Source organism: Acholeplasma sp. ORD1043 (assembly GCF_057808485.1).
Map to the genome: position 1 here is coordinate 57,672 of NZ_JAQLOJ010000001.1, position 57,671 is coordinate 115,342.

Annotated in this window: 55 protein-coding genes, 2 tRNA genes and 1 riboswitch (2 of these 58 cut by a window edge); of the genes, 4 read left to right on the forward strand and 53 right to left on the reverse strand. The window is 31.5% G+C overall.

Going from position 1 to position 57,671, the window contains the following annotated elements:
* From PG914_RS00245 to argS, 7 genes are all read right to left on the reverse strand, one after another.
* A protein-coding gene (locus PG914_RS00245) for a cupin domain-containing protein (protein WP_488821673.1) crosses the window boundary here: on the reverse strand, window positions 1-210 show its 5' portion. The gene continues 123 nt to the left of window position 1, outside the view; 210 of the gene's 333 nt are visible here — the first part of the coding sequence; it begins with the start codon at window positions 208-210; its stop codon lies beyond the left edge, outside the window.
* A gap of 87 nt (window positions 211-297) precedes the next feature.
* Window positions 298-1,479 (reverse strand): cation:proton antiporter, encoded by a 1,182-nt coding sequence (locus tag PG914_RS00250; RefSeq protein WP_488821674.1) that lies wholly within the window; start codon window positions 1,477-1,479, stop codon window positions 298-300.
* A gap of 39 nt (window positions 1,480-1,518) precedes the next feature.
* A riboswitch (Fluoride riboswitch) is annotated at window positions 1,519-1,594 on the reverse strand.
* A gap of 56 nt (window positions 1,595-1,650) precedes the next feature.
* Window positions 1,651-2,685 carry an L-threonylcarbamoyladenylate synthase gene (locus PG914_RS00255; protein WP_488821675.1) on the reverse strand — a complete coding sequence of 345 codons (1,035 nt, stop codon included), beginning with the start codon at window positions 2,683-2,685 and terminating at the stop codon, window positions 1,651-1,653.
* 177 nt (window positions 2,686-2,862) lie between these two features.
* A tRNA-Leu gene (locus tag PG914_RS00260) sits at window positions 2,863-2,946 on the reverse strand.
* Between the two features lie 22 nt (window positions 2,947-2,968).
* The gene (gene mgs, locus PG914_RS00265) at window positions 2,969-4,174 is read right to left on the reverse strand and encodes an alpha-monoglucosyldiacylglycerol synthase (RefSeq protein WP_488821676.1); all 1,206 of its coding nucleotides are present in this window, start codon (window positions 4,172-4,174) and stop codon (window positions 2,969-2,971) included.
* A complete protein-coding gene (locus PG914_RS00270) occupies window positions 4,171-5,208 on the reverse strand; it encodes a lysylphosphatidylglycerol synthase transmembrane domain-containing protein (protein WP_488821677.1) in 1,038 nt (345 codons plus the stop codon). Before PG914_RS00270 ends, mgs begins: the two co-directional genes overlap by 4 nt.
* Before the next feature lies 1 nt (window position 5,209).
* The gene (argS, locus tag PG914_RS00275; protein WP_488821678.1) at window positions 5,210-6,880 is read right to left on the reverse strand and encodes an arginine--tRNA ligase; all 1,671 of its coding nucleotides are present in this window, start codon (window positions 6,878-6,880) and stop codon (window positions 5,210-5,212) included.
* A 137-nt stretch (window positions 6,881-7,017) separates the two neighbouring features.
* Here argS and PG914_RS00280 point away from each other — a divergent pair, with 137 nt between their 5' ends.
* Together PG914_RS00280 and PG914_RS00285 are read left to right on the forward strand one after the other, a co-directional pair.
* Window positions 7,018-7,287, forward strand: coding sequence for a metal-sensing transcriptional repressor (locus PG914_RS00280; RefSeq protein ID WP_488821679.1), 270 nt, complete (start codon window positions 7,018-7,020; stop codon window positions 7,285-7,287).
* Between the two features lie 9 nt (window positions 7,288-7,296).
* Entirely contained in the window at window positions 7,297-9,768 is a 2,472-nt protein-coding gene (locus PG914_RS00285; protein WP_488821680.1) for a copper-translocating P-type ATPase, read from the forward strand.
* A gap of 55 nt (window positions 9,769-9,823) precedes the next feature.
* On the opposite strand, the gene PG914_RS00290 is transcribed toward PG914_RS00285, so the two are convergent.
* Genes PG914_RS00290 through dinB form a run of 4 tightly spaced genes read right to left on the reverse strand, consistent with a single transcriptional unit; the run spans window position 9,824 to window position 13,772 of the window.
* Window positions 9,824-10,465: a hypothetical protein gene (locus PG914_RS00290; RefSeq protein ID WP_488821681.1), complete on the reverse strand. Its 642-nt coding sequence runs from the start codon at window positions 10,463-10,465 to the stop codon at window positions 9,824-9,826.
* Window positions 10,466-10,518: 53 nt separating this feature from the next.
* Window positions 10,519-11,412, reverse strand: a complete 894-nt coding sequence (locus PG914_RS00295; RefSeq protein ID WP_488821682.1) for a deoxyribonuclease IV — start codon at window positions 11,410-11,412, stop codon at window positions 10,519-10,521.
* On the reverse strand, window positions 11,381-12,640 hold the full coding sequence (locus tag PG914_RS00300) for a DEAD/DEAH box helicase (RefSeq protein WP_488821683.1): 1,260 nt from the start codon (window positions 12,638-12,640) through the stop codon (window positions 11,381-11,383). The genes PG914_RS00295 and PG914_RS00300 overlap by 32 nt, the downstream gene beginning before the upstream one ends.
* Before the next feature lie 31 nt (window positions 12,641-12,671).
* Window positions 12,672-13,772 (reverse strand): DNA polymerase IV, encoded by a 1,101-nt coding sequence (dinB, locus tag PG914_RS00305; protein ID WP_488821684.1) that lies wholly within the window; start codon window positions 13,770-13,772, stop codon window positions 12,672-12,674.
* A gap of 69 nt (window positions 13,773-13,841) precedes the next feature.
* Between dinB and PG914_RS00310 the strand changes: the two genes are divergently transcribed.
* Complete coding sequence (locus tag PG914_RS00310) at window positions 13,842-14,021, forward strand: hypothetical protein (RefSeq protein WP_488821685.1); 180 nt, start codon at window positions 13,842-13,844, stop codon at window positions 14,019-14,021.
* Window positions 14,022-14,510: 489 nt separating this feature from the next.
* Here the strand turns inward: PG914_RS00310 and PG914_RS00315 are convergent, their stop codons facing one another.
* The 36 genes from PG914_RS00315 to PG914_RS00490 form a co-directional block, all read right to left on the reverse strand.
* Entirely contained in the window at window positions 14,511-15,368 is an 858-nt protein-coding gene (locus tag PG914_RS00315) for a GNAT family N-acetyltransferase (RefSeq protein WP_488821686.1), read from the reverse strand.
* A gap of 123 nt (window positions 15,369-15,491) precedes the next feature.
* Window positions 15,492-17,138: a DNA repair protein RecN gene (recN, locus tag PG914_RS00320; protein WP_488821687.1), complete on the reverse strand. Its 1,647-nt coding sequence runs from the start codon at window positions 17,136-17,138 to the stop codon at window positions 15,492-15,494.
* A gap of 1 nt (window position 17,139) precedes the next feature.
* Window positions 17,140-17,841: a TlyA family RNA methyltransferase gene (locus PG914_RS00325; RefSeq protein ID WP_488821688.1), complete on the reverse strand. Its 702-nt coding sequence runs from the start codon at window positions 17,839-17,841 to the stop codon at window positions 17,140-17,142.
* Window positions 17,838-18,023 carry an exodeoxyribonuclease VII small subunit gene (gene xseB, locus PG914_RS00330; RefSeq protein WP_488821689.1) on the reverse strand — a complete coding sequence of 62 codons (186 nt, stop codon included), beginning with the start codon at window positions 18,021-18,023 and terminating at the stop codon, window positions 17,838-17,840. Before xseB ends, PG914_RS00325 begins: the two co-directional genes overlap by 4 nt.
* Window positions 18,016-19,356, reverse strand: a complete 1,341-nt coding sequence (gene xseA, locus PG914_RS00335) for an exodeoxyribonuclease VII large subunit (RefSeq protein WP_488821690.1) — start codon at window positions 19,354-19,356, stop codon at window positions 18,016-18,018. The genes xseB and xseA overlap by 8 nt, the downstream gene beginning before the upstream one ends.
* Complete coding sequence (locus PG914_RS00340; protein WP_488821691.1) at window positions 19,353-19,739, reverse strand: transcription antitermination protein NusB; 387 nt, start codon at window positions 19,737-19,739, stop codon at window positions 19,353-19,355. Before PG914_RS00340 ends, xseA begins: the two co-directional genes overlap by 4 nt.
* Window positions 19,740-19,816: 77 nt before the next feature.
* Entirely contained in the window at window positions 19,817-20,887 is a 1,071-nt protein-coding gene (locus PG914_RS00345) for an extracellular solute-binding protein (RefSeq protein ID WP_488821692.1), read from the reverse strand.
* Between the two features lies 1 nt (window position 20,888).
* Window positions 20,889-21,671 (reverse strand): ABC transporter permease, encoded by a 783-nt coding sequence (locus PG914_RS00350; protein ID WP_488821693.1) that lies wholly within the window; start codon window positions 21,669-21,671, stop codon window positions 20,889-20,891.
* Window positions 21,664-22,548, reverse strand: coding sequence for an ABC transporter permease (locus PG914_RS00355; protein ID WP_488821694.1), 885 nt, complete (start codon window positions 22,546-22,548; stop codon window positions 21,664-21,666). The genes PG914_RS00350 and PG914_RS00355 overlap by 8 nt, the downstream gene beginning before the upstream one ends.
* Window positions 22,548-23,726, reverse strand: a complete 1,179-nt coding sequence (locus PG914_RS00360; RefSeq protein ID WP_488821695.1) for an ABC transporter ATP-binding protein — start codon at window positions 23,724-23,726, stop codon at window positions 22,548-22,550. The genes PG914_RS00355 and PG914_RS00360 overlap by 1 nt, the downstream gene beginning before the upstream one ends.
* 197 nt (window positions 23,727-23,923) lie before the next feature.
* Window positions 23,924-24,112 carry a hypothetical protein gene (locus tag PG914_RS00365; RefSeq protein WP_488821696.1) on the reverse strand — a complete coding sequence of 63 codons (189 nt, stop codon included), beginning with the start codon at window positions 24,110-24,112 and terminating at the stop codon, window positions 23,924-23,926.
* A 55-nt stretch (window positions 24,113-24,167) separates the two neighbouring features.
* Window positions 24,168-25,463: an adenylosuccinate lyase gene (gene purB, locus PG914_RS00370; protein WP_488821697.1), complete on the reverse strand. Its 1,296-nt coding sequence runs from the start codon at window positions 25,461-25,463 to the stop codon at window positions 24,168-24,170.
* Between the two features lie 67 nt (window positions 25,464-25,530).
* Window positions 25,531-26,652, reverse strand: a complete 1,122-nt coding sequence (locus PG914_RS00375) for an HAAS signaling domain-containing protein (RefSeq protein WP_488821698.1) — start codon at window positions 26,650-26,652, stop codon at window positions 25,531-25,533.
* Window position 26,653: 1 nt separating this feature from the next.
* Entirely contained in the window at window positions 26,654-26,971 is a 318-nt protein-coding gene (locus tag PG914_RS00380) for a PadR family transcriptional regulator (RefSeq protein ID WP_488821699.1), read from the reverse strand.
* A gap of 158 nt (window positions 26,972-27,129) precedes the next feature.
* Window positions 27,130-28,344, reverse strand: coding sequence for an enoyl-ACP reductase FabV (fabV, locus tag PG914_RS00385; RefSeq protein ID WP_488821700.1), 1,215 nt, complete (start codon window positions 28,342-28,344; stop codon window positions 27,130-27,132).
* Between the two features lie 33 nt (window positions 28,345-28,377).
* A complete protein-coding gene (locus PG914_RS00390; RefSeq protein ID WP_488821701.1) occupies window positions 28,378-29,343 on the reverse strand; it encodes an NAD(P)/FAD-dependent oxidoreductase in 966 nt (321 codons plus the stop codon).
* Window positions 29,344-29,440: 97 nt separating this feature from the next.
* Window positions 29,441-29,968, reverse strand: coding sequence for a biotin transporter BioY (locus PG914_RS00395; protein WP_488821702.1), 528 nt, complete (start codon window positions 29,966-29,968; stop codon window positions 29,441-29,443).
* A 13-nt stretch (window positions 29,969-29,981) separates the two neighbouring features.
* Window positions 29,982-30,497 (reverse strand): biotin--[acetyl-CoA-carboxylase] ligase, encoded by a 516-nt coding sequence (locus PG914_RS00400; protein ID WP_488821703.1) that lies wholly within the window; start codon window positions 30,495-30,497, stop codon window positions 29,982-29,984.
* Window positions 30,498-30,503: 6 nt separating this feature from the next.
* Entirely contained in the window at window positions 30,504-30,932 is a 429-nt protein-coding gene (gene fabZ / locus PG914_RS00405) for a 3-hydroxyacyl-ACP dehydratase FabZ (RefSeq protein WP_488821704.1), read from the reverse strand.
* A 3-nt stretch (window positions 30,933-30,935) separates the two neighbouring features.
* A complete protein-coding gene (fabF, locus tag PG914_RS00410) occupies window positions 30,936-32,174 on the reverse strand; it encodes a beta-ketoacyl-ACP synthase II (RefSeq protein WP_488821705.1) in 1,239 nt (412 codons plus the stop codon).
* 25 nt (window positions 32,175-32,199) lie between these two features.
* On the reverse strand, window positions 32,200-32,946 hold the full coding sequence (gene fabG, locus PG914_RS00415) for a 3-oxoacyl-[acyl-carrier-protein] reductase (RefSeq protein WP_488821706.1): 747 nt from the start codon (window positions 32,944-32,946) through the stop codon (window positions 32,200-32,202).
* Window positions 32,947-33,870: an ACP S-malonyltransferase gene (locus tag PG914_RS00420; protein ID WP_488821707.1), complete on the reverse strand. Its 924-nt coding sequence runs from the start codon at window positions 33,868-33,870 to the stop codon at window positions 32,947-32,949.
* 4 nt (window positions 33,871-33,874) lie between these two features.
* On the reverse strand, window positions 33,875-34,807 hold the full coding sequence (locus PG914_RS00425) for a beta-ketoacyl-ACP synthase III (protein ID WP_488821708.1): 933 nt from the start codon (window positions 34,805-34,807) through the stop codon (window positions 33,875-33,877).
* A complete protein-coding gene (locus PG914_RS00430) occupies window positions 34,800-35,621 on the reverse strand; it encodes an acetyl-CoA carboxylase carboxyltransferase subunit alpha (protein WP_488821709.1) in 822 nt (273 codons plus the stop codon). The genes PG914_RS00425 and PG914_RS00430 overlap by 8 nt, the downstream gene beginning before the upstream one ends.
* Entirely contained in the window at window positions 35,618-36,496 is an 879-nt protein-coding gene (accD, locus tag PG914_RS00435) for an acetyl-CoA carboxylase, carboxyltransferase subunit beta (RefSeq protein ID WP_488821710.1), read from the reverse strand. The genes PG914_RS00430 and accD overlap by 4 nt, the downstream gene beginning before the upstream one ends.
* The gene (gene accC, locus PG914_RS00440; RefSeq protein ID WP_488821711.1) at window positions 36,477-37,856 is read right to left on the reverse strand and encodes an acetyl-CoA carboxylase biotin carboxylase subunit; all 1,380 of its coding nucleotides are present in this window, start codon (window positions 37,854-37,856) and stop codon (window positions 36,477-36,479) included. The genes accD and accC overlap by 20 nt, the downstream gene beginning before the upstream one ends.
* A gap of 3 nt (window positions 37,857-37,859) precedes the next feature.
* Window positions 37,860-38,291, reverse strand: coding sequence for an acetyl-CoA carboxylase biotin carboxyl carrier protein (accB, locus tag PG914_RS00445; protein WP_488821712.1), 432 nt, complete (start codon window positions 38,289-38,291; stop codon window positions 37,860-37,862).
* Between the two features lie 301 nt (window positions 38,292-38,592).
* Complete coding sequence (locus PG914_RS00450; RefSeq protein WP_488821713.1) at window positions 38,593-39,270, reverse strand: hypothetical protein; 678 nt, start codon at window positions 39,268-39,270, stop codon at window positions 38,593-38,595.
* 64 nt (window positions 39,271-39,334) lie between these two features.
* Window positions 39,335-40,528 carry an MFS transporter gene (locus PG914_RS00455; protein ID WP_488821714.1) on the reverse strand — a complete coding sequence of 398 codons (1,194 nt, stop codon included), beginning with the start codon at window positions 40,526-40,528 and terminating at the stop codon, window positions 39,335-39,337.
* 83 nt (window positions 40,529-40,611) lie between these two features.
* On the reverse strand, window positions 40,612-41,073 hold the full coding sequence (locus tag PG914_RS00460; protein ID WP_488821715.1) for a hypothetical protein: 462 nt from the start codon (window positions 41,071-41,073) through the stop codon (window positions 40,612-40,614).
* A gap of 65 nt (window positions 41,074-41,138) precedes the next feature.
* The gene (locus PG914_RS00465) at window positions 41,139-47,474 is read right to left on the reverse strand and encodes a hypothetical protein (RefSeq protein WP_488821716.1); all 6,336 of its coding nucleotides are present in this window, start codon (window positions 47,472-47,474) and stop codon (window positions 41,139-41,141) included.
* Window positions 47,475-47,618: 144 nt separating this feature from the next.
* Window positions 47,619-47,861: a hypothetical protein gene (locus PG914_RS00470; protein ID WP_488821717.1), complete on the reverse strand. Its 243-nt coding sequence runs from the start codon at window positions 47,859-47,861 to the stop codon at window positions 47,619-47,621.
* Window positions 47,862-47,880: 19 nt separating this feature from the next.
* Window positions 47,881-48,030, reverse strand: a complete 150-nt coding sequence (locus PG914_RS00475; RefSeq protein ID WP_488821718.1) for a hypothetical protein — start codon at window positions 48,028-48,030, stop codon at window positions 47,881-47,883.
* A gap of 92 nt (window positions 48,031-48,122) precedes the next feature.
* Window positions 48,123-48,197, reverse strand: a tRNA-Val gene (locus PG914_RS00480).
* A 56-nt stretch (window positions 48,198-48,253) separates the two neighbouring features.
* Window positions 48,254-48,736 carry a CotH kinase family protein gene (locus PG914_RS00485; RefSeq protein ID WP_488821719.1) on the reverse strand — a complete coding sequence of 161 codons (483 nt, stop codon included), beginning with the start codon at window positions 48,734-48,736 and terminating at the stop codon, window positions 48,254-48,256.
* A gap of 31 nt (window positions 48,737-48,767) precedes the next feature.
* Entirely contained in the window at window positions 48,768-49,676 is a 909-nt protein-coding gene (locus tag PG914_RS00490) for a CotH kinase family protein (protein WP_488821720.1), read from the reverse strand.
* 174 nt (window positions 49,677-49,850) lie between these two features.
* On the opposite strand from PG914_RS00490, the gene PG914_RS00495 reads away from it, so the two are divergent.
* The gene (locus tag PG914_RS00495; RefSeq protein ID WP_488821721.1) at window positions 49,851-51,725 is read left to right on the forward strand and encodes a heavy metal translocating P-type ATPase; all 1,875 of its coding nucleotides are present in this window, start codon (window positions 49,851-49,853) and stop codon (window positions 51,723-51,725) included.
* Between the two features lie 79 nt (window positions 51,726-51,804).
* Here the strand turns inward: PG914_RS00495 and PG914_RS00500 are convergent, their stop codons facing one another.
* The 6 genes from PG914_RS00500 to PG914_RS00525 form a co-directional block, all read right to left on the reverse strand.
* Window positions 51,805-52,989, reverse strand: a complete 1,185-nt coding sequence (locus PG914_RS00500; protein ID WP_488821722.1) for a GGDEF domain-containing protein — start codon at window positions 52,987-52,989, stop codon at window positions 51,805-51,807.
* Between the two features lie 109 nt (window positions 52,990-53,098).
* Window positions 53,099-53,248: a hypothetical protein gene (locus PG914_RS00505; protein WP_488821723.1), complete on the reverse strand. Its 150-nt coding sequence runs from the start codon at window positions 53,246-53,248 to the stop codon at window positions 53,099-53,101.
* 28 nt (window positions 53,249-53,276) lie between these two features.
* Window positions 53,277-55,286 carry a beta-propeller domain-containing protein gene (locus PG914_RS00510; protein WP_488821724.1) on the reverse strand — a complete coding sequence of 670 codons (2,010 nt, stop codon included), beginning with the start codon at window positions 55,284-55,286 and terminating at the stop codon, window positions 53,277-53,279.
* Window positions 55,283-55,789, reverse strand: a complete 507-nt coding sequence (locus PG914_RS00515) for a LytTR family DNA-binding domain-containing protein (protein WP_488821725.1) — start codon at window positions 55,787-55,789, stop codon at window positions 55,283-55,285. Before PG914_RS00515 ends, PG914_RS00510 begins: the two co-directional genes overlap by 4 nt.
* 96 nt (window positions 55,790-55,885) lie before the next feature.
* Window positions 55,886-57,013: a hypothetical protein gene (locus PG914_RS00520; protein WP_488821726.1), complete on the reverse strand. Its 1,128-nt coding sequence runs from the start codon at window positions 57,011-57,013 to the stop codon at window positions 55,886-55,888.
* Window positions 57,014-57,090: 77 nt separating this feature from the next.
* On the reverse strand, window positions 57,091-57,671 hold the 3' portion of the coding sequence (locus PG914_RS00525) for a glycoside hydrolase family 5 protein (RefSeq protein WP_488821727.1). The gene runs 346 nt beyond the window's last position; only the last 581 of its 927 coding nucleotides appear in the window; the start codon falls outside the window, past its right edge; the stop codon is at window positions 57,091-57,093.

Genomic DNA, 57,671 nt, shown 5'->3' on the forward strand with positions numbered 1-57,671 from the left:
AATTGTAACCTTAGCTTTACCATCAAGAATGGTTATCATTGCTTCACCTTTTGATTTATGTGCACCAATTTCTTCATCTTTATCAAATGAGAATAACGTGATACTTACATACTTATTTTGTGAGATGGTTTTACTTGAAACTTGGTTTGGTTGATATGAAATTAGATTCTTTAACTCAAGAATTTCAGATTTTTGGATGTTCTTATACATAAGTTTTTTTCCTTTCTCTGGAAGACTTATATCATCTATGATGATTATAACATTTACAAATAGAAAAAGTAAGGTGTTTTCACTCGTTTAAATGGCTTTTTTCAATAATTTTCCATAAGATGTATCGATTAATATCGCACCAAGTGGTGCAGTAATTACGATGGATAATACAGCCATTGTTAAAACCAAATTACCAATTGGTAATCCATAACTTAATGCAATTCCACCAATCGCTGCTTGAACGGTTGCTTTTGGTAAATATGATATACCAATAAATATTTTTTCTTTAATCGAAAGATTGGTGAAAGCAAGTGAAATCATAACCCCGAAGAGTCTGAATATCAATGCTAAAAGGATTGTTAATAAAGCTAAAAATCCTGCATCAAACACATATTTAACATCCACTGATGCTCCAACTAAAACAAATAATATGATCTCAAAAAATAACCATATTTTGTTGTATCCTTGTTCTAAATCTTTTGCATTCGATTTTTGATTAAATAAAATTACCATTCCAAGTGTCATGATGCCTAATAATGCACTAATTGATAGAAAATCTTTCATCGCTTCTTCTAGTCCAATCATTAAAAATGATAAAGAAGTGATAATTAGTATTTGGACCGGTGTACTTAACTTTATACGCTTAAATAAAAATGTTATATATAACCCAACGATTAATCCAAGCACGACGCCTAAAACTATTGAAATTGGAATATTTAATAAACTCATAAACTCAAAGTTTCCACTTTGAATTAACCCAAGCATAGCATAGAAAATAATAATGACATAAATATCATCAAGCGATGCACCAGCTAAAACCATCTCAGGAATTTTTTTGTCATTACCATATCCTTTTTTCTTTAAATCAATCATTCGAGGAACAATGATTGCAGGGCTTACTGCTGCTAAAGTTGCTCCCATTAATATAGCTTCAACGATCGATATATTGAAAAATAGAGTCCCAAATATAACAATACCAATCATTTCAAATGTAGCTGGTAAAAATGAAAGTAAAATTGCAGGTCTTCCGATTTCTTTTAGTCTTTCAATATCTAAAGATAATCCCGCTCGAGTTAAAATGATGATTAATGCGATTTGTCTTAAACTGGCTGATATTTGATAAATACTTGGGTCAAGTAAATCCAAGACTGAAACACTCATTAATATGCCAATAAAAATCATTCCGATAATTTTAGGCAATTTAATTTTTTCAAATAAAAAACCAATTGAAAATCCTAAAAATAAGATAAGTCCTAAACTGTATACCATATCAAACACCTATTAATAAAATAAAACGTCTAACCTAAAACAAGGTTAGACGTCATCAGCAAGTTTTGCGGTTTTGTAGTTTCCTACACGGGAGAACATCATTCCCATAGATATTATACGCTAATATAAATATCTATTCAATTCTAATTAATGAGTTTTTACTCTTTTTGATTACAAATCAATGATTTGATAACCAGCTGCTTTTTCTAATCGATTCATTAATGCATAGCCTAATTCATCTTTATTTAAATAATGAATATAGATATACTCAACTTGATTTTTATCCATTTCTCTTAGACTAGCAAATAAATTATGAGCCATTTCTAATTGGTTATCTTTTGATCCTAAAAGTAAAACATCAACATTAAATATGTTTTTGTATTCTGATTCACAAATAACTGAAATCTTTTTATCTTTTAATTTTTCTTTTTGTGCTTCAACATACTTAACCATTGCTTCAATTGAACCACGGATTAAGGTGACTTCACCTTTTGGTTTATAGTGGGTATATTTCATACCTGGAGACTTAACTTCACCAGTAGGTTTTGTTCCAGATAAATCGATAACTTCATAACCTAATACTTTTTCAATCATTTTTTTAGTGACATATCCTGGTCTTAAAATTGTAGGAATTTGTCCAGTCAAATCAATAACCGTTGATTCTAATCCAATTTTTGAAGGACCACCATCAATAATAATATCTACTTTACCATTAAAATCTTCGAAGACGTGTTCAAATTTGGTTGAACTTGGTTTACCCGAAATATTTGCAGATGGTGCCGCAATTGGAAATCCTGATAATTTAATCACTTGCTGTGCAGTTAAATCTTTTGGAAATCTAACAGCAACCGTTTCTAGTCCACCAGTTGTTTCTTTTGGAACTAATTCTGTTTTTTCTAAAACCATAGTTAATGGACCAGGCCAAAATGCATCCATTAATTTCTCTGCATCCTGACTTAATGACTTTACATATTTAAAAACATCATTCTTATCTGCAATGTGTAAAATCAGTGGATTATCAGATGGTCTTCCCTTAGCTTGATATATTTTTTTTGAAGCTTCAGGATTCAAACCGATTGCTCCAATTCCATAAACCGTTTCAGTTGGAAATATGACCAAGTTTCCTTGTTCAAAAGTTTCTTTAAGTTTTATTTGGTTTTCTTCTAATTCTAAGTCTTTGCTAGACCAACAAATGGTTTTCTTCAAGTTTGACACTTCACTTTCATGCTGTATTATATCAAAAAGGGTTTCGTTTGTCTTTATATTCATCAATTACAATTTAAACTATCTATATTTAATATAGATTTCAGCATTCTTCTCATTATTTTAATTAACTAAGAAAAAACTCCTCTATTTTTTGAGGAGTTTGAAATAAATCCAATGTGGTCCCCGCTACCGGACTCGAACCAGCACATCGCAAGATACTTGATTTTGAGTCAAGCGTGTCTACCATTTCACCAAGCGGGGAAGCAAGTAAGATTATAACATCTTACTTCTTTTTGTTCAATGCCAATTTCTCATTGTTTTCTTTAATTAATTCTTGATAAAGTTTAGTTGCATTTTTAGCGTAACATTCCATTGAATAATTAATTACACTTTGTTTTGCATTTTTCTTTAATGTTTCTAAAATTTCTCTATTCTCATAAACTCTAATCAAGTGTTCTGTTAATTCTTCAGTTTTATTAAAGAAGATACCATTGACGCCATCTTCAACAAATGCATCAAATACTTCATCATATCTAACAATTATCGGTAAATCAGCTGCTAGTGCCTCAACATAAGTTAATCCTTGGGTTTCGGTAGTTGATGCATTTAAAAAGACATCAGCGATTTGATAGTAAATTCCAACTTCTTCATGTTTTACAAATCCAATAGTTTGAATGTAATCTCTTGCATTTGTTTTATCAATATGATGTTCAAGTGCAGGACGATCTGGTCCATCACCAACAATAATAAATTTAGTTTTTGGATGTACTTTATGGAATGCTTTATAAGCATCTACTAAATCAGGTAGTGATTTTTCTTTCGCAACTCTTGCAACTACAATTGCTACAAATTCATCAGGTTTGATACCAAGTTTTTCTTTTAAAGCTTGTACTTGTTCTTTTTGATAACTTTCTTTATAGAACGGTTTGAGATCAATACCAGATGGAATGACTGTAAAGCGACCATCATGTTTTAAACGAATCATCTTATCATAGATTTTCTTCGTTGGAACAATCGTCATTTGTGTATTCTTTGTATAACGATTATTGATAATGAAGGCACCTTTTTTGGCAATTTTAGGTGCAAATTTGGTTAAAAATTTTGAAATGTAATGTGTATAGTCTTGATAACTTGTATGAAGCGTATAAACCATCGGGATTTTAAACTTCTTACCAGCAACTAAACCTAAATCACCAACAGAGAATTCTGTATGGATATGAATCACATCTAAATTGAGTTTCTTAATTCTCTTTAAATAAATTCTAGAAAAAGGAATCCATCTAAATCCTTTTAAAGATCTTCTTGGAATCACCATGCCTCGAAGTCTGATTGTATTTGGATCATCTTCCTTTTTTTGTCTTGGACCAAAAGGTGCAATAACAAAAACTTCATGACCTTCTGCTTCAAGTCCTTCTTTAAGAGTTACTACAGATGTCACAACACCTGAAATGAGTGGTTTATAAGCATCTGTAAAAATACCTATTCTCATAATTTAACCTCTTTTTGTTTTAATATTAAGTAAGCGATTAAGCCGTATAACATACCAAAGTAATATGTAGCAACACGCCATAACAACATAATTGTGACCGCACTTGATGCATTTATACCAGTTATGAATAAGACACTCAGTAGCCCAACAAATGCCGCTTCTGTACCGCCAGAAGCTCCAGGAAGTGGAACAAACATCATGGTTGTTGTGGCTAATATACCTGCTACTACTATATATATATTATCATTTAAATTTATTTCAAAGCCAAGTGAAACAACAATAAAGATCGTCGTTGAGTATAAAGTAATTAAAGAAAGTAATTTAAATAATGCTCCTAAAATAAATACTCTTTTTTTAGTAAATAAAAATTGAACACCTTGTTGAAACTTGGTGACAAATCCAAATGTTTTTTCATGAAGATTAGTCGCAAGTTTATTGGTGAGTTTAAACTTTTGAAAGAAACTAAATAATTTCTCAAATAAACGATATGCTTTTTTAATGTATGCAACTAAGAATAAGCCAACTAAAATTGCTGTATTAATGGTATAACCTATCACGATGAAAGTCATATTACCACCCATAGCATTATAAATGTCTTGCCAGAATGCAATTAAACCAATCGTTGATAATAATACAGATGTAATCTGGAATAGAATAAAGTTTACGACAATTACAGAAGTTGCATGATTGGGATCAACTTTATGTTTGTGATAGTAATAAAGTTGGAATGGTTGAGCACCAGATGAAAATGGTGTGATACCATTAAAAAATGGTTCTGTTGCTTGAATTAAGAAACCGATGCTAAATGGTAAATCTTTATTTAAAGCAGTTAAAACAAACTGTGATGAAAAAGACATCAAGATAAAACTTATTAAACCGAGTAATAATGCAAGTAAAAAGAAGGGAATGTCCAAAGTTCCCATTAAACTTAAAACTGCTTGCATATCATTCATACTGCTCACAATTGTGATCATCGTAAGCAAGATGACAATAACAAGTATTATGTTAAGCCATATCTTTTTCTGTTTTTCCATATTACATCGATTCTAAGTATTTAATACCTAAAAGTCTTAAGCCTTCAATCAATACTGTTAAAACATCTGACACTAAAAGTAGGTTTGTATTTCTGACAACTTCTTCTGGTGTATTAATCTTAACTTTTGCATAGAATGAGTTAAATTCTGCTGCTAATGATAATAAATATCTAGCAATTGTTGACGGTGTGTTATCTAAACATGCACGTTCAATTGTACTTGGGAATAAATCTAAAACTTTAATTAAGTTGAAGTAAGTATCTTCGCTATAAAGTTCTTTATTGATGTTATTAACATCAAATTGAGCTTGTCTTAAAATTGAAAAGATTCTTACGATTGAGTATTGTAAATATGGACCAGTTTGACCTTCAAATGCAACCATTTGTTGTAGATTGAATTCATAATCTAATGTACGTTCATTCTTTAAGTCATTAAAGATAATCGCACCAACACCAATGATTTTAGCAACTTCATCTTTATTAGGTAAATCTGGGTTCTTTTGTTCAATAGCAGTTTTGGCATCAGCGATTGCTTGGTCTAAGACATCCATAAGTTTAGTAATTTTACCTTTTCTTGTTGACATCTTCTTACCATCTTGTAAAACTAAACCGAAATTAACGTGTGTGATATCAAAGTTGTAACCCATTAAATCAGTTACTTTTTTAATATTCTCAAAGTGTAATCTTTGTTCATTACCCACGATATATAATGCTTTATCAAAATTATACTCTTTTTTACGCCAGAAAATTGCAGCTAAATCACGAGTTGCATATAAAGTCCCACCATCTGAACGCTTGATTAATACTGGTGGTATCCCCTCACCTAGTTGAACAACCTTAGCACCTTGATCTTCAACTAACAATCCTTTTGCTTCTAATTCTTCTACCACTGAATCCATTTTATCATTATAGAATGCTTCTCCATTGTATGAATCAAAAGAAACATCTAATAATTTGTACATTTCAGTAAATTCTTTTAAAGATTCATCACGGAAATATTGCCATAAAGCTGTATATTCAGGATCACCTTGTTCAAGTTTTAAGAATGCATCACGACCTAATTGGTCTAGTGATGGATCATTAACCTCTTCTTCATGAAACTTAACATAAAGTTTTTGAAGTTCTGCAATCGGATTCTTTTCAATCAATTCTTTATTGCCCCATTTTTTATAAGCAACAATCATTCTACCAAATTGAGTACCCCAATCACCAAGATAGTTAATACCTACTGCATTCCATCCGTTCTTAACATAAATTTGTTTAAGTGAATTACCTATAACAGTACTTCTTAAATGACCTACTGAGAAACTCTTAGCAATATTTGGTGAAGAGTAATCCATAACTACTGTTTTACCATTTGATGGTTTAGTACCGTAGTTTGATTTTTCATTATAAATTTTATTTAAAATCGCTAAAGCTAAATCTGTTCTTTTTAAGTAAATATTCAAAAACCCTGCAATAAATACAGTCTTTTCAATTTCTGGTAATGTTTCTAATACACCTTTGAATTTCTCGAAAACTTCAGTTACAGGAAGTCCAAGTGTTTTAACATATCCAAATAGTGGAATTGCTAAATCAGCATCACCACGTTTAGGCACCTCTACTAAGACTTGGTCAAGACCAAATTCTTTAATAAGTTGTGCTTTGATATTCTCTTTAATATTTGCAATCATGTTATCATCCTCATTTAATTTATTATAACAAATTTTTACAATTTTCAGCCATTTTCATAATTATTCTTGATTAAATTGACACCATTATTTTGTTGTGCTAAAATTGTTTTAGACCCCCACCATAGGGGGTATAGAAAGTGAGGAATACTATGCATCAACACCAATCAACAATAAAAACATTAAAAAATGCATTAGGTCAAGTTGAAGCTGTGATTAAAATGACCGAGGAAGATCGTTATTGTATTGATATATCAACTCAAATTTCAGCAGCAATCGCATTACTTAAAAAAGCTCAACAGGACATCCTATCTAATCACTTGAAGCACTGTGTTCAAGAATCCATTGATAAGGGTAATGCACAAGAAAAATTAGAAGAAATTAACACGCTATTAAAGAAATTAGTTTAGGAGAAAACTATGTATACATTTAGAAAATTACATCATAATCACGATCATGGTTCATTAGGTGAAAAAAAAGTTTGTTCTTGTCCTGGTTGTAAAGGCGAAGGAACTGATTCATGTACTTGCGGATGTTTAACAGGTGAAAGTACTTGTAAACATGATCATCATGAACATGAAGAAAAAGTTTGCACATGTCCAGGCTGCGAAGATGCTGGTTCAACAACTTGTGAATGCGGTTGTTTAAATGAAACCCAAATGCATAATCATGATCACAAACACGACGAAAAAGAGTGCTGTGGATCATGTAAACATGATGAACATGAAGAACAACATGAAGATAAAAAGGTTTGTTCATGCCCTGGATGTAAAGGTGAGGGAACAGATTCATGTACTTGTGGATGTTTAACTAATGAATCTGCTTGCAAGCATGAAGGACATGATCATGCACATCACCATCATCATGACCATTCTTACCATAATCATAATCATCACGATCACTCCCATCACGGACATCATGGTCACCACTCACATCATGGACATGGTGGACACGATCACTCAGCACATATCAAAGATTATTTAATTAGATTCATTATTTCAACCATTTTATCAATCCCAGTTCTTATCTTCTCACAACAATTTCAAGAATGGTTCAACTATTCAATTTCATTCCCATTTGATGAATATGTTGTATTAGTATTAGCTACTGCTATCTTTATCTACGGTGGTATCCCATTCTTCTCTGCAGCCTACTATGAAATTAAGGCTAAAGAACCTGCAATGATGTCTCTTGTAGCACTAGCCATAACTGTGAGCTATGTATACTCAGTGATGGTTACATTCGGATTTGCTGGTATGGATTTCTATTGGGAATTAGTTACTTTAATCGATATCATGTTACTTGGACATTTCTTAGAAATGAAATCAAGTATGGTAGCTTCTGATGCTTTAGCATCACTGACTAATCTGTTACCGAGTGAAGCTCATGTATATGTCGATGGAAACACACATGATGTACCTTTAAAAGATCTTAAAGTTAATCAAGTTGTACTTGTTAAACCAGGTGAAAAAATCCCAGTGGATGGTTTAATTTTATGGGGTGAATCATCGATTGATGAATCTATGGTGACCGGAGAATCCAATCCAGTATTTAAAACGATTAATGAAACTGTTATTGGTGGAACTATCAATGGTGATGGTGTACTTAGAATTAAAGTTACAAAACTGGGCGAAGACTCATATCTTTCTCAAGTCGTAAAACTTGTTAACGAATCATTAATGAGTAAATCAAAGACGCAACGTCTTGCTGATTTAGCCGCTAAGTATTTATTCTATATATCAATAACTGCTGCTTTAATCACTTGGTTAGCATGGGGATTAGTTGGTGCTGACACAGACTTTATTTTCACTAAGATTGTTGCTGTCATCGTTATTGCATGTCCACATGCATTAGGTGTTGCCATTCCACTTGTCACTTCAATTTCTACTTCTTTAGCTGCAAAGAATGGCTTACTAATTAAAAACCGTAATGCGTTTGAAAATGCAAGAAAAGTTAAACATGTGATTTTTGATAAAACAGGTACTTTAACAGATGGTAAGTTCACTGTTACAAATGTAATCACCATAAAACGTAATTTAAAAGGCATTTTAGAAATCGCACATCTACTAGAACAAACATCAACACACCCAATAGCAAAAGGCATTCTAGAGTATACTAAGAACGTTAAAACAACGCTTCAAGTCGTAGATACAAAGAATTTACCAGGTTATGGTGTAATTGGTAAGATTGATGGTAAAAATGTTGCTGCTGTATCGCAAGCATACCTTAACAAAGAAGGTATCTTCTATGATAAGAATGTTCAAGCAGATTTAGATCAACAAGGTTTAACAATTGTATATATTGTAGAAGAAAACGAAGTATTAGGTATGTTAACACTTAAAGACCAAGTTAAACCTTCAGCAATTTATGCAATAAAAGAATTAAATTCAATGGGTATTGTCACCCACATGTTAACAGGTGATAATGAAGCAGTTGCTAAAAGAGTTGCATCTGAACTTGGAATCACTACATTTAGAGCCTCAATGTTACCACATCAAAAGAGTCAATATATTGATGAGATCAAAATTGATGGTACATTTGTTGCAATGACTGGTGATGGTATTAATGATGCTCCAGCACTTGCAAAAGCTGATTTAGGTATTGCTATTGGTGCAGGTACAGATGTGGCAATAGAAACTGCAGATATTATACTTGTTAAATCAGAACCTAAAGATGTATTAAAACTCATTGAATTATCGAAGAAAACTTATCGTAAAATGATTGAGAACTTAATTTGGGCACTCGCATATAATGTATTTTCATTACCTCTTGCTGCTGGTGCACTATATTCAATTGGATTCGAAATTTCACCAGCTATTGGTGCAATTTTAATGAGTTTATCAACAATCATCGTAAGTATTAATGCACAATTCTTAAAACTGAAAAAATAGAGAATAAAAAAGGTAATCAATGCGATTACCTTTTTGTTTGTAAAATTTTATTTTATTAGATTAAAGCTTGTACAGCATCACTTGCTAATACTTCATCATAGAATTCCATCATTAAACGTGGAATGTTTTCACCACTAACTACTGTATAGTCAACTACTTTGCCATTTAAGAATGCAATCACGAAAGGTGATGTTGTAATAACCATATCAGCATCTTCATATTTTTCATTTAATGAAGTTACTAAATCATTAACAGCGTCTAATTTAACTTCGTAGTAATAAATAGCTACACCTTCATCGCTTAAAGCTGTATACAAATCACTGACTGGAACAGGAATTGATGATCTAGAAGCACCGTATAATCTAGCATATACGTTTGCAATTGCTGAAGCACTTGTTTCATTTGGTTCACCGAAGTAAACAATAGTTAATTGTGAATCATTAGCTGCTTTTTCATATAAACCTTGTGATAAGAAACCATTTTCTAAACTTTTAATAATTTGGAATTTGTTATCTTCAGGTAATTTTTTTGCAAAATCAGCATCAGTTGTTACAGAGAAATACGATGAATAGAACACATCTTTTTCAGATGGTTGGATTATGATTAACATTGCTATTAATGCAGCAACAATTAAACCCATTGCTGTCCAAGTTAACCAATGTACTTTTGTTTCTATTGCCTGATATTTTTTAGCCATTTAAAATACTCCTTTTATAATTCGCAATTTAAATTATAACACGAATAATATTATTATTCAACGCTATTTTTGATGAGGTCTTTTAATCCTTCATTAAACGTTTTTTGTTTAATCATTTCAATTTCATATTTATATGGTGCTTTTTCTTCTACATATGGTGTTTCTAAGATTTTTGGTATGTTTACAAAATCCTTATGATAAATTATTTTAATTAATGCATCAAAGCCTAAGAAACCAAATCCGATGTTTTCATGTCGGTCTTTATGAGCACCAATTTCATTTTTAGAATCATTGACGTGAATGACTGATATTTTGTTTTTTCCAACAATTTGCTCGAATTGTTCAATCACAGCTTCGAAGTTATTTTTAACATCATAACCAGCATCATGAACATGACATGTATCAAAACATACAGAAACTCTATCTTTATTATCAATTAAAGCAATAATATCTCTAATTTCTTCGAAAGTTCGACCAACTTCGTTACCTTTTCCAGCCATAGTTTCAAGAGCAATTCTAACAGATGCATTTGGCGTGTTTGAAATAATTTTATTTACACCTTCAGCAATCCACTTAACCGCTTGTTCGCGGTCTCCACCAACAGCTGAACCAGGATGAAGCACCATTTGTGTGACACCCATCGCCTCAGTTCGTTCGACTTCTTTAGTTAAGAATTCAACTGCAAAATCTCTTTTTTCAGCATCTGGATTACATAAGTTAATAATATATGGTGCATGAACCACAACATTTTTAATGTCAATACCAGATTTAGCCATTAAATCTTTCGCTTCTTCAATACGCATACTAGAAATTGGTTTTCTTAAAGTGTTTTGTGGTGCACCAGTATAAACCATCATCGTATTAGCATTATAACTTAATGCTTCTTTGACTGAACCTAAATACATTTCAACGCCGCTAAGCGCTACGTGACTTCCTAAAACTAGCATTTCTATATCTCGCTTTCTTAACTTTTTGAATAGCTTGTCTAACTTCTTTTTCGTGCTTCTTCTTATAGTTAGGTGCTACTTTCTTTGGTTTTGGTACTTTTTTGATTGCATTAGCAATTTGCTTATCGTATTTTCTTTCTTTCTTTTGAATGATTTTAATCTCATCCTTAGTTAATTGAGCTTGTTCAAAAGGTACACCTTGTCCTCTTAACTTATCAATTTTTCTTTGGTCTAGGTCATCAACTAAAGTAATGACCATCCCCTCATCTCCCATACGGCCAGTTCTACCTGATCTATGTTTGAAGAACTCTAGTTTATATGGTAAATCAAAATGAATGATATGAGATGCTTTAAAATCGATACCACGTGAAAGTAAATCAGATGACACTACATATTGATATTTTAAATCATGAATGTCTTCTAAGATCTTTTTACGCTGTTTCACACCGATTTCTGATGAAAATGCTACTGCTTTAAATCCTCGATCTAAAACATAATTAAACACTTGGTTGATATCTTCATTTTTACTTACGAAGATAATTCCTAAATAAGGGTTAATGACATCTAAGACTCTTGCTAATGTAACTAAGCGATTACCATTGGTTTGAATTAATGGGAATGTAATATTTAATACTGTATCTTTTGTTGTATCAAATAATGTATAGCTACCAAAATATTTTTTAATGAATGGTTCCATTGATTTAGTTAATGTTGCTGACATTAATAAAAATTTCTCTACATTAAAAGTTGCAAGTACTGGATCAATCAAACTCATAAAGTCTTCATCAAACATCATATCTGCTTCATCTAAAATGAAATACTTAATTTCTTTTAAACTTAAAGCATTTCTTGTAATCACCATATCGATTAATTTAGCTGGCGTTGTGATAACTAAAGAAGGTTGACTTTTCTTTAATTTGTTAGCTTCTTTTTCCATATCGATTGAGCCATAATAACTTTTATAGATTATTGTATCATCGGTTTCTGATAACATTTTATCTACTTGTAAAACAAGTTCATTCGTTGGAAGTAAAATAACTGCTTGAGTGTATTCTGATGCTCTATTGATTCTTTCTAATAACGGTAAAAGGTAAGCGTGTGTCTTACCAGTTCCAGTAGGTGCCAAACCTACGATGTTGTTAGTTTTATCAAAATTTTCGATTATTTTTTCTTGAATCGGAGATAATGATTTAAAACCTAACTTTGTTAACATTTCATGTACTTTCATTTATATCACCTCAAGCATTATAACATAGAAACTATAGGAACTTTTGATATGTGAAAAGATTGTATGGGATTTTTCTATCCTTCTTAAGTAATAGGTTACTTAAATGTGCACCACATAATCTAACTTCATCACCTTCATAAGTTGATTCAAATAATGTTTCTAATTTATCTTTTAAAACGATTGGATCATCGGTGTAATCATCTAATGTGACAGACCTTGTAATAATTGATAAATCGGTCTTTTTCAACTTATATCCTATCGTTTTTGTCAACATCTCATGCCTTTTTAAACGTCTAATACTTTCATTTAATTGATTGAAGATTTCATCTAGAATAACAGAATACTCTTGTACATTATAATTAAATGTTGTCTCACTACTAATTGATTTAGGTATAGCATACTTATCAACATCTATAATATTTGAACTTTCACCTAAAATATCTTTTCGATACATTTGATAAGTTTCAGGTTTCATAACTTTCAGGATTTTATCGTAGTTATCTGGATTCATAAAATCACTAACTGTTTGAATACCTAGTTTATGAAGTTTTGGATAAGTCACTTTTCCAATACCATAGACATCAGCAATATCAAGCGGATATAGCATTTTTTCAACATCACGTTTTCTTAAAACAGTGATGCCTAATGGTTTTTTCATATCACTAGCCATTTTTGCAAGAAACAATGTTGGTGCTATACCAATACTACATGGTAATTGATGATCTTTATAGAGTCTTGTTTGAATTTCTTTAGCAACTTCTAAAGGATGTCTTGTTTCAGATATTTTTGTCATATCAACATAGGCTTCATCAATGGATGCCGGTAAGACCAAATCAGAATATTCTGAAAGTAAATCCATGAATAGTTTTGACTTCTCATGATAAAGATTAAAGTCGGTTGGAACCACGAGTAATTTAGGATAAATTTTAAGCGCTTCTGTTAACCCCATGGCTGCCTTAATCCCATACTTTCTAGCTTTGTAGGAAGCTGTGGAAATAACACCACGATTTGCTGATGTTTGACCACCAACAACAAAAACCTTATCCTTTAAGTAAGGCTCTTTAATGATTGCACATGACGCATAGAATGCATTCATATCAATATGGAAGATAATTTTAACATTTTTTTGCATGATATAACTTCCTTTACATTCTATTATATAGTATAATAGGACTAGTCGAAAAATTTTGGAGTGATAGAAATGGCAAATAAGAAAGTAAACAAAAAACCGAATCAAGTAGCTACTAAAAAATCAAAAGATGTTTTTACTGATCCAACAGAGTCAATTTGGGGTAAAATTGTTGTCGGTTTAATTATCTTTGGTACGATTGCAACCATCCTTATTGGTGCTATCATTACCGTCGTACAAGCTTTTAGTTAATCTATAAATTCATAGAACAAAAATAAAAAAATGAACTCTAGACCAAATTCTAAAGTTCATTTTTTACTTAGGATAACTACATTCATTTATTTGCATTTTATGTTAGTTTCCTTTAGCCTCTAAAAATACTGTAAGAAACATTTCACCGAGTAACTTCAAGAAGCTCTTTTTCTTTGTCTTGTTCATAACTTATTCCTCCTTTTATATAAGACTTTTAAAGAAGATATCTCTATCTCCTACCATTAATTTATTCGACTTACCCCTAGAAAATAAGTTTCTTAATTCTTTGGTATCATTAGTATAACACATATGAAAACAAAATGAAAGTTTTCATGCAATTATTTTCATGAAAATGTTTTCAACATCAAAGTATAATGAAAAAAGTGGTATTTTGACCACTTTTTTGTTGAATTTAATTCGTTTTTTGAATTATTTTAGTTATTTTTACGAAAACCTGTATGAAAATGGTTTTCATATTTTCCAATCAAACTACTTCAACTTGATAATCATATCGTATTGTTGAACGAATGATTTTGTAAATTCGTTCTTCATTAAGAAAACTTTTAATGAATCAACATATGGGAACGAAATTGCTAGTTTATTTAATGTAAAACCTTTCGCATAATTTGAAAGTAACGCTTTAGCGTATCCTTGGTTTCTATATGCTTCTTTTGTATAAAGATAGAATACTTTACCACTTGGTACAGCAGACATTACAGAAACCAATTCACCTTCTTGATAAATCCCATATGATTTTAAAACCGGAATCTTTTTCATATAAGAGAATCTGCCTTGAAAATTCAAGTGATGTTTAACCACTGAATTATGGATTTCTTCAACTGCTTCAATTGATATTTCTCTAATATCTAAATTTGAAGTATCAATTGTTTTCAGATTCTCTAGGTGATTTAATTCAAAGTAAATGATGTCAGATAAAATTTTATATCCATTTTTAAAGTAGAAGTTAATTGCTTTAACATTACCTTGTATAACTTCAAGATATAATCTTTCACAACCAAGGTTAACAGCTAATTCTTTATGTAGATTAAATAATGCTTGTGCTACACCATGTTTACGATATTCAGGTTTTACACATAAAGCACCACAACGAAGCGTTTTATATCCTTCATAGTTTTCATCTAGGCCACCCATAATGACACCGATGGGTTCTTCATCATCAAAGGTTACAAAAGAGTAGGCTTTATTATTTTCTTCTATACCTAGAAAATGTTTTGTTAGTAATTCTTCTGTTAATGTTAATTGAATAATGTAATCAATAAAACCAGCATTAAATGCCTTGACGACCACATCATTTGAAACTTCGCTCATATTTTTATAATGTATCATGAATCTTTCTCCTTAAGCTCATGTCTACATCTTAACACAAGTAATTTATCTAGTCACAAATTTAACTATAGAATGCATAAAATAGAAAATAAAGTGCATAAAAAAGAACCTATTAACTAGGTTCTATTTTGAAAGTAATGATTTTGCTTGTTCAATCGCAAACGGTGAGATGGAGTCATCGGATAACATACTAGCAATCGATAGAATTCTATCATCTTTAGATAATAGTTTTATAAAGGTTTGCATACGATCATCCACTTTTTCTTTATAAATATTAAAGTGATAATCTGCTTTAGCAGCAACTTGAGGCAAGTGTGTAATGACAAGTGTTTGAAGATCTTTTGATAAATCTTTCATCTTATTTGCAACCTTAGCGGCAGTCTTACCTGAAATACCAATATCAATTTCATCAAAAACTAGCATTGAAAGTCCCGAATTTCTAGCAAAAATAGATTTAAGTGAGAACATGAATCGAGCTTTCTCACCACCTGATGCAACCTTAGATAGTGGTTTAATTGGTTCACCTTCATTTAATGAAATCATGAACTCAACAACATCCACACCATTTTCACCTAATAGAACACCAACTTCAATTGGTTCAAACTCAATTTTAAAGACCGCTTTAGCTAAATCTAATTCTCGAAGATTTGTTGTCAATTCTTCTTCTAAATGTTTAGCTAATTTAACTCTGACATCATGCAGTTTTAAAGCATCTTGATATGCATCCATGTAGTACTTGTCAACGCGATCTGATACTTCCTTTAGATAGCCTTCATAATCACTAGATAATGCGAGTTCTTCTTTAATTTGTGAAAGATAATCAACCAACTCATTAATCGGTTTAGCATATTTAACTTCAATCTTATTCAACTCAAAAACTCTTTGTTGATACATATTAAATGCTTCATCATCAAAGTCTAAATTACGGAGTAATTGGTTTAAAGTTTTAATTGAATCTTCTAATGTATAGTAATTATCTTCTAATGTAGTTGCAAGATTCCCATATACTTTATCGAAATCAGCAATTTTAGACAATTGTTTAAAAGCTAGATATAAATCATCTAATTGAAAATTTTGCGAGTTCAAAGCTTCATTTGCTTGTTTAAGTGAGCTTTGAATTGTATCAAAATTCTTTAACTTTTCAATTTTCTCTTCTAACTCTTCTTTTTCATTTGGAATAAGTTTATAGCCTTCTAGCTCTTTCACTTGAAATGATAAGAAATCAATACGTTCTAAACTTTCTTTTTTCTTAGATTTTAAAGATTCCAATTTAGCTTTTTCTTCTAAATATTTACTTCTTTTAATTAAATACTTTTGAATTAAATCAGTTGTTTTATTCGTATCTATTTGGTCTACAAATGTCACATATGATGATTTGTCAAATAACATATATGTATCATTTTGACCATGAATTAATCCAATATTTGATGAGATTTGTTTAAGTTTGGCTAATGTAATAATATCACCATTTAATCGAATGGTATGACGACCTGAGTTATCAATTTCACGGTGCAAAGTTATTTCTTCTGGTAGTTCAAGTAACTTTTGTTGTGCTGATTTCAATTTAAAAACACCAGTAACCTCAGCTTTAGATTTACCGTGTCTAATAAATTCAGCATCACTACGTTTACCAAAGAGTAATGATAGTGATTCTAAAAGAATAGACTTACCACTACCGGTCTCTCCAGTTAGTGCTGTAAGTCCATCTTGAAATTCAATTTCTAAATCATCAATTAATGCAAAATTCTTAACCAATAATCTCTTTAGCATCTTAATCCCTCTCGATTAAAAATAGGAATTCTTGATTACCATCTTTACCTTTAATAGGTGAAGGTGTAAAACCTTTAATTTTAAAGCCAATTTCTATGATGGTTTTTGTATTCTTTTCCATGATACGTTTTAATACTTTTTCATCTCTAAGAATGCCTTTTTTATTCAAACCTTGGCCTTCAGCTTCAAATTGTGGTTTTAATAAAAATAATATACGCTTTGTGTAATCTTTTAAATATTTTAGTATTGGAAATACGGAAGTAAATGATACATCAATTAAAACTAAATCATTCAAAGGAATCGCTACATCCAGGATGTTTGTGCCTTCAAAATTAGATACTTGCGGATGATTTTTAAGATGTTCTACCATTTGATCATGACCAACATCATAAGCATAAACATGCTTTGCTCCAGCCTTGATTGAAAAATCTGTAAATCCACCTGTTGAAGCACCAACATCAATAACAATTAGACCATTTAGTGATATTCCAAATACATCAACTGCATGTTCTAACTTTTCACCAGCACGACTGGCTAAAAGATCAGATTTTAGTATTTCAAAGGTTTCATTCCCAGTCACTTCATAACCAGGTTTATTAATTGTCTTACCGTCAACTAAAACAAATCCCCTCTTAATGAGATCTGATATTCTCGAACGGGACAAATCTTTATTTTTCTCAGAAAGGTAAATATCTAGTCTCATTCTTTAGTTTCTACAATTAAATTTTGTGCTTGTTCAATCATGTCATAAAGCGATTTAGATAACTCTAAACCTTCTTTATATTTCTTAATAGAGTCTTCTAAAGTAATATCTTTACTTTCAAGAGCTTTAACAACTGATTCCAACTTCTTCATTGTTTCTTCAAATGATAGTTTTTCACTCATGCTTTTTTACCTCTTTTTCCATAACTTGGGTTTTTAATTTACCGTCTTTTAATTCAATTGTTATTAAATCATTCACTTTTACATCCGCTATACTTGTTAACACTTGATCATCTTTCATGGTTAAGGCGAAACCTCTTTCCATAACCGATAATGGGTTAATGTTCTTAAGATTTTCTCTTAAACGATTAAACTCATACATTTTATCTGTTAAGATATTTTTATAGTTTTGACCAAGTTTATAAATTAAATCTTTAAGTCTTTCATTTAAACGATCAATCTTATCTTTTGGAGAAATTAAACGTTGTGAGAGTAAAGATGTTTGATATTTTAAATCTAACATTTTAACTTGATATGTTTGATTTAATTTAGACACTAACGTCTTTGTGTTTTTAATTTCTTGATCAAGTTTAGCTTTAGGACTTGAAACTATGAGTCTCTCATCTAGATTTAATAAGTTTTGACGAAGGTTTTTAATCTTCTCTTTAATATAGTAGTTTAAAAGTCTTTGTTTTTCTTTTATATCAATTTTTAAATCTAAGACATTTGGTGTAGCAAGCTCTGCAGCTGCTGTTGGTGTAGGAGCTCTTAAGTCAGAAACGAAATCAGAAAGTGTGGTATCTGTTTCATGTCCAATTGCTGTAATGATTGGAATCTTTGATTCGTGAATAGCAACAACCACTTCGGCTTCATTAAAACTCCATAAATCTTCAATAGAGCCGCCACCACGACCTAGAATAATCACATCCACCAATCCTTCTTTATTGGCTTGTTTGATTTTCTTAACTAAATCATCTTTTGAACCTTCACCTTGAACAAGTGCTGGATATAAAACAATCTTTGTCAATAAATATCTTCTTGACACAGTGTTTTTAATATCTTGGATAACTGCACCAGTTGGGGATGTAATGACACCAATAGCTTTTGGAAACTTCGGTATTGGTTTCTTTAAAGCTTGATCAAAATATCCCATTAATTCAAATTCTTTTCTTAACTTTTCATATTTTAAGAAAAGCTCACCAACACCATCAAGTGTCATTTGATAAATAGAAATTGAATATGAACCGCGTGCTTCATATACTGAAATGTATCCTTCAACTAATACTTGGTCACCATCTTTTGGTTTAAAGTTAATACCTTTAGCATATGTTGAAAACATCATAGCCGATATTTGTGCTTTATCATCTTTTAAACTAAAGTAAAAATGACCACTTGAATGGGCCTTAAAATTAGAAATTTCCCCTTTAAGTAATATTTTCTTTAAATGGGGATCGTTTTCTAATTTGACTTTTAAGTATTGAGTTAGTGCAGATACAGTCAAGTATTGTGGGTTCAACGTGTACTTATACCTTTATAAATATTATCAAGTAAACGATTCGTAAACTTGTGTTGTTTTTCATCATCTAAATCCGAAAATTCTTTTGATAAATCGATACCTAAATTGATGACTTTAATTGGGTCTATTTCCCCTTTTAATAATTCATATGTTGCAATTCTTATGATTGCAAGATCAACTAGGTTAAGTCTGTCAATCGTATAATTAACTAAATTTTTAGCAATAACACTATCGATTTCTGATAATGTTTCAATCATATCGACGACTTTTAATTTTAAATCTGCATCAAGTTTTTCAAAATCTTTGAAGGTAGTATCTCCAAAGAAAGCATATTGATACATGATTTCCATTAATTTTGTATATATTTCAAATTGTTCGTTCATAATATTAAAACCTCGAAATCATTATAACACTTTTTCTTTTAAGAAAAAAGAAAGGACCCTGTAAAAGGTCCTTTAGATTAAGCAAACATGAATTCTCTGTATGCTTCGTCCATCCAACTCTTTAAATCATTGTCAAAACGATAGAATTCGTGTGAAAATAACGAAACATCTAAGTTGAATGCATATTCAATTCTTTCATCCCAAACAAATTCTTCATCAGCTAATAATTCATCTAGAACGTCTTGACGAACTGGTGTGTATCCTAATTCCCAAGTATTTTCTAAAGTCATTTCATATGAAGAAATAAAGTTAATAAATTCATAAGCTAAGTCAACGTTAATCGCATTCGTTGGAATAACAAATCCATCAACCCAAACGTTTGAATTTTTTGGAACAAAGTATGAGTATCTTTCTGTTTCTTGTAAGATATAAACTGCATCCCCTGAGTAAACCATAGCAACATCATAAGGTACATTTCCACCAACTGCTTGGTCTAGGATTTCATCAGATAAAACGTAAGTGTTCGCACCTTTTGCACCAATTAAGAAGTTCTTAGCAGCTGTGATATCAGCTTGTGTTGCATCAGCCATTTTAACAACTGGATCTTGAGCATATAAAGCCGCCATGAAAGCATCTCTTGATGAATCATAAATCATCTTAGTAACAGATTGATCACCTAAAATTGCCCAACCTTGTTCTTCTAATTTCGCTTCTAAACCTTCTTTTTCATTGTCATAAATTAAACCAATTGTACCCCAGTAATATGGCATAGCATAGTTTAATAAGTCAAATCCAGCTTCATCTAATTCTTCTAAAGCATTAGCTAAACCAACTGTGAAATCTGCTTGGTCAAAATCTATTTTTTCCCAATCTAATTCTTGGATTAAACCTTCTGATGCAAATTGTTCAATTGCATAATCAGATGGAATAATTAAATCGTAACGATTAATTCTTGCTTGATTGATTGCAGATTCATTTGAGTCAAAAGTTCTTAATTCAACTTTTACTCCATATTCTGCTTCGAATGCTTCAACTACACTTGAAGCAATGTATTCTTTTGGTAAAAAAATCACTAAATCACTTGAAGCACATGCTGTCATGACAAATGATGCGAATGCGACAAAGGCTAAAGCCCACATTTTTTTCATTTTATTCTTCCTCTCTCTTCTCATTTTTTGATTTTACTAAATCATAAACAACTTTAATACCAATGACAAGCATTATAATTGTTGATAATGCGTTAACGCTTGGTTCAATACCTCTTGTTAAACTATATAAGTAAACTGAGATATTTTGAATACCTCCAGATGATAATACCGAGATGATATAGTCATCAAAAGAGATTGTAAATGCCATTGCAGCACCAGCTAAGATCACACCACTTAATTGTGGAAGGATAACTTTGAATAGCGCTTTTACAGGCGTTGCTCCTAAATCGTATGCAGCTTCTTGAATGTTAGGATCAAGTGCTCTAACTTTAGGATAAATTGTAACAAATGCATATGGTGCACTAATTGAGATATGGGCAATGATCATTGTTGCCATACCTGGAACGATTGATATCGAAATTAAGAATAGCAAGAATGCTACTGCTGTTAAGACATCGGGTGAAATAATAGGTATATTATTTACATTCAAAACAATTTCTCTAAATATCTTTCTTTGTTTAGATAATGCTAAAGCAGCTAATGTTGCAAGAATTGTTGATACAACTGTTGAAACGATAGATACAAATAACGAAACAAAGATTGCATTACTTAAGTTTCTGTTTGTGAAAATATCAGCATACCATTTAAAACTGAACCCTTGATAAACTGTTTGAGAAGCCAACTCATTGAATGAGAAAACTACCATAGTAATTAACGGTATATATAAGAAGGCAAGTACTAATCCAATAAAGACCCAAGATACTGGATGTAATTTCTTAATCATTAGAAAGTACCTCCTCATATCTATTTAACAGCTTCATAATACCTACAATAATTAATAATGAAACTGTTAAGACGAGTGCTACTGCTGCCATTTGTCCAAATTGAGATTCATTATATAAAAACTCAATTAAGTTACCAATCATCTTTCGATTACCAGATGTTAAAATTTCAGGAACTACAAGTGTTGTTGTTGCTGGTAATAAGACAACTAAACAACTTGAGAATACACTTGATAATGTAAGAGGTACAACCACTCTAAAAATTGTTTGGAATTTATTTGCACCTAAATCAGCTGCACCTTCAAATAAATTCTCATCAATTTTAGTCATTTGAGTATAAATTGGTAAGAACATATACGGGAAGTAAAGGAAAATCATACCAATAATAATTGAGTAATCATGTCCTAAGAAAATTGCATTAGCTGGGAATGATTTATCAAAACCTACAACTAGGTTACCTGCTAATAAGAAAACATTCTTAAGCGAGTGAATCAAAATAAGTGAGTTGATCCACATACTTGCTGTTAAAAATAAAACTAATATTGCTTGAGTTCTTCTCTTTAATCTTGAAACCATAAAGGCAAGAGGATAACAAATTGCTAAACAAATTAAGGTTGAAACAATAGCTAACCAGATTGACTCTAGTAAACTTTTAAAAACATAATCCGAGGTTAAAAATATACCAAAGTTTTCAAATGAAAATCTAATATTAAAGATATTTGCTTGTGCATTTGATGTAAATGCATAAAGCATCATAATCAGTAACGGAAAGATGACAAACACTACTAAGAATACATAATAAGGAATACCTAATATGCTATCAAAGTAGAGTTTCTTTTTCTTATCCGCTCTTGGTTGATTGCGGATGATTTGTTCCATTACCAGACCTCCATCACATGGATATCTTCTGGCCACCAGTCTAAATCGATTTCACTACCTTCAGCTTTAAAATCGGTTGTATGAACAGTATATGTTCTATGTTCAGTTTTTACATTGATTTCAAAATGAACGCCTTTAAATGCTACTGAATCAACAACTCCTGGTATTTTACCTTTGCCACGTTCAACAATATCTAAATCTTCTGGACGAAGCACAACTTCAATTTCTTGATTATCATTAAACCCTTTATCTACACATTCAAAGTCTTCGCCATCAAAATGAACTAGGTAATCTTTTTTCATGATACCAGGAACGATATTTGATTCACCAATGAAATTAGCAACAAAGCGGTTTACAGGTTCATTATAAATATCAATTGGTGTACCTACTTGTTGAATTTCACCTTTATTCATAACAACTATTTTGTCACTCATAGTTAAAGCTTCTTCTTGATCATGCGTTACAAAAATAAATGTAATACCGGCAGACCTTTGAATTTCTTTTAACTCATATTGCATTTCTTGACGAAGTTTTAAGTCAAGGGCTGCTAGTGGTTCGTCAAGTAGTAATACTTTTGGTTCATTAATTAACGCACGAGCAATTGCAACTCTTTGCATTTGACCACCTGATAGTTTATTAATTGGTCTTGTTTCATAACCTTCTAAGTTAACCATCTTTAAGTATTTAGCTACTTTTTCTTCAATAATAGATTCAAATGCTTTTTTAGAAATAAACTTAGCTTTAATTGCAGCAATCTTTTGATTAAGCTCTGCTTTTAATGATGCCTTATCAGTTGATTCTTTAATTTTTACTGCATATGCTTTCTTTAATTCTTCAATTTCTTCTTTGAACGCAGCATTTCTGTCTTTAACACGTAGACCAAAAGCAACATTTTCAAAAACATTTAAATGAGGGAACAATGCATAACGTTGGAATACGGTATTAGTCGGTCTTTTATACGCAGGAAGTTGTAAAATATCCTCTCCATCAAATAATACCTCACCACTTGTTGGTTCAACAAATCCACCAATAATACGTAATGTAGTTGTCTTACCACACCCAGATGGTCCTAGAAAAGTTACAAACTCATTACTCTTAATTTCTAAATCAATACCACGTAGTACAACTTGCCCGTTATACTCTTTTGTTACATCTTTTAATTGGATTAATGCTGCCATCGCTAGGTCCTTTCTATTTTGTGTTTACTCACAGTAATTTTTAAAAAGAAATTTTCTTTCAAATGTTTAGTATATATTAACACAAGGTTAAACTATAATAAACAGACTGCATATATTATATATAATAATTGCAAAATGTCAACAAATTAAAACTACATTTTTAAATAAAAAAACAACCTATTTTAGGTTGTTATTTATTAACAAGCATCAGGCATATAATCAGTTTGAATACGAACTGTATGCGCATCAATTTTGTCGGTAAATCTAACATCGATTTCAGCTAAATTTAACCACTTTAATTGTTCTTCTGTTAGAGGTGTACGCATACGGTCAGTTATGATATATTTCGATGGCTTTTCTTTTTCCAAAAACTCTTTAACTGTCATATCAATTACCTCCTTGACACAATTATTCTACCACCAAAGTGTTAAATAGAATTTTTTATGCTTCAATCCCCACATTTTGATAGATTTGATCAATAAACTTTAAGTAACCATCTAATTTAAATATTTCATCAATCTCTTCTTTATTAAGGATACTATTTATTTCTTTTGAATCTTTTAATAATTGGCTTAACGGTTGTTTTAGGTCAAAGGCTTTAAATGTTAAACCTTGGACAAGTTCATAAGCTTTTGTACGAGATAAATCTTTTGCTAGTAAAGCTTTTAAAAGTTTTTGACTAAAAATTGCTTGATAATTTAAATCAATATTTTCACGCATTTTTTCTTCATTTACAACAAGGTTTGATAATGTGTAGTCATATCGACGTAACATGTAGTAAATGAGTGAGGTTGCATCAGGAATTATGATACGTTCAGCTGATGAATGAGAAATATCTCTTTCATGCCAAAGATTAATATTTTCATTGGCAGTTACAACAAAACCTCTTAAAACTCTTGCTATACCTGACATGTTTTCTGATGCTACAGGATTCTTTTTATGAGGCATTACTGATGAACCTTTTTGGTTTTTACTAAAGGCTTCTTGTACTTCACCAACTTCAGTTCTTGATAAGTGTCTTATTTCAGTCGCTATTTTATCAATTGAACTTCCGATTAATGAAATCACTTGTATATAAAATGCATGTATGTCGCGAGAAATGACTTGAGTAGAAATCGCCACCTCTGATAAACCTAATTCTTCAAGTGCTATTTTTTGAACGATAGGATCAATATGAGCAAAGTTACCAACAGCACCAGAAATTTTCCCCACTTCTATTTCACGACGAGCTAATTTGAAACGTTTTAAATGACGTTTAAATTCGTCATAATAAAGTGCAAACTTTAATCCAAAAGTTGTGATGTCTGCATGCATTCCATGCGTTCTTCCCATGGTCATTGTGTGCTTATATTGGATTGCCACCTTTTCTAATGTTTTAATAAAATCAATCAATGCTTTCTCAATTAAGGTATTCGCTTCTTTTATTTGAAGTGCGTAAGCAGTATCCACAACATCATTTGAAGTTAACCCATAGTGAAACCAATTCCCTTCATCACCAAGGGTTTCTGTTACTGCTTGAGTAAAGGCTATGACATCATGCTTAGTTTCTTTCTCAATTTCATAAATTCTTTCCAAATTGAAAGAAGCCTTTGTTAATTTTTGATAAGTTGCTTCATCAAATAAACCTAATTTTTGATGGGCCAAACTTGATGCTAATTCTACTTTTAAATAGGTTTGAAACTTATTCTCATCGCTCCAAAGTTTTTTAAAAACCGGATCTGTATATCTATCAAGCATAACAATACCTCCACAATATGATTATAACAAAAAGAGCTATGCTTTCGCATAACTCTTTACTCATTTCTTATTCATCATTCTTTTTAAATGTGTCTTTTGATTCTAAGATCCCTGTAATTGGTACGATTAAGAAGACTAACCAAGCAAATTGGAAACCTTCAAAGAATCTTCCAATCAACATAAACGCTGCAAGTGCAACAAATGGAGTAAAAGCAACAATGTTTTTAAAACCATTACCTTTGATAATACCAACCACTGGAATTAATAATAGAATAATCCAAGTCCAACTTCTTTCACCTTCAACAAAGATGAATACAAGTGCATAAGTTGCTAAAATTAACAGAATGATTGCTGCCAATAGTGGCGCATCTTTCCATAAACTTTTACCATTTGCTTCAAATTTAATATCACCTGATAATAATGCAAATGCAACTGGAATTAAATATGCAAGATATGCAATATCAGCATATTCAGTATAGAAGAATAATGAAAGATGAAGTGCAACTGCTACTAGAATTAATCCTGCTGTGATTAATCTTGAAAGAGTTAATTTGTTTGTAAAGATTGCGATTAAACCAATGAGTGCATAAAGGAAATACCCGTAAGCATAGAATGGTGCATAGAAATAACCAATCAAAATGTATGCAACTGTAATTAATAACGGTGATAATGCTATAAATTTACCATCTTTAGCTTTAACATTTAATGAAATAGCAGTAATTGGAATAATGAGAAATACTAACCAAATTGGATGCCATAAACCGGTTGTAAAGCCAACTGTAAAGAATGTCACAACTGCTGCAAATGGAGTTAATGCAACTACTTTATCTTTACCTTCAACATTCACAAGGATCGCAATTACTGGAATAAGTAAGAAAGCTAACCAACCATAGGTGTAACCACCTTTTACTAAATTACCTAAAAGGAAGAAAGTAATTAATGCTACAAATGGTGAAATCGCTACTAATTTGTTCCATTTATTTTGATAATGGTTTAAATCACCTTTCATATTATGATAGATAGATTCTGCACTACCTAATCTTTGAATGACTTCTTCATCTGATAAGCCAGCATCTTTTGCTTCATCAAATAACATTTCATAATCATCTAGTACTTTATTGATATCTGCTTGTACAACTTTTTGTTTCTTTAAGTAAGTATATAATTCATTTAAATAACTTCTTTTCATTTTATTTTAGTTCCCCTTTTAATATTTTCATTACGTTTTCTATGAATGATTGCCATTCATTCTGATAAGTTTTTAAACTTTCTTTTCCTTGATTGGTGATTCGATAGTATTTTCTTGGTGCACCATGTGGACTTTCTTGCAAATATGTTTCAAACATATCTTGCTCGGTTAATCGTCTTAAGATTGGGTAAATTGTATTTTCGTTTACATCTAACAATTTGGATAATTTCTCAATGATTTCAAATCCATACATATCTTGATCATCCACGATTTTTAGAATACAAATTTCAATAACCCCTTTTTTAAATTGCGTATTCAATATTTCACCTACTTTTTTTACTATTGTGTATTGCACACTACTATAATATCACTAGTACTGTGTAATACGCAATACCTTTGCTTAACTTTTTTTATGTTTTCTAATAATTATTTAAAAATAAAAAAACTAGAACATAAATGTTCTAGCTTTGAATTCTTTTATTCGATATTTTGATAATTTACTGTGTGATATTTTGTGATAAGTGCTTCTAAATCAATTTCTTGTTCTTCATCAACACCAGGAACTTTAAAGCCATTGATTTGATAAAATTCATCTAAAAAGAGTTTAGTACCAGGTAGTTCTAAGAAGTTTGGTGCTTCAGCTTGAGCCATTAATGCAGCTACTTCTCTTTGAGTTTGATCTTCCATTTCTTTATGATCAATGCGAATTCTACCTAAGTTATCAAGAATTCTTTGTGAACCATAAACCATATCTTTAAATAATCTATGTTTATGTTCAAGGGTTGTTTCATGTGTACCTTTTTTAGTCATTACATCAAATAAGTATGATACGTAAATTGGCATTTGAGGAATAAATACAGATGCTTTTGAAACAATTGCTTTAGAAGATGAGATTAATGCTTCACCTTGGTACTTTTCCTTTAATAATGAATCCATTTTAAGTACAGTTGCTTCTAAATCTTCTTTGGCTTTACCAATTGTACCTGAACGATAAATATTATCTGTATTTTTACCACCTACATATGTGTATGAGATAGTTTTAAACCCTTCAGCTAAAACACCAGCTTTTTCAAGTGTCATAACCCAATCGTACCAATCAGACCCACCCATAACAAAGACAGTATTTTTTACTTCTTCTTCGGTTGCAGGTTCGACTGTTAATGGTTCAACTGTTAATGATTTAATATCAATTGTCTTACCTACTGCAGGTTCACCTAAAGGTTTGATTGAGGAACGAATTAATTCACCTGTCTCAAAGTTTTTTCTAGCACCAGATGCAAGTGAGTAAACGAGCAAGTCAATCTTACCAAACTTTTCTCTAATCGTTTCTAAAACGTGTTGTTTCATATTTGGACTAAATGCATCTCCATTAAAATCAAGATGAATTTGGTTTAAACCTTTTACTTGATCTTGGAAGAAAAGATTGTTCCAGTACCCAGCAGAACCAGTTTTCGATGTGGTTGCTTGGTTTTCAAATGAAACGTTGATGGTGTTTGCACCAGCATTAAAAGCAAGTGACAATCTCGTAGCTAATCCGTAGCCTGAAGACCCACCAATAATTAAAACATTTTTAGGACCATGAAATGAACCTAACTTTTTAACTTCTTCTACATAATGCTCCATCATTTTTTGAATTCCTAATGGATTTGAATTTGTAAAAAAGTTAGAACGAATCGAAGGTTTGATAATCATAAGTACTTCTCCTTAGTTTAAAAAGTTTAAGTCCTATTCCTTGATGATTGATGTTGAATGTTCTAAATGTTTATGACGTTCTGGATATAGTTTTGTTGCGATGGCTTGAATAGCTGTTGCTGCTTCACCTTGGCCAGTTGAAATTAATCTAACCTTACCTGGATAACTTACACCATTTCCAGCTGCATAAATGCCTGGAACATTAGTTTGCATGGTGTAGTCAACTTCGATTAAACCTTTTTCACCTTTGATTCCCCATTCTTCTAAACGAGATTTAGAAAGTAGGAATCCATAGTTAACTAAAATATAATCAACCGGTAAATTAGTTACTTCACCTGTTTGTACATGTTTAATTACGAGTTCTTCAGCTAATTCATTGCCTAATACATTTTCAATTAAATAAGGCGTTAGGATCGTACCTAATGACTTAAATTCATCAACAGTTGTTGGAAGTGCTCTAAATTCATTTCTTCTATGAACAAGTGTCACATCTTTAGTATAAGCGGCAACAGAAACTGCCCAGTCAAGTGCTGAATCTCCACCACCAAGTACTACTACTTTTTTATCTTTGAAAATGTTTAAATCGTTAACAAAATATAAGATGTTACTAAAATGTTTATCTACTTTTAGTCGTTGTGGAACAAATCCACCACCACCATGAGCAATTAAAACATTTTTAGTTTCATAAACTGACTTTTCAGTCTTAACAATGAAATAATCGTCTTTTTTAATGATATCGATTGCTTCTTCACCATAATAAATAGGAACTTCTGATTTAAATCTTTCCAGTTGTTTGACTTGTTCGTCAATATATGTTTTCGCAACTACTTTTGGAAAACCTGGAATATCATAAATTAATTTGTCTTTATAGACGGCAGTTAATTGACCACCTGGTTCGCCACTTGATTCAATAACAGCGGCATTTAATTTTCTTAATCCTGCTAAAAACGCAGCATATAAACCGGTTGGACCGGCTCCAATGATTAATACTTCTAACATGTTACACACCTCTTCTAATCTCCTAATTAGTATAACATGCTAGATTTTTTTATAAACTTTTTATGCTTATCTCATCATAAATGATGTTTTTTTATAATTAATACTTGAAAAATCTATTTACAACATCATCTGGTATCACATAATACACACAATATGCTAAAACAATTTTCACAATATCCCATACATAATAAGGTAAAAATGCAGTAATGGATGCAATTATTGATGTATGTGCAACAGATGAATAAACTGTAATTCCAAATAAATACAATACAACTAGGCCAAATAGCAAGATGACAGGAATATCAATGAGTAAATTTTTATTTCTTGATTTGAAAATTGAAATACCAATTGATACGAAAAGAAAACCAATCAAGAACCCACCAGTATATGATACAAATGCCTGTGGTCCACCACCAGTTGTAAAAACTGGTATACCTATTAATCCTACAGTTAAATAAATTAACACACTTAGGAATGCATCTTGTGGTTTTAAAATTAAACCAGCTAAGATGACAAATAAGGTTTGGAGAGTAAATGAAACTGCTCCAATCGGTACTTGAATGAATGCTGACACTGCAATTAATGCTGCAAATGTCGAAATAATCGCCATCCTACGAACTGTCATAGGCTTCTCCTTTTTAAAAGTAATTTTCTAAAAGTGATGCCATTAATTTAGAAAATACTGCGCGAACATTTTGTAACTTCTTTGTTAAAAGATATAAAGATGTCGCTTTAAATCCTGAAAATAACATTTGATTGACATTTAGACCAATACCAATAATGACATAATCAAAGTTTTTCTCGTTGCTTTTAGTTTCAATTAAAATCCCACATATCTTCTTATCATCAACATAAACATCATTTGGCTCTTTAAAGTAGACATCTAACCCAAATGAACCTAGTGTTTGGAAAATCGAACTCTTAATCCATTCTTTTATTGTGATGATTTGATCAAAAGGTATATCTTTTAAAAGTAAACTAAATAATAAGTTTTTACCACGAGCAGCATTCCACTTACGGTCGAATTGACCACGCCCAGCTGTTTGATAATCAGCTCTTACAACTGTAAACGAAGGTAATTCTTCATACTTAGATTTTAAGTAATCATTTGTAGAATTTACTTGTTTTAATTCAATTAGTTTTACTTTTGCCATAGTTTTTTATTGAACAGCAAAACTAATTTCTGCTTCACATACTAATTGACCTTCAACCCAAGCTTGAGCTGTACCAAAGACAAATGGTCCACGAATCTTTGTTAATTTAGTTTCAACTTTTAAAGTGTCTCCTGGTCTAACTTGACGACGCCATTTAACATTGTTGGCACCAGTAAAGAATCCAATCTTCCCTTGGAATTCAGGAATTCTAAGTAATGCAATCGCACCAACTTGAGCCATAGTTTCTAAAATTAAGACACCTGGCATCACAGGATAAGTTGGAAAATGCCCTTTAAAATAGTATTCTTCTGCTTTTACATACTTTACAGCTAGACAACGTTCTTTATCATCAAGTTCTAATACTTCATCAACCATCAAGAATGGATCACGATGAGGTAGAACTGCCATAATTTGTTCACGGTTCATTAACGCCATATATTAACCCTCATATTTCTTAAAGACTAAAACTGCATTTTGACCACCAAATCCTACGTTAATATTTACCGCATATTCAAGAGATCTTGTTACAGCTTTATTTACTGTATAATTCAAATCACAATCAGGATCTGGAGTTTGGTAATTAATTGTTGGTGGAATTAATGATGTTTGAAGAGCCTTCACACATACAATTGATTCAACCGCACCAGTTGCACCTAACATATGACCTGTAGCACCTTTTGTTGATGAAATGTTTAACTTATAAGCATGATCACCAAATGCTTTTTTAATACCTAATGTTTCAATTTTATCGTTTAAAGTTGTCGATGTACCATGGGCATTAATGTATCCGACTTTTTTAAGATCAACATTACCATCAGCTAGAGCTACTCTAATTGCTTCTGTTAAACCTTCAGCTTCATCATCTGGAGCAGTCATATGGAATGCATCTGATGTTGAACCATATCCAACAATTTCAGCATAAATTTTAGCCCCACGTGCTTTTGCATGTTCATATGCTTCTAAAATTAACACCCCAGAACCTTCACCCATAATAAAACCATTTCTATCTTTATCAAATGGACGTGAAGCGATTTTAGGATCTTCTGTTGTAGATAAAGCTTTAATTGATGAGAATCCTGCAATACCAGTTTCATTAATTGAAGCCTCAGAACCGCCTGCGAATGCTAAATCTAAATAACCATCACGAATCGTTCTAAATGCTTCACCAATTGAGTTAGTAGCGGCAGAACATGCTGTAACAACTGGAATGTTTGGACCCTTCACTTTAAATTTCATCGAAATCATACCACCCACCATATTCACGATTGAATTCGGAATAAAGAAAGGTGATACTCTGTCTGGTCCGCGAAGTGCTTTATTCGTAATACCTTCTTCTAATGTTGATAAACCACCAATACCACTTGTTACATAAATACCAAAGCGATATGGATTATAATCCTCTGGTTTCAATTTAGCATCTTCATAAGCTTGCATCGCGGCAATCGTACCGATGACCATGATACGATCACTTCTTTTAATATCTTTTTTATCTAGATATTGTTCAAAATCTATATTTTTTAATTCACCAGCAATTTTAACTTTTGATTTTTCAGTATCAAATAATGTAATGTAATCAATACCACCAACACCATTTACTAAATTCGTAAAAGTTTCTTCAACTGTGTTACCGACTGGAGATAAGACACCTAGTCCTGTAATTACGACTCGTCTTTTCATGAGATAAGTCTTCCTTTCATTTAGATTAGATGGTTAGTCCGCCATCAATATCAACAACTACACCTGTAATATATCTTGCATCTTCACTAGCTAAGAATCCAACTAAATTTGCGATATCTTCTGGTTGACCATAAGTTCCTAATGCTATATGTTTTAGCATTTCATTTCTAACTTCTTCTGGAAGCTTTTTAGTCATTGCAGTTTCAATAAAGCCTGGTGCTACCGCATTTACTGTCACACCTCTGCTAGCAAATTCTTTTGCTAGTGTTTTTGTAATACCAATGACACCTGCTTTTGCTGCACCATAGTTTACTTGACCAACATTACCATATTCACCAATAACAGATGCAATGTTAATAATTCTACCATAACCTGATTTTAATAAAACTCTAGCAGAATGTTTTGAAATGTTAAATACCCCTTTAAGGTTTGTATTAATAACTCTATCGAATTGAGTTTCTGACATACGTAAGATTAATGCATCATCTGTAATACCAGCGTTATTTACAACGATGTTTAAGGTGCCAAATCTTTCCACTGTCTTATCGATTAGTTGTTGAGCTGATTCAAAGTTAGATACATCGGCGTGTAATGCAATTGCTTCAACGCCATAAGTTTGTTCTAATTCTTTTGCAACCACTTCTGCTTCTTCAGGTCCAACAAAATAGTTAACTACTATGTTTGCTCCTAAAGCCGCTAATTTCGTTGCGATTGCTCTACCAATACCAGTTGAACCACCGGTTACTAAGGCTACTTTTCCTTTTAAACTCATTTATAAAATCTCCTTTATATTTTGGATATCTTCGTAAGAAGATACATTGAATACTTTTGCATCAGCACTAATTTTTTTGACTAAGTTAGCTAGCACTTGGCCGGGACCAACTTCTAAAAAGTGAGTGTATCCATCTGCAATCATATTTTCAATCGACTGTTTGAAATAAACAGGCGATGAAATTTGAACTTCAATTTCTTGTAATACATTATTTTTATCAAGTGGTTTTGCATTTGAATTTGCATAAACAACACTATGATGATCATTTAATTTAAAATGACTTGCATATTCTTTTAAAACAGAACCTGCATATGCCATGTAAGGTGAATGGAATGCTCCACTTACATTTAGTGGAATTGCACGACGTGCACCGCGTTCTTTTGCTAACTCAACTGCACGAAGTACTGCATTTGCCTCACCTGAGATGACAAGTTGTCCTGGTGCGTTGTAATTGGCTGCTACAACGACTTCATTTGGTGTTGAGACTTCTTTACAGATTACTTCTACTTGTTCATCAGTAAGCGATAGAATAGCGGCCATTTTTCCTTGAGTTCTAGTTCCCATTTCGGCCATTAATTCAGCTCTTTTTTTAATGATTTGTAATAAGTCAAAATCATTATAGAATCCTGCTGCATAAAGGGCAGTAAATTCACCTAATGAAAACCCTAGATAACCATCTGCTTTTAATCCATATTTTTCTCTTAATAGATCTAAAATGAGAATTTCTACTGCGACCATTAAAGGTTGTGTAAACTTGGTATTATGGATTTTCACTTCATCTGCAAGTAAACTTTCTAAATGAAGATTAGTGGTTAAAGAAAATTGTGTCAATCTTTCCTTGAGTTGTGGTTCTTTTTCAATAAAATCTAAACCCATACCAGGAAATTGAGCTCCTTGACCTGAAAATAAAATAGCTAATTTCATTTTTCTATACCTTTAAGATAGCTGCACCCCAAGTGAAGCCACCACCAAAACCAATCATTAATGCACGTTTCGGTTCCTTATGCTTTTGTTTATACTCATCTAATAGAATTGGGATACTAGCAGATGATGTATTACCATATTCATCAATATTAACTAAGAATCTTTCAAGTGGAAGATTCATGTCTTTTGCTACACTTTGAATGATTCTTATATTTGCTTGGTGAGGAATGATTAAATCAATATCATCGAGTGTTAGATTTGCTTTTTTAAGTACTTGTTCGATTGCTTTTGGCATAATATCGGTTGCAAATTTATAGACTTCTCGTCCATCCATTTTAACAAGTGGGTCGATCCAAAGAATACCTGTATCATCACCTCTAGAACCATTGAAGAAATGAATTTCATCTGTTGGATCTTCTGATTTTTCTAAAATTACTGAACCTGCACCATCACCAAACAAGATACATGTTCCACGATCAGTATAATCTAGAATTGAAGTCATGTGTTCAGAACCAATAACAAGTGCTGATTTATGATTTCCTGCTAAAAGTAAACTTGATGCAACTTCTAATGCATATACAAATCCAGAACATGCTGCATTGACATCAAATGTCATCACATGGCGATCATTTAGACCCAATTTTGCTTGAACTAAGTTGGCAATTGATGGGGATTTCATTGGGTTTGTAATACTTGCAACCACAATCAAATCTATTTTATTCACGTCATAATTTGTGTTTTCAATTGTTTTTAAAGCTGATTTATATGCTAAATCAATTGCATTTTCATTTTCAGCAACATGACGACGCTTAATCCCTGTACGTGTTGTAATCCATTCATCATTTGTATCAATGAATTTTGCAAAATCATCATTTGTCATGACTTTTTCTGGTACATATCGTCCAGTTCCGATAATTTTAATGTAGTTTTTATTCATCTTGTAATACGCTATCTTCGATTTCTCCCATGCGTCTAAACTTTTTATAACGTTTAGCAAGGAGTACATCGATAGATTCCTTCTTTAGTTTAGATAGATGTTTTATTAAGGCTTTCTTTAAATTGTTTAAACCAACCTCAGGTTCAACGTTTAAACCTTTACCTTCATTAATAATTTCATCTATAATGTGTAATTCTTTTAAATCATCAGCTGTTAATTTCATATGAACAGCAGCTTCTTTAGCTTTGGTACTGTCTTTGAATAATATTGATGCAAATCCTTCTGGTGAAAGAATTGAATAAATCGAATTCTCAAACATTAGAATTTCATCTCCAATACCAATAGCTAGTGCACCACCAGAACCACCTTCACCAAGAATAACAACAATAATTGGTGTTTTTAAATTCATAGATTCTTTTAAATTTAGTGCGATTGCTCCTGCTTGTCCACGTTCTTCAGCACCAAGTCCTGGATATGCACCTGGTGTATCAATTATTGTAATAATTGGACGTTTGAATTTTTCAGCTTGTTTCATTAAACGGAGTGCTTTTCTATAGCCTTCTGGGTGAGGCATACCGAAATTTCGTTTAATTTTATCTTCTGTATTTGTTCCCTTTTCTTCTGCAATAATTGTTACTGGCACATTATTAACAGATGCAATACCACCAATAATTGCGGCATCATCTGAGAATAATCTATCGCCTTTAAATTCAATGAAATCTGGGAATAATTTTTCAATGACTTTACTAGCTGTTGGACGATCAGTTGATCTTGCTAATTTTACACGTTCCCAAACTTTATCTACAGTACTCATAGTTTCACCTTGCTTCCGTGTAATTTTAAAATGTGTCCAAGCGTCTCTTTCATGTGTTTTCTTGATACAACCATATCTACTTGACCTTTAGCAAGTTGGAAAACATCAGTTTGGAAACCACTTGGTAGATCTTGTCCAATTGTTTGTTTAATAACTCTTGCACCAGCAAATCCAATTAAAGATGAGCGTTCAGCAATATTAATATCACCTAATGATGCAAAGCTAGCAGCTACCCCACCAGTTGTTGGATTAGTCATAACTGAAATATATAAAAGTCCTTTTTCATCAAGTAAATTAAGCGCACCAGATGTTTTTGCCATTTGCATTAAAGATAAGATACCTTCTTGCATTCTGGCACCACCAGATGCACTAAAAATAATTAAAGGAAGATTCTTATCAGCGGCAAATTCAATCAGTCTTGTAACTTTTTCACCTACAGCAGACCCCATTGAACCCATCATGAAATATGAATCAAGGACACCAAAGGCAACTTCGGCTCCATAGATTTTACCAGTTCCTGAAATGAATGCTTCATTCATTTTAGACATTCTTTCGCCTTTTAAAAGTTTTTCTTCATAATCTGGCATATTCAGTGGGTTTTTAGAACGAATATGTTCATTGATTTCTACAAAACTACCTTCATCTAAAGTTAAAGAAATGCGTTTTTTAGCACTTATTTTAAAGTGATATCCACAATGTGGACACACATCGTGGTTGCTTTCTAAATCTTTGTTATAAATAGCAGAGTTACATTGTTCACACTGGGTAAATACACCATCAGGAATATCTACTGGTTTAGTTTCAACCGGAGATCTTTTAATAATTTCCTGAAATTTCGCCAGTTTCTTCTTTCTTTCATCCAATAGATTCTTCATCAAATTCACCTTGTATTAAACCATTAAATTTCGCAATAAAACCAGTATCATAAGTACCTTTAATAAAATCTGGTGCATGCATAATTGCATATTGATATTCAATATTCGTTGTAATACCTTCGATCACTAATTGTTCTAATGCAAATCTCATTTTACGAATTGCATCTTTTCTAGTTGGTGCAAAAACAATTAATTTCCCTAACATTGAATCATAGAAAGGTGGCACATCATAATCAGGATAAATATGCGAATCAACACGAACATTAAATCCACCAGGGAATAATATACGATGAATATGGCCTGGTGTTGGCATAAAGTTCTTAAATGGATTTTCAGCATTAATACGGCATTCAATTGCATGACCAAGAATCTTTAAATCCTTTTGTTTAAATGAAATTTCTTTACCATATGCAATGTTAATTTGTTCTTTAACTAAATCCATACCGGTGATCATCTCAGTAACTGGATGTTCAACTTGGATTCTTGTATTCATTTCAATAAAATAGAAGTTTTTTCTCTTATCAACTAAGAATTCAATAGTACCAGCACCTTCATACCCTACACCTTTAGCAAGACGTACAGCAGCTTCCCCCATTTGTTTTCTTAATTCTTCATCTAAAATAGCGCTTGGTGCTTCTTCAATTAACTTTTGATTACGACGTTGCATAGAACAATCGCGTTCAAAAAGATGGACGACATTACCTTTTGAGTCTCCCATGATTTGAACTTCAATATGTCTTGGATTTTCAACGAACTTTTCAATATATACAGATTTATCACCAAAAGAAGATTCTGCTTCTAACGATGTTAGTTCAAATACCTTTTCAAACTCAACATCATCATGAGCAATGGCAATCCCTCGACCACCTCCACCAGCAGTAGCTTTGATCATAACAGGATAACCAATCTTATTAGCAATTTTTAAACCTTCTTCTTTTGATACAATAATTCCATCAGAACCTTCTACAACTGGAACGTTATTTTGTTTTGCAATAGTTTTTGCAGTCGCTTTATCACCTAATTGACTAACAACGTTAGATGATGGACCGATAAATTTGATACCAGTAGCTTCAACCATCTCAATAAACTTAGGGTTTTCGGATAAAAAACCATAGCCAGGATGTATCGCATCACAACCCGTTGCTATAGCTGCTGATAGTACTGCTTGCATGTTTAAATAGCTGTTCTTAGAACTGGCTGGTCCTATACAAACAGCTTCATCTGCTAATTTAGTATGCAAAGAAGTTGCATCGGCAGTTGAGTATACTGCCACAACCGGAATTCCTAACTCTTTACAAGCTCGGATAACACGAACAGCAATCTCACCACGATTGGCAACTAATATTTTATGATTTGACATAGATTATACCACAGTGAACAGCACATCATCAAAACCAACAACAGCACCATTTTTAAACATCACCTGTTCAATAGTACCGTCTAACGGTGAGGTGATTTCATTCATGATCTTCATTGCTTCAACAATGCAAACCACTTGCCCTTTCTTAACTTTATCACCAACTTTAACAAATGGTTTACCATTTGGTGTTGAGCTTTCATAGAAAGTACCAACTAAAGGTGATTTAATCGATTGAGATTGTGTTTTAGGTTGTGGTTGAGCTGCAGTATTTTCCTTTTGTTCAACAACAACTTCGCCAGTTTGTAATTGAACTTTTGGTTCTGATTCTTTGTTTTTTGAAAGTCTTAATTTTACAGTATCTGATTCTAATTCAAGCACGGTTAACGAGGATTGCTCGAAATCCTTAATTATGCTTTTTATTTCGTTATATTTCATATTATTCTCTCTATTTATAAGATTTTTAACGACCGTTTCTTTCATAAAGAAACTTTTAATATATTATACCATTTATTATCACGCGATTTCATTTAGCGCGGTATAAAGGATAGATTTTACAATCCAATTATTTTCATCAAATATTTTGATGTTCAAATATATTAACATTCTATCACTTTTTAGTATAAAGTCAATTAGTTTGATATTCAAATTATTTGCAAGCGTTTACAGCAAATCTAAAATAAAAAAATAGATATTCCTTTAGGAATAATCTATTTATGTTTGAATAATCTAATTAAAACTAACTAATAAAAGGTCTATCTTGATCTTCTTTTTCAACAACTGGTTGATTGGTATTTGGAAGTTCCTTTTCAATTTTGTTGTCTTTTTCTTTATCTTTTTGCTTACCTTCATTCAATTCTTGACTATATCTACGATATCCACCATATCCTTTAGCCCCATCATAAATAAGATATGCACCACCAAGTAATGTGATTGCTAAAAGTAACCATGCAACAAATTCAGAATTAAAATCTGGATATGCAAAAATCATTGCACCAATCATTAAGATACCAATATGTGCCCAATACTTTGGTTGTTCTGTTTTCTCGCCTAAGAAGACAACTGAATATAAGAATACTAAACCTCTTAGGACAAAGAACACAACTAAACTATATGTGTATAGATAATCCCAAACCCCATCGATTTGACCACCATTATTAGTCGCTTCAATTCCTGCATATAAAATGAGTCCACCAAGAATTAAATCGATTACAATTTCCACGATATTTAACGTTCTTAAAACTTCTTTTTTAAGCGATTTGATCAGCGGATAAATTCTAAAAATTGAAAATACAAGTATTGCAATACCTGTTGTTAAATAAACAATGCTTTGATTAAAGAAAATCGTAAATCCTACAGCAATTAAAATCGCTGCTAAAATCCATTTGAGTAACCAACCATACGAAGGTTTTTGCATAATAAAATCCCCCTTAAACTATATTTTAATTATACACTAATTTTAAAAGTCTCTAACTTTAAAACTATTTTAAATTTCGTATTTGATAAGGCTGATATCGATATACGAAAATAAACCCAGCAACAATTAAATTTAAGATGATTACTGGAATGAAAATCATGCCAAAGTCAATTGCTTGATCAATCATAAAACTCGTATATAGATTGCCAACAATAGCTGCAATTCCATAACTAAAATACATTGTTCCATACGTTTTTGCAAATTTTAATTCACCAAATAAATCTCTTGTAAGGTTTGGCATTACAGATAAATAACCACCTACTGTACCCCACGAAATACCCATTGTAATAACAAACAATAGCTCATTTCTTACATCAACAAATAAGTAGAATACTGAAACAAAGAGTGTCATAAGTATCAGAATTAAGAACGAAACTTTTAACTTATATCTATCGTAAATATAGCCAAATAAAGGTCGTGAAAGACCGTTACAAGATGAAAACAAGATAATCCATAAACTTATCTTTTCAATTGATAAATTATAGTCTTTAATACCGATATATGAGGTTAAACCTATGATGGATAAACCAAACATAATTCCAATCATAAATACAACAAAAAAGATTGTAAACATCTTTTTATCTAATGGTTCTATTTCATCTAACTTTTTTTCATACAATTTTCTAGCGTCTGTTTTATATACTAAAACACTAACAAATAGACTAAGGATTATAAGTGATCCAATACCAAAGTTTATGAATGTTTGTGCAAGTGTAGTTTGTTCTAGTGATAATTGTAAAAGTGGTGCAGTAATGACACTTGATAAGCCAAAGCCACCAATGGTTAATCCAACGGTTAATCCTTTTCTTTTACTAAATAAGTTTTGAACTATTTTAACTGGTATACCATAAAGGATACCAACACCACTTCCAAGCAGTAATCCAATCGAGAGAGAAATAAGAATTAACTCATTAGAGATTGCTGCAAGAAAGTAGCCTGAAACAACACATGTAATACCTAAAATCAACCATCGATTAAAACTTTTCTCATGAATCATTCTGCCACTAATCATGACGAAGAATGCAAAGAAAAATAAAGCTAGTAGATAAGGTATTGAGCTTTCAACTTGATTTAAACCAAGTTCGTTCTCTAAATAAACTCTTAATACACTATAAGCATAGACAATACCTAATGTGAGTTCAATAATAAGTCCAGAAATCAGCATGGATAATTTTCTTGATGTAGTTAACTGTTGCATTTTTTAAGACTCTTTTCTTTTATAAATAAAAATCGATATCTCTTACGATACCGATTTTTAGATAAAATTGCAAATACTTTGAACTACAAAGTTTTATAATATGACTTAATTGCACTCAATTGGTCATACCTTTCCATCAATTGATAAAACAAAGTCCAATCTTTCAAACTGCCTAATTTTAAGCTAAGTTCACCAAACATATATGTTTCTGCAGGTTGTAATAATTCAAACGGAAAATAATAACTTTTCTCATGTGTATAAACACCAAAACCAGCCATGATATCATAAGTAAAATCTTGAAATGAAAATCTTGAAAAACCTCTTGTTATAAACATTGGGTCTTTCTTAACTTCCAGTTTTTCACCTAGTTCTGATAATAATGCATCAACAAGAACATAATCTTTTTCTTTGATCATAATATCAATATCTTTAAAGGTATCTTTGATACCTCTTAAATATAGCATAAAAGAACCACCAATTTGATAATCAATTTTATGTTCTTCAAATGCTTTTAAGACAATATTTAAACTATCTATCGTTTTCATACTTTTATTATACCAAACTTTCTTAAACATGAAAAAAGCCTAACCGGTGAAGGTTAGGCTTTCTCTTATTCTTCATAAATAACGTCGTGTAATTCTTGTCTATTTGTTACTGGTTTCTTAGGTCCAAACGGATCGAAGATATCAACTGGGATTTGGTTATCTAACTTGCTAATTAAGAAGTCTTTAACGATAGTTAAACCTAAATTCTCTGTTAATGGGTCGTATGGTTCTACATAATCAATATAGACATTAAAGTCAGTTTCAGGAATAGATTTTGCGGTTGCGTATAAATCACCGATGTTAACTGAATTTGCACCATTGATTGTCGTAATACCTAATGCTTTGAATGCAACAACTAAGTTTAACAATTCATCAACTTGAACATCTACTAATGGGTCTTCCATACCCACATGAGATTCAGCAGTTGCTAAGCCTGCCTCAGTAACAACCTTAGAAATCATTCTATTAACAATTAATGAGTTTTCACCTAATGCATCACCAACAAGTTCAATATCAAATGAACCGGTGTCAAATGTATCAAGTTCTAATGACGTTAATCCGAACACATCTAATGCACTAGCAAGATTTTTCATTTCATTCATGGTCAAGTCATCGCCAGCATATCCATGTACTTGGAATGCAGATTGTGGAACTGAAATACCAGTACCTTTAATTGCATCAGTAACCATACGATAAACGATGATTGATTCAGCATCTGCGATCTTAACCAATAATTCAGGTGTGACTAATTCTGCTGTAATTAAATCTGCAACACCAGCTAGAGGTTGTTCTAATGGATCTACCACTAATGGGTCTGAATCAGCAACTTCAATCAATGTATCTAATAATCTTGTAATTTCGTCATATTCAATGAATTCCATTGCAACGATTTCAAATGCATCTTCTCTAATATCAGCAAGTGTCACTGCTGTAACGATACCTTCAGAGATAAACTTACGCATGATTAATGATGATTCTTGATGTAGATCATATAATTGACCAAGTTTTAATGTATCAACATTATTTCCTAGTTCTGTTGCCAGTAAAATGATGCTTTGATCATCTAAATCATCACCGTTATTGTAAGTTTCATCAATTACACCAATGCTATTACCGAATGCTATTAATTCAGCTTGTGTTAAATCTGGGTAATCCACTGGATGTTCATATGCAGCTGGTACCACTCTGTCTTCTGTCACTGCGTCAATCACTACTTCAGAAATCATTGTTCGAATGATGACAGAGTTTGCTTGGATAACATCAAGTAATTTTTGAGTTGTGATGTTATCAACATCAAATACTTCGAATAGATCAACAATTGGAGTTCCTTGTGAACCATCCATTGCATCTAATGCATCTAGTAACTTGGTAATTTCATCTTTATCTAATAATTCAAATGCACCAACACCTAATTCTAAATCCAGTGGATCATGGAATGCTGGAGTTCTAATTGGCGTATTTTGTCCTAGAATTGCATCTCTAATTACTCTTGAAATCTTACCTTCAAATAAATCTGAATTTTCAGCTCTCATTAATTGAATTGTTGGAATATTTAGGGTATCAGATAATAATGTTTGTAAATCTGAAAGTGATGTTTCTTCACCTAATACTAAGATTGCTTGGAAGAATTCATCCATTGCAACTCTTGTAATTTCCTCAACTGCTGTGTGAGGAGCTGGTGTATCATTTATTTCAATTGTATCTGGATGGATATCGTTGCGATCTAGAATTGGAATCATTTCTTTAGATACTAAGGTATTAAGAATAATTGATTGTTCACCTAAAGCTGCTGCAACTTGACCAATTGTCATCGCATTTGTATCTGATAATGAGTCAGTTAAATCTATAAGTTTAGTTTCTGGATTTGAATCACCTAATACAAATAATGCGTTAAATAGTGAATCAAGTTCACCTTGTTTTAATAAACCAAATCGTGATGCACCAAGCGCTAAGTCGTCATCATCATATGCGTGTGATCTAATATTTTCTTCACCAACGTTATCAATTAACATTTGTGAAATCATACCTTGAACAATGAGCGAACCTTCAGCATTCATTAATTGTGCTTCACCAATTGTAATATCTGTTGATAAGCTACCTAATTCATTGACAGATTTATTTGGACCTAAATGGTATAAAGCATCAAATAAATCATCTAAATCTGTTTGATTTAAGTCATTATTTAAAGTCTTATTAACAAATGCATCTGGGTGGATCTTTTCTTCACCAAGACTACTTACAAGTTCATCAGATAAACGTGCTCGTAAAATATGAGAAGCTTTAGAAACAATCTCACCAACATTGCTAATTGTTAATTCATCTAAACCTTCTGCAACTTGTGTAACTGGTAATTCTTCAGTTTCATCAAGAACTGCTAATGCATCAAAGATTGCAGTAAACTCTGCATTGCTTAAGATTAATGGGTCATCAATATCTCTAGCAAGTGGTCTGTCGTATTCTTCACCAATACTATCAATTATCATGTCAGTCATCATAAATTTAATGATGATTGATTTTTCTGAATTGATCGCACGTAAATCACTAATATTTAAGGTATCAACCAATGTTGACATATCACCAATCGTTTTATCTGCACCTAGTCCTTCTGTGAGTGCATTGAATAAATCTTCTAAGTGGTTTTGATAAATAATATCATCATCAATTGCATCTGGATGGATTGCGAAGTCATCCATTTCAAAAATCTTGTTTGAAACTAGTGAACGTACGATTGAAGATTCTTCACTAATCATTGCTTGAACATCTTGTATTTCTATTGTATCTAAATCTAATTCATCCATTAATCCCATAACTGGATCGTCTGGTGAATCAGCTAAATGTCCCATTGCTGCAATCATTCTTTGCAATTCGATATAAGAAATTAAATCATATATAACTGTACCATCATCAACATGGAATGCATCATCTCTAAGTGATAATTCAGCGATCAAATCAACTGATAAAATGTTTTCTGAAATCACACCGCGGATAAGGATTGAATCCCCAGCAGTAATCATTTCTTCAACATCAGCAAATGAAATATTATCTATATCGATTGCATCAATCAATCCATTTAATGAAGTTGTACCATCTTCATCTAAAGTTTCTAAAACTTTGAAGATTTCGCCAATTTCCATATTTGATAAAATCTCAGGATAATCAGGATTAAGTGCTAATTCATGTGGTGTACCAATACCATCAATGATACTTTTAGAAATAAATTGTCTAATGATATATGAGTCTTCATAATCAATTGTTACTAAATTAGATACTAAGACATTATCTAAGATTGAAGACATGTCTGAATCTTCTCCAATAACATCCCCAATATTAATTTCTAAAGTTAATAATAAATTACCTAATGCCTTCAATTCATCTTGAAGTAAATCTGTTCTATCTTCATTTGTATAGGCTTTATCTGGAATATCCATAATATTTGCATTATTTAGTTGAGTTGTAATTAATCTTGTTAAGATGATTGACTCAAGTTCAATAACTTGTACTAAATCCCCTGTTTCAACAGATGAAATATCAAAACTTTCACCTTCAGCAGGTAGACCAATATCTAAGATTGAAATAGCTTCAAGTAAAACTGAAAGTTCATTTCTTAAAATCCAGTTTTCATATCCTACTTCATCTGATAATGCGTGGTCTGGTACTTCTAAAGCTTCGATATCTAAAATTGTGTTGCTAATTGTGTAGTATAAAATATCTGATGCAAGTAATGAATTACGATTAGTTTCGTTCTTAACATAACTCAAAATAACCGGGAATAAATCGCCCATTAAATCATCTGATTCTAAGACTTCATTAAATGTTAAACCTTGAGCATCAATTTCTTCAGCAATTCCAGAAAATGCAGTTAAAATTGCTTCCATTTCTGAACGTTTGATATAACCATGATAGTCTGACACTGCACTTTCATAAGCAACTTCAGGTATCACTAATTGGTCACTAACATCAGCAAGTAAATCTGATACTGTACCATAAATAATATCGCTTGAAAGTAATAAAGTACGATTTTCTTCTTCTTTAACAAAACTTAAAATAACAGGTAATAAATCACCAACCATATTTTCTGATTCAAAAATGGTAGCAGGATCAATATCTAGCTCACTCATCTCTTTAACTAATGCACTGATTATGTCAATGAATTTTTCTAACTCTTCACGTTTAACCCAATCTAAATATTCATCTTCTTCATCTTGTACTCGAGCAGGGTCTGGTACTGATATTTGTTCTACTGTACCTAAATTATAGTCAATCATTGAATACATGATATTTGAATCAAGAATGACATCCAAGTTTTGTGGGTCTTCAATAAAATCAACTAGAATTGGTAATAATGATACAAGTAGATTATCATTTTCTTCATTACCTAATACATCTGACATTCTAAAACCATAATCATAAAGATCAGTTAGAATATCGACTAGAGTCATTACTTCATCATTAAAATTAAAACTTGATAAAGCAGTTGCACGAGCTATTGGAACTCTTAATTCTTCACCCGTAACAAATCTTTCAACTAAAGCGTTTGAAAGTTTGGCTGTTGTTGCAGAAATTAATTGTCCTTCAAGGAAGTATTCAATTGTTGATTTAAACTGATTTCTACCTTGAGGTGTTTCTAATATCACATCAACGATTGTTTGAATTGGAGCATTATTTTGTAAATCTGCTGCGATATTTAGTTCAGCTATTTTTTGATAAACTCCGGCTAACCATTGTAATTCTCGTTTTAAATCTTCGTTTGATACAAAATTCTGTTCAATAACTTCGTATAATATTTCTAATTCTTCATCTGTAAAGGCATTTTCACCTGATGCAAGCATATTCACACCAAAGTCAACCATTGGATTAAATCCAACTTCTAACAATGCTAAATCAGCAACTTTACTTAAAGCACCTTGGAACCATGAATGATACTCTGGGTCTTTATTCAAGATGACAGTCATTTCATTGATTCTTTCTAAGAAATCAGAAAGTGTAATGTCTGTTACTCCATCATTATTCGTGTCGATGCCAGGGAATTGGAATAAAACTGAATCAAGTAAATCTACAACATCTGTTAAAACAGTTGAAATAAATTCACCATCATAAGCACGAATCTTATCTAAAACGCCTGTTAATAAATTGATTTTTTCTTGATCACTTTCTAACCAAGAAATTTGATCTAAAACTGCTTGTTGATAAATACCAACTTCTAACGCAACATCCCCTAATTTAACTAAATCAAGAGTTGTAATACGGGTCAATGCTGATGTAATTAAGTTTTGTTGATTTTCATCGAATGTGCCAATCACCCCAGGATTATCGGAAATTGTCATCCATGCATTCATATTTTGAACTTCAAGGAGTTCTTTAACTGCTGTATAGACCTCTTGTAAGTCATTGGTTAAATCTAAATTTATACCATTCACTTTAAGAATAATCTCATCAACTTCAGCTTCAGTTAAGAATGGTGTTTCACCACCATTTGCAAACATAATACCTGCTTTAATACCAGGTTTTAATGCTGCATTTAATAATTTTGATTCAGCAAATGCTTGGAAAAATGTATCAAATCTTTGAACATCAGCCAATGTAATATTATTTTGGTCAAATTCTTCTCCTAAAAAATATGGTAATGCTGCTTTAGCTCCTTCACCAATCCATGAAAGTTCACTACGCCAAGTAATGATTGTATCTTCATCAACTTTAGAACTAAAAGCTAAGTCAAAGACATAATCAGCTAACCCTTTTTCTTCTACTTGTACTGCATCGTTAATATATCTAACTGCATTATACTGATTTGCCTCACTTATATATGCAGCTAAATCTTGGTAGTCGGGGTCGTCAATTACAACCCCTTGACCAATGATAGTATTCATTAAGATAAGCATTGGGAAAATAGAGATAAAACCAGAAAAGGCACCACGAGCTGCCCCCATTAATCCACCTAAGATGCGGTTTTTTGTTTTATCTTTAACAATTGGTCTAATGATTATGAACCAAGGGATTCCAAAGAAAATGAATTGGAAAATGTATTTTAAAATCCAGTAGAATAACATGAAGACCACAATCTTAACCACTAGGTCAACGATTGCTGCAACTAATGGGAGAGCACCAGAGGCTACGACCATATCGATGTATTCTTGGAATTGGGAAACATTAACACCAAATCCTTGAATCATACCTAACAAATCACCAAGTGATTCTTCAGTAATTAAATCAGCAATTTGTAAAAAGCTTAATCCATAAAAAAGTGCACCTACTAATGCAACTTGTCCTATAAAATGCCACGTTGTTTTAAAAAATCCTCGTTTTAAACCCATAAAAAAGTGTAATAAAACGAATAATCCAACAGTTCCCGCTTGAAAAATAATAAAAATCGTTGGTATTAAAGAATAATCGAATCCACTCATAAATTGATTCCCCCAATTATCTACTTTATATTATACTTTATTACTTTTAATTTTATGTTTTTAAAACCTCAATTTTAAATAAATTTAAAAGAAAAAATGCATAAAATATTGTGTTTTCTTCATATATACGGTTTAAACCTAGTTCTACATCATGTTATCAATCCAACCTTCAAATACATAGTTTTCTTTTACCGGATCTTCTGAAAGAATCAAATCTTGATCCACTTCTTTTGTATGATGATTGTACATTTCATTGTCAACGTAATAACTAATAATTACAGTCATTTTTCTTATCTTCATCATAATCACAGGTTCAAAATTATCAAGTGCACAGGCACTTAATAACATCACCACAATCAAATTAATAATTATAAATATTTTTTTCAATGTAGTACCTCTCTAAAAATTAAAAAACCACACTAAAATGTGGTCGATAATTTAGCTTATTAACTTCAATATCTTTTCTTGATAATGATTGTTGAGTTATACCCAACTTTAATGCTTTTTCTTGTTGTATATAGTCTATGTTTAGTCTGATTTCTTTCAGGCTAATCATTCAGTCACTCACTTTCCTTGACTAAGGTCACATAATAGTGAAAACTATATATCAAGCCAATTTAAAGGTGCCAAAATAAGTGATATAACTAATGGTGCACAGTATAGGGATTGAACCTATGACCCCCTGCACGTCAAGCAGGTGCTCTCCCGCTGAGCTAACTGTGCTTACCATTTAAGCATAAGTATTGTAACATGGTTAAATAAAAATAGTCAATCGTATTTTAATTTAATTGACTATTAATATCATTTCTTTTAGCGTTAATATACCACTCTGCATTTCCTCTTTGAAAACCTAAATTCATGATTGCTTCATTAAATGTATTTTGATATAAGTCTCTTGTCTTAATATAACGTTGATAAAAATAATTGAAAGTGAAATAATCATCATCCAAAATTTCTTTTAAAATGGCTTCATATAGGTCTCTATATTCTTGATGTTCAAATATTTTATCAACCAAAACTGGACGATATGAATAATCCCCTGAGTTAATCGCCATTTGATTAAACCAATCATAAATATCTAATCCAATTGTATAATTCCCCGTAGGATTCCAACCATTACCTAGTGCATGGTCAAAATCATATGGAATGAAGTTCCAGACACTGGTCTTTGAATCTTGATATAAGTAATAATTATTTCCCATTGATCGGAAATCATCTGGATTACCTAAAAAAACATTAACAGCTAAGTATCTTAAAAACATTTTGACACTAAGATTTTTTTCAATATAGTCCTTAAAATCTACACCGTTTTTTTTGATTAATGTTTTGAATAAATGCTTTTAAGGCTTCATGTTTATTCATTTCATTTTCATTAGTTTTAAGGTCATATGAAGGGTGGTATGTAAGTGTTTCTTCACCAATCTCGTTGTTATTTTTAATCGGTTGTAAAGATGCAGGACCATAACCTTGCCATAAAACTTTATATAGTGGTCCATTACTTGCATCCTTTTCAAATCTTCTTTCAATAAATTCATCATCAATTGGTTCAAAAATTGTATAAACACCATATGTATACTTTTGATTTCCAATCTCGATTTTGACTAAAGCATGAGATGTCTCTTGGGCATATACATCGTAATGTTGGAACATTTCCATGCTGTATGCTTCTGTCATATAATGAGGTACATTATTACGATTATACTTAAGGTCAATCTCCTTTAAATTAAAGATCTTTCGACCCTTATTTTCTGTATGATTACCACTAAATTGATAATTGAATTTAAATTTAAAATGATTGATTCTTGGACTTCCATCATTATTAGAAATCCAATCTAGTGAGGTATTTCCTCTATTTCTAAATCCAACATTTGAAATCGTATATGAACCATCTAAATCTTCATAAATCAGTTCAATCTTAAAATATTCATCCACTCTCATCGTACCAAATTGATTTTGATTAGATTGTTGTTTAGTCTTAAATCTATTCCATTCTGCTTCACTAATCTTTATTGTTAATGTTTTAAATAAATCATCATTAAATAACCTTTCGAATGTAAGGTCATCTTGTGGCTCTTCACCTGGAATATTTGGCTCTTCTGTCTCAGGATCTTTAGTTGGATTATTATTCTTTGGTGTAAAATCACAACTTACTGTTGCTAGTATCATACTCAAAGAAATAAGAATTAAATAAAATCTTTTCATTATTATCCTCATCTTTATCTTATCACACTAACTAGCTTATGAATTGTGGTACTCTTCAATAAATTTATACCTTATTCATTATCTTTATAAATAAGGCTTATTTTTTTATAAATAACTTGTTTATGTATGTCATAAATGTTAATCTAATGGTGTACAAGAAAAGAGGTAAATATTATGCACACACATACGCATGCCAAACACGAAAACGAACTTCTTGTTGAAACTATTGTCGTATCAATTTCAATTGTTTTAACGGTTATTGCTTTTATCTTAAAAAACACAATTTTGAATGAAACACATCCACTTGTATTTATTATTTTTGCAGTTGCATTTTTATTAGGTGGTTTCTTTAAAGCTAAAGAAGGTATTGAAGAAACAATTGAAAACAAAGCCTTGAATGTTGAAATATTAATGATTCTTGCAGCTATTTCTGCTTTTGCTATTGGTGACCCAGGTGAAGGTGCATTATTAATTATGATTTTTGCAGTGTCAGGTATTTTAGAAGGTTATGCAACTAATAAATCGAAAAAAGAATTAACTAATTTACTTAATATCTCTCCAGAACATGCAACTTTATATAAAGACGGAGAAGAAACTGTTGTCGATGTATCCACCTTAAAAATCGGTGATCAAGTTATTGTTAAAGTTGGTGACTCAATTCCAGTTGATGGAAAAATTATTAGAGGTAAATCTTCTATTAATGAAGCAGCAATTACTGGTGAATCAATGCCAGTTGAAAAATCAGTGAATGATCAAGTATATGCTGGGACATTTAATTTATCATCACCAGTTTTAATTGAAATAACAACTTCTCCTGATGACTTTGTCGTAGCAAAAATCATCAATTTAGTTAAAGATGCTCAAGAAAACCAAGGAAAAAAACAAACCTTTCTATCTAAATTTGAAAAATGGTATGTCTATGTAGTTATACTTATGGCAATTCTTTTCTTCCTTACACCTTTGCTTAATATCCTTCCTTTAGATGAGGCACTTCATAAAGGGACAGTTGTTTTAGTTGTTGGTTCACCATGTGCGTTAGTCGCATCAGTGGCACCAGCAATGCTATCTTCTTTATCGAATGCAGCTAGAAAACGTATCTTAATAAAAGGTGCTTATCACTTAGAAACAATTTCAGGTATCAAAGCAGTGATTTTTGATAAAACTGGGACCATCACTGAAGGTATGCCATCAGTTGTTGAATTTGAAATCGATCGTGCATATAATCAGAAAGATGTCTTAGACATTGTTTATTCAATGGAAAAATTATCTTCTCACCCATTAGCATCAGCAATCACTTCATATTTAGAAGATAAAGCAACCTATACCCCAAGCAAGGTTACTGAAGAAGCTGGACACGGCATGATTTTACAACTAGGTAAGGACACATATAAAGTTGGTAAATTCAACTACAATCACTCACATCTTCTATCACCTAAACTGATTACTGCACAAGAAAAAGGTTATTCAATTGTACATATTATCTTAAATGATCAAATTATCGGATTTATCGCCTTAAATGATAATTTAAGACCTGGCATACAAGAAATGATTGCCAATTTAAAGAAACAAGGTATTAAGTCAGTGATTGTTACAGGTGATAATGAAAAAACAGCTCAATCAATCGCTAAACAAGCAGGTGTTGATGAAGTGATTGCCAATGCACTTCCACATGAAAAGAAATCTCATGTTGATGCAATTCGCGCAAAATACGGACCCGTACTCATGGTTGGAGATGGATTAAATGATGCTCCAGCACTTGCTGCTGCTGATATTGGTGCAGCAATGGGAACAGGTACTGACCTTTCAATTGAAACAGCTGATGTAATCTTCATGAATAATAATCTAGAAAATATTCCAAAACTTCTACATCTTGCTAAAGCCAACCAAAGAATTATTTATCAAAATATGATTTTCTCAATTTCAGTTATTCTCTTATTACTTGTCTTTAACGTGTTTATCGACATCGAATTACCAATAGGTGTCGTTGCGCATGAAGGTTCAACAATTCTAGTTATTTTAAATAGTTTAAGAATGTTAATTAAAAAGTAAATTTACAAAAAGTTTATCTTGATAGAAAAAACCTCCTCTTTAAAAGTGGAGGTTTTATATACCTTAATGTATAAATATTTTACTTGTCTTTCTTAATCTCACAGTAAAACTTAATACCGTGTTTACCAGATTGTTTAACTACGTATAATGCTTCATCTGCTTTTTTAATGATTTCACTTAATTCAAGTGCATCATCTGGGAATCTTGCAATACCAACTGATGATGAAATTTCAAATTTAATATCGTTTATGGAAATTGGTTCAGAAATTAAAGCCTCTTTTTCACAAATAAAATGTTTTAATTCTTCGACATTTGTAATCTTACTATAGATTGTAATAAATTCATCACCACCGTATCTGGCAATAAATTCTTTTGTAGAATTATTTTCAACTAACCTTTGAGCATAACTTTGAATAACTCTATCCCCAATATCATGTCCATGTATATCGTTAATTGATTTGAATTCATCCATATCGCAAATAACAACTGCAAATGGTATATTAGCTTCAATTAATTTTTCCATGTGTTGATTTAACATTCTTCTATTTGGAAGTCCTGTCAAATAATCTGTCAATGAAAGGTGTTGAAGTTTAAGTCTTTCTTGATTCAAATCACTAACACCACGAATATTTATCGCGATGGTCATAAAGAATGCTAGCATAGCAACAAAGCCACTGATAATTATCATAATTAAATCATCAACCACAAGTTGATCAGCTAAAATAGGAGATGAATTTAGATCAAATAAAATCAAGATAATTCGAACAACTTGAGATAAGATGATGCCATAAGTTACAATTATAAATGGCAGCAAATAGCCACTTCTATCTTTAAAATAATTTAGATTTAAGGTCATAATTAATCTAGTCATGATAAAAATGATTAATGAAGACATAGTCAATTGTCTAATCATTCTAATATCAACGACATAATGGAAAATAATTAACATGAGGAATGTAAAAGCAATCGCAATATATACATCAATATACTTTGTATCATGATTTACAAATCTATTCATACCAACATAAAACAAAATTAACCCGCAAGTTAAAAATATATTAGCAATTAAATAGTTAAAATAATCTGTATTAGCATGTCCTAAAAGAAATAAATTAAAAGCAACAGCTTCAATAATTAAGCCATAAATCCAAAAATCAATCCCCTTATATACCTGCCTAACATAAATATGTGTAAAAATAAGGCCAAAGACTATGGTCATTGCAACCACAGTCACGACCAAAATCAATATCGTGTGGTCTATCATGGATATCGAACCTCCCAATTCTTTATCCATACTGTTTAGGTATGCTTTAATTATACCATTAAAAAATAAAAGCCAGCATGATGAAATCTCACGCTGGCTTTAAGTCTATTTAGTAAATTTCCTCGTAGTCACCAACACCTGGTCCGTTCGGATTTTGGTCGTTTGGATCTTCATTATTCCCACTAGGATTTTTTGGAGTGCAACCAATCATTGTAAAGATAAGTACTATTAATGCTACAAAACTCAGTAATTTTTTCATCATATCATCCCTTTATGCATATTATACACTATCTTAATTCTACTTCTTGATAAATACTTTGAGTGCTTGAATTATATGATACAACCATAGCTGAGGAGAATGTATAGAAGATTCCATCAATATAAATTCCTTTATCAATTTCATTCTCATAACCTGTTTCTCTATGTGAGATAATGAGTGGTTCACTGATTACATCCTCAGTATCAAAATCAATATTGAAGATAAAGAATGAACTTTGATAATAGTATCCATAATCATCATAAACAATCTTATTTACAGCAAATCCAATAAATCCTAATTCTTCTGAAACTAAGATTGCTTTATGATCACTTAAAGCTCTTGCATAAGTATATGAAACGCCTTCTTGTGATTCTTGATTGAAGTAATATGTCTTAATTGGTGTATTTCGATTTTCTGCATCATAAACAGAAACCTTAACTCCAAAGTTTGCATCATAGCCAATACCGACTAAGTGATGTTCACCAAAGCGGTGTAAATACGTTGAATATCCTGGTTCTTCGATTTCATTAATGATTTCAGGTTTAGCTGGGTCTGTTAGGTCGATTGTATATAGAGGGTCTGTGTTTCTAAAGGTTACAATATAAGCAAAGTTTTCAAAGAATTTAACTGATGTAATTCTTTCGCCTGGTTTACCTATACCTTCATCAAGTAAACCTACAACTTCAAATTCATCGGTTGTTAGGCTTTCTTTTAAAACATATAATCGATTAACATCTGTAACATTCCACTCTCTTGATGTAGCAACTCTAATCATGCCATTATACTCATCTAAGAAGAATTGATTTGAAACACTACCTTCTAGAATCATACTTGCTGCATAACTTACTCTACCAGTTTCTGTATTTACTTTAAACTTAACTAAATGTGTGCCAGATTTTTCAAATCCTAAGAATGGATAAATTGAATAATTACCAACAAAATATATTGAGTTTTTATTCATATATAAATATCCAGTTACACCAAGTATTGCCTGTGCATCAAAAGTTAATGTCTCTAGATTAATTGTAATAATGGTTGTCATGTTAAAGCCTGGAACATCATTAAAGAAGAAAATATTTTCATATGGTAATTTTGTTAATATACGTTCTTCACCATATGTTGATACATTAAATGTAGGCACTAAAGCACGTTCGGTTGTATATGTTGTTTCAACAATATAAACAATATTATCAACGACTCTAGATTCAGTGATTCTACCATTTAATTCAAAATCATATTCAACTTCAAATGTTTCTCTATTTATAACAACAACTACACCATATGAACTTGAATAATACCAAGGTTCAATCATAACTGTGCCATAACGTGCATCATAGAAATATGATAATTGATCAATTCGATAACCAATAACAACGATTTTTTTTTCAGTTAAATATAATGATTCTATTTTTAAATCAAAAAATTCAATTGGATCAAGTTCTGTTAAAATACCAGTTTCATTTACATCAAAAACATAAATTTTATTTTGTTTATATGTTGGTGTATACAAAATCAACTCACCATCAGTTTTGACAATGTCTGATTCTTCAACACCTTCAACTTGGTTATTTGTACCAACAATTGATTTTGGTGCAGCTTCTTCAGTATCAGGAATTAATCCTGGTGGTAATGAAATACCTGGTTCTTCAAAAACATCATTCGTTCCAAAATCAAAACTAAAACTTGGGAATTGAATACCTTTTCCATAATCTAGTTTTTTTAATAAATCTTGTTCGCTAGATGCTTTTTTAGCAGTTAACAATGTTTTATAATTACCAGTTTCAACGTCAAAGACTGAACCTGGTAATGAAAAGACATCTGTAACGACTAAAACGACTGCAATCATCACAGTCGATACTGCTACCATACCACGTTTTAATGTAACCATTCTTAAAGGTGAACGAAATGTTGGATTTTCATTTGTTTTGTGAAATGTCTTAAGTCTGTTATTCCAAATTATATCAACAGTTAAGCGGTAAAGAATAAATGCCAAAACGAGTCCTAATAGGACTAAAAGCGTAATACCTAAAGCGTTCATTTTCTTCCTCCGATACCTAATTGTTCTTTGAAAGATTTGACATAACTTCTCATAACCTCTAGTTTTATGTTGTTTGAGAGTTCAATTTCAAGCTTAGCGTTAAGTTTAGTTCTAATAAATGTAACTTTGCTTAAGTTCACCAAATATGATTTCCCGATTCTAACCACATGATGTGGGGAGAGGAGAGTTTCTAATTGATAGAGGGGCTGTTTAACAAGCACATCGCCAAGGGATTGAGTATGGAGGATAATTTCTGTACCGAAGGATTCGATATAAAGGATATCTCTTAGGAATATTTTTACCCATCCGGTTGGCGTTTCAAATAGAAACTCTTTTCGGTTAGTGGTGATACGCTTAATCATGCGCTCCAAAACTTCATAATTCTTATCATCTAAATAAATAGCAACCTGATTTGATTCATCTATTTCTTGGATGGAATTTTGATTTTTGATATCATCTTTAATTATGGTCAAATCATCTTTATTGAGAATGACTTTGATCATTAAGAAGTCTGCCCCTTTCGTTTTAAAGTTTACACTTTATTTAGGCTTTCGGATAGTTTTTTTAAACCACTTACACGAAAAACGAAATAACTTGCATTATTGTAATTTTTTTATATAACAACGGCGACGTTTATGGTAAATCGGGTCAAAATCATGCCATTGTGCTTGAATTTTAGTATTTAATTCTAATTCTGGTCCAGTTTCAGCATGACATACTTTATCGCGAATACCCATTTTAATACCATCTTCCATCATCAGTGATAAAACCCCTTGACCTTGATGATCAGGATCCACTGCAACAAAGTAAAAGTCAACCACATCAAACTTTTTGATAGCTTTGATGATTCTTAACCAACCGAACGGTAATATTTTACCATTGTTTTTCTTATTAGCAAGCGCTAAGCTTGGCATCATGAAGCCAAAACCTATGATTTTTTTAGATTTATCTCTAACAAACCAAACATAATCTAATTTAACAAGTGACTTCATCTGTTTTATGTAATAATCCTGAACAGCTTTAGTCACTGGTAGAAAACCATATAATGGTTGAAATGCTTTGTTATATACTTCAAATGCATCATAAATAACTGAATCTAATTCTTTAATAGATTTTAGTTTAAACATTTCATATCCATATCGTTTTCTAACTATTTCTGCACCACGAGATACTTTCTCTGGCATTTCTTTTGGCCATGGAATTTGAGATTCTACCCAATCAGCATCTTTAATATATCCTAATTGTTCAAGATGTTCTTTATAATATGGTGGATTCCAAATTGTAATGAATGATCCTAAATGTTCAAATCCTTCAACGAGCATTCCCATGCGGTCCATATCAGTAAATCCGATTGGTCCAATGATTTCATCCATCCCATTTGATTTCGCCCATTTCTCAATGGTTTCTATCAATAGTTTTGTGACTTCAATATCATCAATCATATCAAGTCGCGTAAATCTAACTATTTTAGTTTTAAAGACTTCGTTAAAACGATAATTAATGATACCGCCTATGCGTCCAACTACTTTTCCTTTTTCATCAAGTGCCAACCATCTAATACTTTCACAGTATTCATGGACTGGATTTTTTCTAGGATCAAAAACATTCATTTCATCCATTGATAAAGCCGGAACAAATGCATCGATATGTTTAAATAATTTAATTGGTAGTTCGGTAAATTGTTTTGCATCTTTTTTTGTTTTTACTAGTTTAATCGTATATTTCATATATTTAATATGCCACCATTAACTAAAGATCTAAAATCCCAGTTATGGTATTTTCCTTCATGTTCAATTTTATAACTCTAAAAATAATAACCACTTGCATAAGTGTACGCATAAAGTTGAAGGCTAGCAATCATCTTGTAGAAATTTTCAAAATCAAATCCTTCATCTTTAATGAGTGTATCTTTCCTAATACCTAAACTCCATTCACCAACATATACTCTTGTTAATTTCATTAACCTTTGAATAAGTGGAATTCTTACATTCATAATTTCATTTACATGAGTTAGCGGTGTACCATGTGTTAAGAACGCTTCAAAGCAGTGATATAGATGTAAATCAAAAGCAACATTTATAAATTTATTTTCTAGAAAAAATGATTCCCAAGATAAATCTTTAGCTCTAAATGAATCATGGAAAACAATTTCTATATCGGTATATTTCCTTATTTCATGATAACTATCTACATAAAATTTTTGAATTAAGTTTAAGTCAATAGTGAAGTGTGGTTCATTTAGTACTTCAATTGAATAGACCGCTTCATGACATCCAAGTTCTTTTGCAATAAATCCTAATCTTTCAATTGTTAACTGAATATTTTTAGAATCTTTTGGCCAGTCAATGACACCTTCTATCCCACCATTATCAAAACCATTTTGAC

What these genes read in the sequence shown, in the direction of transcription:
- PG914_RS00490 (WP_488821720.1), bottom strand. Translation starts at nt 49,676, where the DNA reads ATGAAAAGATTTTATTTAATTCTTATTTCTTTGAGTATGATACTAGCA.
- PG914_RS00455 (WP_488821714.1), bottom strand. Translation starts at nt 40,528, where the DNA reads ATGCAACAGTTAACTACATCAAGAAAATTATCCATGCTGATTTCTGGA.
- PG914_RS00395 (WP_488821702.1), bottom strand. Translation starts at nt 29,968, where the DNA reads ATGACAGTTCGTAGGATGGCGATTATTTCGACATTTGCAGCATTAATT.
- PG914_RS00495 (WP_488821721.1), top strand. Translation starts at nt 49,851, where the DNA reads ATGCACACACATACGCATGCCAAACACGAAAACGAACTTCTTGTTGAA.
- fabG (WP_488821706.1), bottom strand. Translation starts at nt 32,946, where the DNA reads ATGAGTTTAAAAGGAAAAGTAGCCTTAGTAACCGGTGGTTCAACTGGT.
- PG914_RS00285 (WP_488821680.1), top strand. Translation starts at nt 7,297, where the DNA reads ATGTATACATTTAGAAAATTACATCATAATCACGATCATGGTTCATTA.
- PG914_RS00390 (WP_488821701.1), bottom strand. Translation starts at nt 29,343, where the DNA reads ATGTTAGAAGTATTAATCATTGGAGCCGGTCCAACCGGTTTATATGCT.
- PG914_RS00250 (WP_488821674.1), bottom strand. Translation starts at nt 1,479, where the DNA reads ATGGTATACAGTTTAGGACTTATCTTATTTTTAGGATTTTCAATTGGT.
- PG914_RS00510 (WP_488821724.1), bottom strand. Translation starts at nt 55,286, where the DNA reads ATGAACGCTTTAGGTATTACGCTTTTAGTCCTATTAGGACTCGTTTTG.
- fabZ (WP_488821704.1), bottom strand. Translation starts at nt 30,932, where the DNA reads ATGGCGTTAATGAACCGTGAACAAATTATGGCAGTTCTACCTCATCGT.
- xseB (WP_488821689.1), bottom strand. Translation starts at nt 18,023, where the DNA reads ATGAGTGAAAAACTATCATTTGAAGAAACAATGAAGAAGTTGGAATCA.
- purB (WP_488821697.1), bottom strand. Translation starts at nt 25,463, where the DNA reads ATGCTTGATAGATATACAGATCCGGTTTTTAAAAAACTTTGGAGCGAT.
- PG914_RS00300 (WP_488821683.1), bottom strand. Translation starts at nt 12,640, where the DNA reads ATGAAAGTACATGAAATGTTAACAAAGTTAGGTTTTAAATCATTATCT.
- PG914_RS00505 (WP_488821723.1), bottom strand. Translation starts at nt 53,248, where the DNA reads ATGAAAAAATTACTGAGTTTTGTAGCATTAATAGTACTTATCTTTACA.
- PG914_RS00400 (WP_488821703.1), bottom strand. Translation starts at nt 30,497, where the DNA reads ATGGCAAAAGTAAAACTAATTGAATTAAAACAAGTAAATTCTACAAAT.
- PG914_RS00270 (WP_488821677.1), bottom strand. Translation starts at nt 5,208, where the DNA reads ATGGAAAAACAGAAAAAGATATGGCTTAACATAATACTTGTTATTGTC.
- PG914_RS00475 (WP_488821718.1), bottom strand. Translation starts at nt 48,030, where the DNA reads ATGATTAGCCTGAAAGAAATCAGACTAAACATAGACTATATACAACAA.
- PG914_RS00360 (WP_488821695.1), bottom strand. Translation starts at nt 23,726, where the DNA reads ATGGCAGCATTAATCCAATTAAAAGATGTAACAAAAGAGTATAACGGG.
- PG914_RS00450 (WP_488821713.1), bottom strand. Translation starts at nt 39,270, where the DNA reads ATGCAAAAACCTTCGTATGGTTGGTTACTCAAATGGATTTTAGCAGCG.
- accD (WP_488821710.1), bottom strand. Translation starts at nt 36,496, where the DNA reads ATGAAGAATCTATTGGATGAAAGAAAGAAGAAACTGGCGAAATTTCAG.
- PG914_RS00315 (WP_488821686.1), bottom strand. Translation starts at nt 15,368, where the DNA reads ATGATACATTATAAAAATATGAGCGAAGTTTCAAATGATGTGGTCGTC.
- PG914_RS00295 (WP_488821682.1), bottom strand. Translation starts at nt 11,412, where the DNA reads ATGCTAGTTTTAGGAAGTCACGTAGCGCTTAGCGGCGTTGAAATGTAT.
- PG914_RS00520 (WP_488821726.1), bottom strand. Translation starts at nt 57,013, where the DNA reads ATGAAATATACGATTAAACTAGTAAAAACAAAAAAAGATGCAAAACAA.
- PG914_RS00425 (WP_488821708.1), bottom strand. Translation starts at nt 34,807, where the DNA reads ATGAATAAAAACTACATTAAAATTATCGGAACTGGACGATATGTACCA.
- PG914_RS00430 (WP_488821709.1), bottom strand. Translation starts at nt 35,621, where the DNA reads ATGAGTACTGTAGATAAAGTTTGGGAACGTGTAAAATTAGCAAGATCA.
- PG914_RS00310 (WP_488821685.1), top strand. Translation starts at nt 13,842, where the DNA reads ATGGCAAATAAGAAAGTAAACAAAAAACCGAATCAAGTAGCTACTAAA.
- PG914_RS00420 (WP_488821707.1), bottom strand. Translation starts at nt 33,870, where the DNA reads ATGAAATTAGCTATTTTATTTTCAGGTCAAGGAGCTCAATTTCCTGGT.
- PG914_RS00515 (WP_488821725.1), bottom strand. Translation starts at nt 55,789, where the DNA reads ATGATCAAAGTCATTCTCAATAAAGATGATTTGACCATAATTAAAGAT.
- PG914_RS00485 (WP_488821719.1), bottom strand. Translation starts at nt 48,736, where the DNA reads ATGTTTTTAAGATACTTAGCTGTTAATGTTTTTTTAGGTAATCCAGAT.
- accC (WP_488821711.1), bottom strand. Translation starts at nt 37,856, where the DNA reads ATGTCAAATCATAAAATATTAGTTGCCAATCGTGGTGAGATTGCTGTT.
- PG914_RS00465 (WP_488821716.1), bottom strand. Translation starts at nt 47,474, where the DNA reads ATGAGTGGATTCGATTATTCTTTAATACCAACGATTTTTATTATTTTT.
- fabF (WP_488821705.1), bottom strand. Translation starts at nt 32,174, where the DNA reads ATGAAAAGACGAGTCGTAATTACAGGACTAGGTGTCTTATCTCCAGTC.
- PG914_RS00290 (WP_488821681.1), bottom strand. Translation starts at nt 10,465, where the DNA reads ATGGCTAAAAAATATCAGGCAATAGAAACAAAAGTACATTGGTTAACT.
- PG914_RS00340 (WP_488821691.1), bottom strand. Translation starts at nt 19,739, where the DNA reads ATGAACGAACAATTTGAAATATATACAAAATTAATGGAAATCATGTAT.
- PG914_RS00460 (WP_488821715.1), bottom strand. Translation starts at nt 41,073, where the DNA reads ATGAAAACGATAGATAGTTTAAATATTGTCTTAAAAGCATTTGAAGAA.
- PG914_RS00350 (WP_488821693.1), bottom strand. Translation starts at nt 21,671, where the DNA reads ATGATTAAGAAATTACATCCAGTATCTTGGGTCTTTATTGGATTAGTA.
- dinB (WP_488821684.1), bottom strand. Translation starts at nt 13,772, where the DNA reads ATGCAAAAAAATGTTAAAATTATCTTCCATATTGATATGAATGCATTC.
- recN (WP_488821687.1), bottom strand. Translation starts at nt 17,138, where the DNA reads ATGCTAAAGAGATTATTGGTTAAGAATTTTGCATTAATTGATGATTTA.
- PG914_RS00345 (WP_488821692.1), bottom strand. Translation starts at nt 20,887, where the DNA reads ATGAAAAAAATGTGGGCTTTAGCCTTTGTCGCATTCGCATCATTTGTC.
- accB (WP_488821712.1), bottom strand. Translation starts at nt 38,291, where the DNA reads ATGAAATATAACGAAATAAAAAGCATAATTAAGGATTTCGAGCAATCC.
- PG914_RS00365 (WP_488821696.1), bottom strand. Translation starts at nt 24,112, where the DNA reads ATGACAGTTAAAGAGTTTTTGGAAAAAGAAAAGCCATCGAAATATATC.
- PG914_RS00375 (WP_488821698.1), bottom strand. Translation starts at nt 26,652, where the DNA reads ATGAAAAGAAGTTATTTAAATGAATTATATACTTACTTAAAGAAACAA.
- PG914_RS00500 (WP_488821722.1), bottom strand. Translation starts at nt 52,989, where the DNA reads ATGATAGACCACACGATATTGATTTTGGTCGTGACTGTGGTTGCAATG.
- PG914_RS00355 (WP_488821694.1), bottom strand. Translation starts at nt 22,548, where the DNA reads ATGGAACAAATCATCCGCAATCAACCAAGAGCGGATAAGAAAAAGAAA.
- fabV (WP_488821700.1), bottom strand. Translation starts at nt 28,344, where the DNA reads ATGATTATCAAACCTTCGATTCGTTCTAACTTTTTTACAAATTCAAAT.
- mgs (WP_488821676.1), bottom strand. Translation starts at nt 4,174, where the DNA reads ATGAGAATAGGTATTTTTACAGATGCTTATAAACCACTCATTTCAGGT.
- PG914_RS00325 (WP_488821688.1), bottom strand. Translation starts at nt 17,841, where the DNA reads ATGAGACTAGATATTTACCTTTCTGAGAAAAATAAAGATTTGTCCCGT.
- argS (WP_488821678.1), bottom strand. Translation starts at nt 6,880, where the DNA reads ATGATTGCAAATATTAAAGAGAATATCAAAGCACAACTTATTAAAGAA.